The organism is Marinomonas atlantica, assembly GCF_001639725.1.
In the GTDB taxonomy this organism is placed as follows: domain Bacteria; phylum Pseudomonadota; class Gammaproteobacteria; order Pseudomonadales; family Marinomonadaceae; genus Marinomonas; species Marinomonas atlantica.
Genome location: NZ_LTAW01000003.1, coordinates 171,349 through 229,019, shown reverse-complemented (window position 1 = coordinate 229,019; position 57,671 = coordinate 171,349). Strand labels below are relative to the sequence as shown.

Sequence of the window (57,671 nt, the reverse complement as noted above, 5' to 3'; positions counted from 1 at the left end):
TGGGAAGTTGAACTTGCAGAGCTGGAATCACAGATGAGTGCTCAATCACCCGCTTCTGCGCCAGTATTCAGTGAACAGTTGCAAGCTAAACGTGAGGTTCAAACATCTAAAAAGACACCGCCACCAGCCAACAATATGAATCAGGCACCTGAAGCAGATGAGCCGGATTATATGCACGCGCTGCATTCGCTAGCTCAAGATGTTTCTAAACATGACACGCTATCGGATTCTGAATACTCTTCCCAAGAATCAATGAAACAGCTTGCAGCTGAATACAGCCTCGCAACATTAACCGACACTGAGCAACCTAAAAAGCACCGTAAGAAAGCAAAGTTCACATGGTTATGGACGCTCGGCACCTTGGCTGCTCTTGCTTTATTGGCCGTGCAAGTGGGAGTTGGCTACTTTGAACAAGGCAGTCGCTCTGCACAATTTCGCGGTTTTTACAAAGCAGCATGCGCGTATGTTGGCTGCACACTGCCGACCTACGAAGATGTTGCCGCCGTTGACATTGAACATGTTCGTATTCAAAGCCACCCAACACTAAACAATTCGCTGCAAGTCAATGCCATTATGACTAACAGTAGTCGCTTTGCTCAACCTATGCCAAAGCTGGCCTTGGAGTTCTACGATTTAAATGGCCGCCCTGTCGCTGCGCGCCTTTTTTCTCCAAAGGATTATCTACACAAAGATTTCCTAGACATCACATTTATGCCGCCTAGTACTCCGGTCCATATCGTCATACCAATTCAGGATCCCGGTGCACGCGCCGTTACACATCAAATTAAAGTCTTTTCAAACAAAACTCAGTCCTACTAAATGTGCATTTATTGAACACTTTGAAAATAAGCACAAAAATTAGCCAATTTATGAGTTGTCAAGACTTCAAAAATTCGAATCCCCTAGGTATTATTCACGCCCGCTCGACGGTGTAGCAGATCTTTAACAACAGATTCGGTATTTAGAAACATCATGGCCTTCAGTATTGGCAACTTCAGCATCGAAAAGCCCGTTATTCTTGCCCCAATGGCTGGCGTAACAGACTTACCCTTTCGACGTCTTTGCCACCAACACGGTGCAGGCTTAGTTGTGTCAGAAATGGTCACATCTGATGTACGTCTTTGGGACACCAATAAAAGTCGTATGCGCTTGGTTCATGATGCAGAGGTAGCACCCCGCTCAGTACAAATTGCTGGCGCAGATCCCATAATGATGGCTCAAGCGGCTCGTCAAAACGTGGAACTGGGTGCACAAATCATTGATATTAACATGGGTTGCCCTGCTAAGAAGGTACTCAACAAAGCGGCTGGTTCGGCTTTGTTGCAAAACGAGTCCCTAGTACAAACAATACTCGAATCTGTGGTCAGTAGTGTTGACGTTCCTGTAACGCTTAAGATCCGTACAGGTTGGTCTCTTGATCAACGCAACGGCTTAACAATAGCGAAAATTGCCGAACAATCAGGTATTCAAGCTTTAGCTGTGCATGGCCGCACACGCGCTTGTAAGTTTAAAGGCGACGTAGAGTACGACACCATTGCAAAGATTAAGCAATCGATTTCGATTCCAGTCTTTGCCAATGGCGACATTCAAAACGCGCAGCAAGCGAAGCAGGTTTTAGACTATACCAAAGCAGACGCTGTCATGATTGGTCGCGCCGCTCAAGGACGCCCATGGATATTTCGGGAAGTCAATCACTACCTAGAACACAACGAGCTTTTACCGCCCCCTTCATCGGATGAAGTTAAAGCCATCGTTATCAATCATGTGAAAGCATTGCATGATTTTTACGGTAGCTACATGGGAACAAGAATTGCGCGTAAGCACGTTGGTTGGTATCTGCAAACACTGGCAGACACAACGCCATTTCGCAGCCAGTTTAATCGCATCGAAGATGCACAAGAACAGCTCGATCTGTTGAATGAATTCTTTGTTTCTTAGCGCATTAAGAAACATTTCTGGTACCTGAATAGTGTACGAAGTCACTCACTTCGCAGACGCTTATTTCAAAATGGTTAGCTTTAAAATAGAAGGTTATTCTGTGGTAGATCAAACACATACTCAAACGTTTCAAACAGCTTCGGCTGAGCAATCGCAAACCCTACGCGATAATGTAGAAAAAGCTTTGCAAAACTACTTTGCTCACCTAGACGGCCAACCTGTAACTGATTTGTACCAACTAGTGTTAGCTGAAGTAGAAGCTCCTCTACTTGAATCAGTCATGAATTACACTAAAGACAATCAAACTAAAGCGTCCGCGATTCTAGGCTTAAATCGTGGTACGCTTCGTAAAAAGCTGAAGCAGTACGGTATGCTGTAAATAAAAAAGGGCGTTTGCGCCCTTTTTTCGTTTTACCCGTTCCCCTAACTTTATAAATCGTTAATCACATTACGAGAAGCATCATGGCAAACACGACTCCAATTAAACGCGCCCTTATCAGCGTTTCAGACAAAACTGGCATTGTAGAATTTGCGCGCGAATTAGCCGACCAAGGCGTGGAAATCCTTTCTACAGGTGGTACTTACAAACTGTTGCTAGAAAATAACGTCGCAGCAGTTGAAGTATCTGACTACACTGGCTTCCCTGAAATGATGGATGGTCGAGTTAAGACGCTTCACCCTAAAGTACACGGTGGCATCTTGGGTCGTCGTGATATCGACGGTGCGATCATGCAAGAACACGGTATCAATGAAATTGATATGGTCGTTGTCAACCTTTACCCATTCGAAGCGACCATTGCTCGCCCTGATTGCGACCTACCAATGGCGATTGAAAACATCGACATTGGCGGCCCAACCATGGTTCGTTCTGCCGCGAAGAATCACAAAGACGTCGCTATTGTTGTAGACCCATCTCACTACCAAGGCATCATTGCATCATTGAAAGAAAATGGTGGTCTTACATACGACCAACGTTTCGACCTTGCCGTACAGGCGTTTGAGCACACGTCGAACTACGATGGCAACATTGCAAACTTCCTAGGTAAGAAAGTAGAAGGTGGCAGCGAAGACTTCCCTCGCACGTTCAACTTGCAATTCAACAAGCAAGAAGAAATGCGTTACGGCGAAAACCCTCATCAAAAAGCGGCGTTCTACGTAGAATCAAACCCACAAGAAGCGTCTATCAGTACAGCTAAGCAGTTACAGGGTAAAGCACTATCTTACAACAACATTGCTGATACTGACGCAGCACTTGAATGCGTTAAAAGCTTCCAAGAGCCTGCTTGTGTGATCGTTAAACATGCAAACCCATGTGGTGTTGCAACCGCTGAAAACCAGCTTGAAGCTTACGACCTAGCTTTTAAAACGGACCCAACATCTGCTTTCGGTGGCATCATTGCTTTCAACCAAGAGCTAACCGCTGAAACAGCACAAGCCATTGTGGATCGTCAGTTCGTCGAGGTCATCATTGCCCCTAAAGTCAGTGCTGCGGCGCTAGAAATCGTTGCGGCGAAACAAAACGTTCGTCTACTTGAGTGTGGCGAGTGGTCAGCAGACAAACCTGCGGCGCTTGACTACAAACGTGTGAACGGTGGCCTACTGGTTCAAGATCGTGACGACGGTGCTGTAGAGCTGAGCGACCTTAAAGTCGTATCTAAGCGTCAGCCTTCTGAAGAAGAACTAAAAGATCTTTTATTTGCTTGGAAAGTTGCGAAATTCGTAAAATCTAACGCTATTGTTTACGCTAAAGCAGGCCAAACTATCGGCGTGGGCGCTGGCCAAATGAGCCGCGTTTACTCAGCTAAAATTGCGGGCATCAAGGCGGCAGACGAAAGCCTACAAGTAGAAGGTTCCGTCATGGCATCAGATGCCTTCTTCCCGTTCCGTGATGGCATTGACGCTGCGGCAGCGGCAGGTATCACTGCGGTTATTCAACCAGGTGGCTCTATGCGTGATGACGAAGTTATTGCAGCTGCAGACGAAGCTGGCATGACGATGGTCTTCACTGGCATGCGCCACTTCCGTCACTAAGCATAGGAATAGGACACAAGCATGAAGGTTCTTGTAATTGGTAACGGCGGGCGCGAACACGCGCTTGCTTGGAAAGCAGCTCAATCTGCAGACGTTGAAACCGTTTTCGTTGCCGCCGGCAATGCCGGCACAGCCATCGAGCCAAAACTTGAAAACGTTAACATCGACGGTGAAGACATCGACGCCCTATTGACGTTCGCAAAAGAAAATGACATCGCTCTAACCATCGTTGGCCCTGAAGCGCCTTTGGTCATTGGGTTAGTGGATGCGTTTGAAAAAGAAGAATTGCCGATCTTTGGTCCAACAAAAGCAGCAGCACAGTTGGAAGGCTCAAAATCTTTCACAAAAGACTTTTTGGCACGCCATAACATCCCAACAGGTTCATACGGTAACTTTACCGAGATTCCTGCTGCGGTGGCTTACATCAAGCAGCAAGGTGCTCCGATTGTCGTGAAGGCCGATGGTCTAGCGGCTGGCAAAGGCGTTATTTTGGCGCAAACCGAAGAAGAAGCCATTGCCGCTGTAGAAGACATGTTAGCAGGTAACGCGTTTGGCGACGCTGGGTCACGTGTTGTCATCGAAGAGTTCCTTTTTGGCGAAGAAGCTAGCTTCATCGTGATGGTCGACGGTGAGACTGTTCTACCGATGGCGTCTAGTCAAGATCATAAAGCACGCGATAACGGTGACTTAGGACCGAACACAGGCGGCATGGGGGCTTATTCCCCTGCTCCAGTAGTAACACCTGAAATTCATGATCGCATCATGAACGAAGTTATTATGCCAACTGTGAAAGGTATGAATGCCGAAGGCAATCGTTACCGTGGTTTTCTTTACGCTGGCGTTATGGTTGCACCTGATGGCACACCTAAAGTACTTGAGTACAACTGCCGTTTTGGTGACCCTGAAACACAGCCAATTATGATGCGTTTACGCTCTGACTTGGTTGCCATGTGTTTAGCTGCTGTAAACGGTGAGCTGGACTCTGTTGAAGCCGATTGGGACCCTCGTGCAAGCCTAGGTGTTGTACTGGCTGCTGGCGGTTACCCTGCGTCTTACAATAAAGGCGACGTAATTTCAGGATATGACGCTGAATTACCCGAGCACCAAAAAGTCTTTCATGCGGGAACAACGCAAAAAGACGGCAACATTGTTACCAATGGTGGCCGCGTCTTGTGCGCTGTTTCTTTAGGCAATACGGTTGCCGAAGCGCAAGCTGGTGCTTACGAAGTCGTTAAACAAATTTCTTGGGATAAGGTTTACTTCCGTACCGATATCGGCCACCGCGCTGTATCGCGCGAACAGCAGAAGTAATTTTACTTCCCACTAACAAAAAGGCCATTTACCGAAGGTAAGTGGCCTTTTTTGGGATTCTGAAGTAGCCGTCATACTACTTACCTAGGTTAGCCTGTTTTTTATCCAACCAGGCCTTAAATTTCTTCCCAACCTCTAGAACAATCAAGCCAAAAATAACACCGGCCATCCATTCTAAATCCAATAAAAAGCCGATGGTGCCTAACATGGCGTAGCCATATAAAAAGTTAGTTCGAGTCTGCCCTTGATGCACTCGAGTAAACCAAGTCACCGCTAATAGTGCGATACACCACCAGACATAATATTCCACCAAGATTGGATATAGCATTTCACACCCTAACTAGTTAATAATGTAGGCCTTCAGGAGGCCAATTTGATAAAACACTGTTCGCAAGCGCTCATTCTACTCGCAATTGTATTGCTGACCAATACAGCCTATAGCGCCCCGATGATGGCGATATTGGATGAGAATACTCAACGCGTCAATGTTGGCTCCGTTGGCAGTTACTATATTGACGAAACAAGTAGTCTCACACTTCGAGATCTAGACTCTGAGCAGTTGCGCAAACGCTTTATCCCTCTTAAGAACCAATTTCAACAATTTGGCTTAATCAAAGGCAACATCTGGATTCGAGTCGATATCGCTTCAAAGTTAAAGTCTGGGCAATCTGCAGTGTTGCACATCAAGGCACCACGAGCTCAAATAGTTGATGTATACACCCACAACCTCCCAAACGGCCAAATTTTTGCCGAGATGGGCGACGCTCGCCCCTATACAAACCGCCCTCTTGCCTATCCTGACTATATTATTCCCTTACCACTTCACACCACTCCGGTGTACACCGTATATATTAAAGTATCTTCCAGAGTACCTATAAACTTATTCATGGAAGTAAAGACCTTATCGGCATTAAGTAACGACATTCAAGAAGACAGTTCTTTTACAGGCTTCTTAATGGGAATGCTCTTATTGCTGTTTATTAGCAATTTATTTTTTTATTTACGTACTCGCCATCCTATGTACCTGCTCTACAGTGGCTTATTAGTGGGGATTGCTTGCTTACACTTTTCACTACATGGCTTGGTATACCAGCTATTGCCTACAATTACAGGCTTACAAGAACGTATTTATAACTTCTCAGCTTTAGCATGCACAGCCCTAATTACTTGGTTTACTAGATATTATGTCGATACCCCAGAGCACCTGCCTCGTACTGACAAATTTCTCTTGTTTATCATTCTATGCAACTTCGTACTTGCCTTTATTTTCGCCTTAGCACCCCATGAACTTAATATCGCGTTTTTAAGCACCAGCGCAGCAATGACGTTACTTGTGTTGTTAGGAATTGCCATGTACGGAGTCTATCTAAAGATTCCGTATGCGCAATATTATCTAGTCGCACGATTAGCCCTTACGATAGGCCATTTATTTTGGATCCTTGCTGCTTACGGAATATTATCACTGCCATTTTGGCATGAATGGGGTTTAACCACTGCGATTATTTTAGAAGCTCTGGTTCACTTCGCTGGCATCATTACGCGCCACACCCCAACTCATAGCCATGCAATAAAAGCGGATGATAGCTCTAGCGAAAACTTACTCTCTGAATTAGCTTCTAGAATTAAACGCCAAACAAAAATTATTGATCACCAATACTCATTGTTAAATCCAAATAATGAAGAGCTCAAACGGGCCTATAAAAACCTATCGAATTTAGCCGAACGAATTTCTATTATCCAAAACTTGAATAGCCATGAAACAGACACCTCAAGCCGACCAGCCAACTTACAGCTATTAATCGATGAAGCCATGCTTAACTTCTATGCGCTAGACCAAACTAATGCTGAAGTAGAAATGCAATATGAAAGTACGCTGAACTGGGAAATACTTTCTCATAACCGAATAATTAAACATATTTACCAAGCTGTTATGGAGGAGTTCAAACACCATACGGATCAAACCCTGCATATAGACAGCGCTATAGAAGCTAACGATCGAGATGGTCAACGCAAACTTATTATTCGCGCACACCCAATTCCAAGTACTATTACATTGGAAAGTGAACACTATTTTAGTCCACGCTACTTGCAAGAGTTAGTCGAGAAATTAGAAGGTGACATTTCTTTGATAGGGAATGGCAGAAGTAGATCCTTAATCTGTCAAATACCAGTTAATGCTCGCCCAGTAGAAGTAAGTGAGCTAGCTAGACTTACACAAACAGAAGATATAATAATGCTTCTCATCGGCCATCAAGACTCTGAACTGCTTGAACGCACAGGGATTTTTTTATTATCTCGCTTGTTCAGCACGAGTCATATCGATAAAGTTGAAGAATTACATCAGCTATTAGTAGACCGTACAACGCATGATCGTTTTGTTATTCTACTGTTTGAAGATCAACAAAATTTTGGCGCATCCGAGCTTGCTGGTTTTGCCAGTATTTTACATGAACGCGATTCATGCTTCCTGATTTCAAACAATGTTAATATGTCACAAGACTACGCAAGTGCCTTAGGCTTCGACGGTTTTGTTTACAGTGCCCAAATCGAGACTAAATTGTTGCCAGACATTGAGCGCGCACAACGAGTGAGTCACACAGTGTTGCCTAAAATCAAAAGAACACTGTAATAAACTTGTGATTGATGACTTTTAACAAAATAATAAACACCGACTTAGGAGAATTAAATGGATTGCTTGTTCTGTAAACTTGTCAACGGTGACATCCCAGCCAAAATACTTTACCAAGACGAGGATGTAATCGCCTTTGAGGACATTGTCCCTCAAGCCCCCACACACTTCTTAGTCATTCCAAAGCGCCATATCAGCACATTAAATGATCTGTCGAATGACGATGCCGAACTGGTTGGCAAACTGCCTATTACAGCAGCAAAAATTGCCAAAGAGCTAGGTATAGACGAAAGCGGTTATCGTGTCATCATGAACTGTAACGAGATGGGTGGCCAAACGGTCTATCATATTCACATGCACGTCCTTGGCGGACGTTCAATGACGTGGCCACCAGGTTAATAGAAGGTATTAGTCATGCACCTAACAAAACTTGATAAAGCTGTGATTCAATTCGATCGAGCTTTGCAGACGTTAGTACCAAAAGCGGCAACAGCGACTCGCCCTTCGCCAGCGCGACAGCATGAAGAGGTTTCACTAGAAACGTCTGAGCGCAAACATTCCATTGGTTTAATGCGCATCAACCACACTGGCGAAGTTTGTGCACAAGCGTTATATGCAGGCCAAGCAACGACAGCAAAACTTGATGCCGTTAGAACAGAAATGGAGCACGCTGCCAATGAAGAAATTGATCACTTGGTTTGGTGTGAAGAGCGCTTACTAGAACTAGGTAGTCAGCCAAGTATTCTGAACCCTTTGTTTTACGGCGCTTCTTATTGTATCGGTGCAGGAGCGGGTCTTATTAGCGATAAACTCAGCCTAGGCTTTGTAGCAGCTACCGAAGATCAAGTCTGCCTCCATTTAGACCAGCACATGTCTGCTCTACCCGCGCAAGACCAACGTTCGCGCGCAGTACTCGAGCAAATGCACATAGATGAAGCCAAGCATAAACAAATGGCATTAGATTCTGGCGGTTATGAATTCCCACAGCCCGTTATGAACATAATGACACTGGTATCAAAACTCATGACTCACTCGACTTATCGGATTTAAATTATGAATCGCGACCTACAATCATTACGCCGAGATTATCAATTTGATGACCTAACGGAAGAAAAAGCAGGCTCCAATCCGCTTGCTTTGTTTGATGCCTGGCTTGATCAAGCAATAGAAGTATGTCCTGACGATCCAACAGGCATGCTGCTTAGTACTGTCGATAAAGAAAACCGCCCCCACTGTCGTACCGTACTCTTGAAGCAACGTGACGCGAATCACTTTAGCTTTTTCACTAACTATGAAAGCGATAAGGGTGAAGACATCGCAATCAACCCTAATGTTGCTCTGACATTTTTTTGGCCAGCCTTATCTCGACAGGTTCGTATTGAAGGCATTGCGCAGAAAGTTTCACGAGAAGTCTCTGAGGCCTATTTTGCAACGCGCCCGAAAGGCAGCCAGCTCGCGGCCAGTATTTCACGACAAAGCCAAGACATCACTTCACGTGATGTTCTGTCTAAAGAGTTTGCGAAATTAGAGCAAGAGTATCAGGATAAAGATCTACCGTGTCCTGATAATTGGGGAGGATATTCCGTCTCAGCAACATCTATCGAATTTTGGCAAGGACGACCAAGCCGACTGCACGATCGCATTGTCTTTACACTTAATGACAGCGGAAAATGGAAGATGGTACGCAAAGCGCCCTAACCAAGGAAATTCCGTCATAATATCCCAAGGCCGTATAGACGCTTTAGATTTGCCTATACGGCTTTTTGCAATCAATAGAATATAACTGAATGCTCACCTCTAATTTGCCCATAATACGTTATAACTTGCTGGATAATTATCGTGGCCTAGCGGTCATTTTAATGATCATCTTTCATCTTTGCTGGAACTTAAAAGACTTCGGCTTTGTTCATTTTGATGCCTACAGCGATTTTTGGGTAAACTTTAGGGCCTTAATCGTCTTTATGTTTGCCAGTGCCGTAGGTTGGTCAAGCTACCTTGCTGCGCTTAATCATCAGCCAATCACACGTTTTTTAAAAAAACAATGCAAAGTCGCCTTTGCTGCCAGCTTGATCACTGTCGGTACTTACTTAGCGCTACCAGACCAATGGGTATTTTTCGGCATATTGCACTTTATCTTTTTAGCAGGCTTTATTGTTCGTCCACTATCAGTGCACCCTTACACCTCTTTTCTACTCGGTTTATCACTCATTGCAACTAGCTTCATCTTTAATATCAGCTCCATCAGTGCGCATAAATGGTTTATTCAGGCCTTTGCTGTACCCAGTACAACTCTGGATTTTGTCAATCCTATTTTATGGTTGGGAGTCGTTTTGATTGGTCCAATATTTGGTTATATGAATTTCCATAAGGTGCAGATCCCCCAAAGTCAGCTAACTAAACTGTTCTCGTTTTTGGGGAAACACGCACTATTGGCCTACCTATTACACCAGCTCATACTTTATCCCCTGGTTATGGCCGCTTACTTTATCGTCAACTAATGGACCAATGATCAGCTTGTAACCACTACGAAAAACGAAAGAAAATTTGTTAATTTAGTATTGCAATTACTGGTTTGAGAACTATTGGGCACCCTCACGTAAGTGATCACTTCATTGCGCGGTGAGGCTTAAAAATTTGCATTTTTCAAGCCTTGATTTTCATCGCCATGAGCACTATTGTTCGTGCCATCAAAATCGAATTACACTACATCTAGTATCAAGCAGTACCTGAAAATACTATATACAGTATATCCACAGGTTTTACTGCAGCAATGGGAATCTAAGGCATGAGCACTCTGACAGTCACCAAGCGGAACGGCACCACCGAGAACATTAACCTTGATAAAATCCATAAAGTTATCACTTGGGCGGCTGAAGGGTTGGAAAATGTTTCCGTTTCCCAGGTGGAGCTAAAAGCGCAGATTCAGTTTTTTGAAGGCATTCGTACGACCGATATCCACGAGACTCTAATCAAGTCTGCAGCCGATTTAATCTCTGAAGACACACCAGATTATCAATATCTTGCTGCGCGCCTAGCCATTTTCCACTTACGCAAAAAAGCATTTGGTGAGTTTGAGCCACCGCACCTACAAGAACATGTTCGCAGCCTGGTCGAGCAAGGCCGTTACGACAAACAAATTCTTGAGAAGTACAGCGCCGAAGAGTTAGACACCCTAAATGGCTTCATTGATCACTCTCGTGACATGGATTTTTCGTACGCGGCGGTTAAACAATTAGAAGGCAAGTACCTCGTTCAGAACCGCGTCACTGGCGAGATCTACGAGAGCCCACAGTTTATTTACATTCTGGTTGCGGCTTGTCTATTCGCTGAATACGAAAGCTCAATGCGCCTTGATTTAATTAAGCGTTTCTATGATGCGGTTTCTAAATTTAAATTATCACTTCCAACACCTATCATGTCAGGTATTCGTACACCGACACGTCAGTTCAGCAGCTGTGTACTGATTGAATGCGGTGATTCCTTGGATTCTATTAATGCAACGTCCGGCGCTGTCGTAAAGTACGTGAGTCAACGCGCAGGCATTGGCATCAATGCTGGCGCTATTCGCGCCATCGGTAGCCCAATTCGTGGTGGTGAAGCATTCCATACAGGTTGTATTCCGTTCTACAAACACTTTCAAACAGCCGTTAAAAGCTGCTCTCAAGGCGGCGTGCGCGGTGGTGCAGCAACGGTATTCTACCCAATTTGGCACCTAGAAGTTGAAAACCTATTGGTTCTTAAGAACAACCGTGGCGTAGAAGAGAACCGCGTACGTCACCTAGATTATGGCGTTCAATTTAACCGTCTAATGTATCAGCGCCTGATCAAAGGTGGCAACATTACACTGTTTAGCCCATCTGACGTACCAGGCCTTTACGATGCCTTCTTTGCCGATCAAGAAGAGTTCGATCGCCTGTATACGATGTATGAAGAAGATAAAAATATCCGTAAGCACACAATCAAAGCCTCTGAACTGTTTACTTTATTTGCTTCTGAGCGTGCTAGTACAGGTCGTATTTACCTACAGAACGTCGACCACTGTAATACTCACAGTCCGTTCAATCCTAAAGTAGCGCCAGTAAAACAAAGCAACTTATGTCTAGAAATAGCGTTACCGACCAAACCACTGAATCGCATTGATGATCCAGAAGGTGAAATAGCTCTGTGCACCCTGTCTGCTTTCAACTTAGGCGCGTTGAACAACTTAGATGAGTTAGAAGAACTCTCTGAGCTCATTATTCGCGCGCTTGATAGCTTATTGGACTATCAAAACTACCCTATTCCAGCAGCACAGCGCGCAACAGAACAGCGCCGTACGTTAGGTGTGGGCGTTATCAACTACGCGTATTACTTAGCTAAAAATGGTGTACGTTACTCTGATGGCAGTGCCAATGACCTAACACACAAGACGTTTGAAGCAATGCAATACTATCTACTAAAAGCATCAAACAAACTGTCAAAAGAGTTTGGCCCATGCCTTGGCTTCGACGAAACAACTTACGCTCAGGGTGTCTTACCAATTGACACCTACAAAAAAGAGATCGACAACATCGTCAGCACAGAGCTTCAATACGACTGGGAGGCGCTTCGTGAAGATATCAAAGCACACGGCTTGCGTAACTCTACTTTGTCTGCATTAATGCCATCTGAAACTTCCTCTCAGATCAGTAATGCAACCAACGGTATTGAACCACCACGCGGGTTTGTTTCCGTTAAAGCAAGTAAAGATGGCATCTTAAAGCAAGTTGTACCTGAATTTGATCGCTTGAAGCATAACTACGAGCTACTTTGGAGCATTCCTTCAAATGATGGCTACTTACAGCTTGTCGGTATTATGCAGAAATTTGTCGATCAATCGATCTCTGCTAATACCAATTACGACCCTACTAAGTTTGAAGCTGGCAAAGTACCGATGAAGGTCATCTTGAAAGACCTTCTAACTGCTTATAAGTTAGGCGTTAAAACACTCTACTATCACAACACGCGTGATGGTGCAGAAGATAAACAAGACGATATGGCAGATGATTGCGCAAGCGGCGCTTGTAAGATCTAAATTGACAAGCCCTGCGTACAATTGACGTAGGGCTTTCTACCTTACTTACCTTTTAATTGTTAGACGATCATATTTAAGGATCACCGACAGCAATGAGTTACTCTACTTTCAATCGCAAGAAATTTGACAGCTTACAACAACCAATGTTTTTTGGGGAAAACGTAAATGTAGCGCGCTACGACCAGCAAAAGTACCCAATTTTTGAAAAACTGATTGAAAAACAGTTGTCTTTTTTTTGGCGCCCTGAAGAAGTAGATCTATCTAATGACCGCAAAGATTTTGTGAAGCTTGAGGAACATGAACAGCATATTTTCTTAAGCAACCTTAAATATCAAACACTGCTAGACAGTGTACAAGGCCGTTCACCAAACGTTGCTTTGCTGCCGATTGTTTCTCTTCCTGAATTGGAAACATGGATTGAAACTTGGTCATTCTCTGAGACCATTCACAGTCGTTCTTACACCCACATCATTCGTAATATCGTAAATGACCCGACAAAAGTCTTCGACGATATTATCGTTAATGATGAGATAGCTAAACGCGCTGTTAGTGTATCGAAGTATTACGATGATTTGATCGAACTCGTCAGCCTGTATAACACCATGGGCCTTGGTGTTCATCACGTTCCTGAACATGGTGACATCACCGTCTCTATGAAGGCCTTAAAAAAAGCACTGTATCTAACTGTTGCATCAGTGAACGTACTTGAAGCCATTCGTTTCTACGTAAGTTTTGCCTGCAGCTTCGCTTTTGCCGAGCGTACATTGATGGAAGGAAATGCGAAGATCATTAAACTGATTGCACGTGATGAAGCCTTACATCTAAATGGCACACAACACATGTTGAACCTAATGACGTCCGGCCGAGACGATCCAGAGATGGCTGTGATTGCACAAGAGTGCAAACAAGATGTGATTGATATCTTTGTCGAAGCGGCTCAGCAGGAAAAGGAATGGGCTCAATACTTGTTCAAGGATGGTTCTATGATTGGCTTAAACGCTCAAATTCTAGGCCAGTATGTTGAATACATCACTAACGTACGCATGCAAACAGTCGGTCTTGAACCATACTTTAGCACTAAAAATAATCCGATCCCTTGGATCAATGCTTGGTTAGTCAGTGACAACGTACAAGTAGCACCACAAGAAGCGGAAATTAGTTCATACCTTGTGGGCCAAATTGATAATGATTTAGATGGTGCCGACTTTGACGACTTCGACCTCTAGTCAAGGCCACAAAGAAGAAGCCGAAGTTCATCGCGTATTACTGGGAAAAAAGCAGATTCTTGTCACTGAAGACGAGCCTCTGCTCCCTCAACTTGAGCGAGCAGGCGTGCTCGTTGAATATCAGTGTCGCGAAGGATATTGCTCATCCTGTATGATAAAATTGTTGTGGGGCAAGGTCAGTTATCCCGTAGAACCCTTAGCATGGGTTCACAGCGGCTATCTGCTGACATGCTGCGCTATTGTTAAAAGTGACATCGAAATCGCTTTGCTGGGCTAAAGGTCGGCTTTGCTCAGCATTCGGTAGGCGGCCCAAATACGGGTACCAGTAGTTACCCAGCATAATAAGCCAAACACAACAGCAATGATCGCAAACTCGTCAGGCCAAAGGCACATTAAGACAAAACAACCTATGGTTTCAGCACCTTCTGTAATACCTCCCAAAAAGTACAGTGACTTTTTGCCATAGTCTAGCTGCTCAATCCCCCTTTTAGCCGCCATAACAGAAAAGGCTAAAAAACTACTGCCCGTCCCCATAAACGAAAAGATCAGAAACGCTGCCGCTAAAGCATGATGTTCAGGGTTCGCCACAGCAAAACCAAATACAATAGCCGAATAGAAAATGAAGTCCAACACAATATCTAAGTAACCGCCAGCATCGGACGCACTGCCATTCAACCTTGCCACCGCGCCATCTAGTCCATCAAAAATACGATTTATCAGTATCGCGATGAGCGCTACACCATACAGTGCTTGGGTAAGAGCCACTACCCCCAACATACCAACCACAAAACCTATTACCGTTATTTGGTTTGCGGTCACGCCTTTAGCAAGCAAAGGCTTCGCGGCTGCGTTTAAGGGCCACTTAATCACGGGAATAAAATATTTATCGAACACCTTGAATCCTTAGGTCAAACGTACGCTCAAAAGAATTAGTTTGTTACTATATAGCAAAGCTAACAGTCACAGCACAGGAAAATACGTATGATCCACGCAAAGCAATACGGCCAAAGTCTTCCACCACTAGTCGTCTTACATGGACTCTTTGGTAACGCCGATAATTGGCACTCTATTGCGCAAAAGTGGTCTGAGTATTTCACAGTGTATTGCTTAGACTTACCTAATCATGGCCAATCTTCCGCACTAGATCCTGTCACGTTTCCCGCTATGGCAGATGCTATCAATGAATGGCTCGAGCAAGAACAGCTAGATCACATCTACTTATTAGGACATTCACTTGGCGGCAAAGTTGCGATGCAGCTCACCAGCGACCATCCTGAAAAAATTCGTAAGCTGATCGTCGCCGATATTGCTCCCGTGGATTATCAACCTAGTCACAAAAAGATTTTTGAAGGTCTACAGGAAATCAACCTTCAGAAGCCAGAGAACAGAAAGCAAGCAGACGAAATCTTATCTGCATTCGAGAAAAATGCAGGAATAAGACAGTTTCTTCTTAAAAACCTGAAGCGAACAGAGCAAGGACACGCGATTAATCTAGGGTTAGAGGAACTTCGAAAAGGCTATGAGACGGTTCTTAAAAAACCATTACTAAACAATAATATTGATACTCCAACATTGTTTATAAAAGGCGAGAATTCATCGTATATTTTGCCAACCTATCAGGAACAAACCTTACAGCACTTTCCCCATGCAAGTGTAAAAATGATTCCTGAAACGGGGCATTGGCTGCATGCAGAAAAACCGACTGTTTTTACAAGTTTAGTAAAACGCTTTCTGACAGCCTGACTCTGGACAGACGCCAAATTTATCCATTAAAAATTGATCTGTTGGCAATACCAACCCATACATTCTAATTAAGTATGGGTTAAACGCTACCTTTAAAGGAGAAGGATAACTTGAAGGCATCAATGTTGCGCTGGCTTCAAATACATTAATATAGGAGCTTGTAAGTGCCATTTTATCTTGCGACGTACTATACACCGAGAACAACGCCCCAGCTCTAACGAGTTGAAGAGAGTGTGCTGCAAGCGATTTTTTTTTGTGGAACATTAAACGAATCGCATCCTTAGAAAACTGTGCATTGAACAACATTGAATCATAGAGAGACAGCACTAAATTAGATCGATCAAGCACGCTTGTTAAGGATTTTATCTTTTCCTCACGACTCCCTAAAGGTATCGCACTCGTGAGTATCTCAAACCTTGTATCTTCTGTAACACCTAAAGTCTCATTAGAAACGTCTAAACCTTCACTATAAATAATCCCTATTGGCGCCTGATCTTCCCAAAAGGTGTTTAATATATTCAATCGAAGAGATATAGGGGCCCCTGAGAATATAGCCGTAGTAGGCTTACTACATTGCTGTTTCAGTTGACTATATTCTTCTTCGCCGAGAAATAATGCAATCAACACAACTTGCTGCTCAACGTCACACACTTGTACAAAGCTGTCTCGACCAACAGTAATGATTAAGTCACCATCAATAAGTTGCTTATCAGGTGAGCGGAGTGCAGGAATATCGCGGTTAGTTGAAGCACTCAAAGAAAGAGACAGTACTCTAGAGACAGTTTCTCGACCATCATGATAGACATAGGTACTGGCGTGGGCCAGTACCTGAAAAAACAAGCCAATGATCACTATGAAAATCCGTCTCATAATTTCAATTTAAGCTCTTAAAAAGATACGTTTGCAAACATAAATACGCTGGTCTTATCTTCCGTTACATTATTAACACGGATATATGGGTTATTATCCAAACGAGTATTCCCTCCAAAACCAGCTGTAAATGTATTCGATCCTTGAACCATACGATAGGCCAACCATAGACTCAAAAATTCATGATCGTATGAGGCGACCTCCTTACCATAAATATAGCGAGAATTTATAGAAATACTATCACTGACCGGTATACTTGCAAAAAGAGTTGTCACTAACGGCGCAACAGTTTCAATTATATCTTCCTCATCGGTCTTCGTATCTTGATAAGCAATGGTGGCTCGCAGCAATGTTCCTTGAGCAGAGCGCCAATCCAACTCGGCTTCGACTCCATCGATCGTAAACGAGTAACTCTCATTTGGTGTTAGAAGCCCACCATCTTCAATAGCGTCTTCATATTTTTTGTTCGAGCCAGATAAATTCGTCAATTTCTCACGATAAGCCGAAATATCATAAGACAGACCTAATGTCGGAATATTGCGATAAAAGCCAACTTCGTATGAAGTAATTTTCTCAGCAGGTATACCTGTTGAATAGGCAGGAATGGAACGGATACCATTAAATACATACGACCAGTTTGCTTTTTGGTCGTATAAGTCTGGCACTCGATATGCTTGCGATATATTAGCTCGAATCGAAGACTGCTGTGTCAGTTTATACGTAGCCCCTAGCTGGGGTGAAGTATAGTCCCCAGTAAGCTTACTATGCTCGTACATGACACCACCATTAATAATAAGCGGGTCAAGGGCTCGATAACTCAAATTAGTTGAGGCTCTAAACAGCTCCTCTTTGTAATCACCGTCAAAATACGTCTTAGAACTGACGTGATCTTGGCGATAAGCCAAGGTATTAACTAAGCGGTAATCACTGTTCGGTGTCCAAATACTTTGCACTTCAACATCGTGCCGATTCTCATCTAAATCCGAAACCAAGTGCCCTTTGTAAATTTCATTTGCCGGCAAATCTTGGGCAAACAGCTGATTCAATACCATACCGTAGACATTAATATCATGATCTTCAATTCGTTCAGAACGATCATAATAATACTGTGCTCTGAGCGTGTGTTGCGCAGACTGGTCGACTTCCCAACTGACTTTAATGTGCTCTCGATCGCGATCTAAGACAGGTCTGGTATTATCATAACTCACACCAGGTACTTCGTAGAACTCAACATCTGCGGCTAAATTAGCGGCACCGATATCGATGTCGATCTTCTGTTTATTGTCTTCATATAAAAAGAACATATTGCCAGATGTTTGGACATGACCATCATTTCTAGGATCACCATCCCCTTTACGCGCATATCCGTCTACTGTTCCTCGAGACGCCGATACTCGGTAACTCCAGTTTCCAGATAATCCACTATGCTGAGCGTACATTCGACGATTACCTTGATCATCTGTTGCAAACGCAAGATCAGAGCCAAGTGTATCCATTGGGCTGCGCGTGATGATATTAATCACTGCTAAAAAGGAATTGCTGCCATAACTTGACGCATTAGGGCCACGGTTTACTTCAACTCGCGCAACATCTTCAATACTCAACGCTAAACTCGCCCAATCTACACGCGCATAAGCAGAGCTATACACCGAGCGTCCATTGACGAGAACTTGGATGCGGCGAAAGCGATCTTTTTCAGTACCATGATAGGCCACAACTTTACGGTAGGAGTTCCAGTAAGGCCCTACATAAAATCCTGGAACATAAAACAATAGGTCTTCCACATATTGTACGTTTGAACGGCGAATGAACTCCCCCGACAATACCGACAATGTTGAGGACACCTCTACTCGTGGCTGTTCAACTCGAGCAGGGGTTACCACTGCAGGTACATTATCTCCTAACAATAAACCATCCAAACTGGCTAATGAATTATCTATTGTATCGGCTGATGTTAGACCAGCATAAATGGCCAGTAAGGCGCCTGTAGCGTATCGGATCATATTGTCCTCACTTACGAAACGAGTCAGCATAATACGTCCCTAATATACGTACTTCCTCAGAAAAGAAACGAAGCTCCTCCAACGCAGCCTGCATTGCTGGAGATTGAAAATGTGCTTCTACATCGACATAAAACTGGGTCGCAGTAAACTGACCATCCAGCATGTAGCTTTCTAACTTCAGCATGTTAATGCCATTCGTTGCGAAGCCACCCATTGCTTTGTAAAGCGCAGAAGGGATATTCCTTACTTTGAATAAAAAAGAGGTAATATAACGCTGCTGCTCTTCATAAATTGGCATTTTTTGCTGTTTCGCAAACACCAGAAAGCGTGTGGTATTACCTTCTACATCATTAAAGTGGGATTGTAAGATCGGCAACCCATATAGATCTGCCGCTAACGACGACGAAATCACAGCCAAGCCTTGCTGCTTTGATTCTGCTAAATGCTTCGCTGCACCCGCAGTATCATACATAGCTACTTGCTGAGCCCCAAGGTTACTTATGTTGCGATTACACTGAGCTAACGCTTGAGGATGACTGCCGATTAATTGAACATCTGTTAACATCATATCTGGTGTGCCGATCAAGCAGTGATTCACTGGCTCAAAGTGCTCTTTCACCACATACAATTGCGTACCTTTCAACTCTCTGTAGATTTCTTCTACTCGGCCAGCAGTCGAATTTTCGACTGGAATCATGGCATAATGCGCTTCGCCCTGCTCAACTTTAGCAAGCGCTTGGCTAAAACTGGCGCAGTGAACCATACCCCAATCAGGAAAACAGTGTTTACAAGCTAAATGCGAGTAAGCGCCAGGTTCTCCTTGATAGGCAACAATTTGGTCTGCATGCATGGGCATCGCGGATAGGGTCATGATTTAAATACCAACTATTGGATATAGAAGATCAAGAACCTTACCAATTTTTTGCCATCTCCAACACTAAAATTGACATTAAAACCAAACATTTACCTTGATAGAAGGCACCTGTGAAGAAAGCTTTTATAAAATTTGTCATTATCTATCAGTACTTAATCAGCCCACTGTTAGGTAATAACTGCCGCTACTACCCTACTTGTTCGGCGTATATGATCGAGGCGATCGAACGTTTTGGTATTTTAAAAGGAACTTGGTTAGGATTAAAAAGATTAGGACGTTGCCACCCATTCCATCACGGCGGCATCGATTTAGTTCCAGATAAGACGAGCAACTCGCACACATCATGCAAGTCATCGCATAAAGACTCTAATTAAGCTGAAGGTTTAAATCACTGACCACTAACACCGCTTGTGTACGATTGTTAATATTAAGCTTTCGGAATATAGCTGTTATGTGCGCTTTTACAGTGGCTTCTGAAATGTTCAGTTCATATGCGATCTGCTTATTCAATAGACCTTCATGAAGATAGCACAAAACCTTGTATTGCTGAGGTGTTAGCTCTGCGACTCTACGCTGCATATCCAAATCTGGAGCAGGCTGATTTTCTAGCTTATCCGCCATACCTACTGGAAGCCACGTATCGCCCTCTAAAATAGCTCGAATGGCTTCTAGATAGATACTCGGCTCACTGGTTTTGGGGATAAACCCTAATGCCCCAGCTTCAATAACTTTTGCTACGATCGGAACTTCATCAGTACCAGATATGACCGCTATAGGAGTATCTGGATAGTCTGCACGAATACGTACTAATCCATACAAATCACCACTTCCCGGCATATTAAGATCCAGAAGCAACAAATCCACATCAGGGTGTGCTTTTAGGCTACCTAATGTGGACTCAAGGTCATGCGCTTCTTGGATCTCTACTTCGTCGAGTCGATCGCGTAGCGCCCCCGTAAGGGCACTGCGAAATAAGGGATGATCATCAGCGATAAGAAGTGAAATCACTAGGTTTCCTTAACAAAGATGAGTAGTTTATTTATTTAACCTGTTATCAATCAAATCATCAACCACACTAGGATCCGCCAAGGTACTTGTGTCACCCAATGAATCATGTTCGTTGGCAGCAATCTTACGCAGAATACGACGCATGATCTTGCCAGAGCGTGTTTTCGGTAAACCGGTTGTGGCCCAATGGACTAAATCAGGTGTAGCAATTGGGCCTACTTCTTGGCGTACCATCATCTTCACAGATTTAGTAAGTTCTTCATCTGGCTCAATACCCGAGTTAGGGATAATGTAGACGTAGATACCTTGTCCTTTCAGATCATGAGGATAACCAACAACCGCAGCTTCCGCGACAGAAGGGTGCGCTACCAAAGCACTCTCGATCTCAGCCGTACCTAAACGGTGACCCGATACATTTAATACATCGTCCATGCGCCCCGTGATCCAATACGCGCCATCTGCATCACGTCGAGCGCCATCACCGGTAAAGTATTTACCTTCAAACGTACTAAAGTAAGTCTGCTCAAAACGTTCATGATCGCCATAAACCGTTCGAGATTGACCCGGCCATGAGTCAAGAATAACTAAACCACCTTCAACGTCTTTACCCATTTCGGTGATTAGATTACCTTCAGCATCCACCAAAGCAGGCTGAACGCCATACAGAGGCGCTGTACAAGAGCCTGGTTTCGGATTTTTTTCCGTCACACGTGGCGTCATCATCAGGCCACCGGTCTCGGTTTGCCACCACGTATCTACAATCGGACATTTACCATTGCCGATGTTTTTGTGATACCAAACCCATGCTTCAGGATTAATTGGTTCACCAACACTGCCCAATACTCGTAAAGAATCACGGGAGCTGGTCGCCATAGGTTCATCACCTTTTGCCATCAAGGCACGGATAGCTGTTGGCGCTGTATAGAGTTGCGTTACTTTAAATTTATCAACAACTCGACCAATACGCCCAGAGTCAGGATACGTCGGAACACCTTCAAATAATACGCTGGTGACGCCGTTAGCAAGTGGTCCGTAAACCATGTAACTGTGTCCAGTGATCCATCCAACATCAGCGGCACACCAGTAAATATCATCAGGTTTGATATCAAATACTAATTCGTGTGTAAGAGACGCGTATACAAGGTAGCCACCTGTTGTGTGCACCACACCTTTAGGTTTACCAGTAGAACCGGATGTGTACAAAATAAACAACGGATCTTCAGCATTCATTGCTTCTGGTGCTGCGTCAGTGCTTTCTTGGGACGCAAGTTCCGCCCAATCTAAGTCACGACCTTCAACCCAATTTACATCCGCTTTGGTATAACGGTAGACAATAACGCTCTCAACGGACGGACAAGCATTATTGTCTAAGGCTTTATCCACGTTATTTTTAAGGGGAACAAAGTTACCAGCGCGCTTACCTTGGTCCGCCGTGAGCACAACTTTTACCTTACAGTCGTTGAGACGGTCAGCAATCGCAGAGGCAGAGAAACCACCAAAGATCACACTATGAATTGCACCAATGCGAGCACATGCAAGCATGGCATAGGCTGCCTGAGGAATCATCGGCATATAAATCGCCACACGATCTCCTTTTCCAACCCCCTGCTTACGTAGAAGGTTTGCAAGGCGCCCTACCTCATCATACAGCTCCTGATAAGTAACAACGCTATCATTACCTTCTAAGTCGCCTTCAACATAAAAAGCCACTTTATCGGCTTTTTCTGGCAAGTGGCGATCAATACAGTTGTACGCCGCGTTGAGCTCACCGTCTTCAAACCACTTAATGCTAACGTTGCCACGCTCGAAACTGGTGTTTTTAACTTTTGTATACGGCGTAGACCAATGTAGGCGCTTCCCTTCTTTACCCCAAAATGTTTCTGGGTCACTAACGGACTCTTGGTAATGCTGTTCAAATTCAGCTGAGCTTACATTTGCGTTGGAGTAGGTGTAATCCATCTGCTCCGTATAAGATGACTGTGACATGACTCGCTCCATTGTTATTTTTAAATAAGGATGCTGAAAACTACTATATAGCTTGGCCTCGGACAGGCTATCCCACTTTAGTCTAAGTCAATGACCGACTACTCCGAGAATGAACCCGCGTACACAAAAAAAGGAAACTTGGCAGGTACTTTTTCCAACGGGTCTTTCCAAACGTATTCAATCGCTTTTTCGGCTTCTTGAATTTGAAAGTCTCCATATTTTTCGACCATGATTTGCGATGCAGACCATGACCGCATAAAGGCAAACGCTTGCGTCATGGTCCAATGGCACTCTAAGTCAAATGAAGGTGACTCGATTTGCGTAAACGGAAAATCAACCGAAAGATACTGTCCGCGCAATAGCGCTGTTTGTTCAGGCCAGAAAGGCTGTAAAATAGGTAGCAAATGCTCTTTGATCGCTTGATCTAAACCATCCCCAAATTGAATCCAATTGTAACCCCAGATAAATAACTTGCCTCCAGGTTTGAGCACTCGTTTTACTTCTTGCCAAAACGTATTCAAATCAAACCAATGTAAAGCATGGGCAACACAGACAGCATCAAAATAATGATCTGGAAAATTAGTTTTTTCGGAAGGTTGTACAGAATAGTTTACCTTGCGATGCGGTGTCGCTTTCGCAATTTGGGCTTCTGATATATCGGTCGCTTCTACCTGTTGAAAATACGCAGCAAGATCAATCGAAGCCTGACCTGTACCGCAGGCACAATCCCAAACTCGCTCGGTTTGTTTGACTTGATGACTCAACCAGTAATACAACTCTGGCGGGTAAGTCGGCCTAACTAGTGAGTAGTTAGCCGCCGAAGAAGGATCAAATGTACGCATATATTTTCCAAATCAATTGGTGCAGAGAAATAATATCTACTTAATCACACCATATCTATAAAGGATTTCTTGTGCACCTACGATACCTTTGACCTGCTCCGCTTGCATACCCATTGTTATGGCAACATCTACATTTATTTGGTTGTCATCTAAAAACAGAATCTTACTTGGCTCAACGCCTAATTCATTAATAACATGATCAAATGCATCTAAATCTGGCTTCACCAATCCTGTTTGATGAGAAGCAAAATAACTGTGAAACAAACCTGACAAGCCCATTTCATCCATTAGTTTCCCCCAATGGGCATCATTAGTATTGGATAACACTGCTAGGTGATACTGCGCAGGAATTCTTTCAACTAACTCCAGAGCCCCACTAAACAACCCTTTGGGCCAATTGATAAAGTTCTCAGTAAAGGTTTTAGAGTCAATGCTATTACCAGTCTCTTCTAACAATCGCTCTACAAATAATTTTAGTGGTATCTGACCGCTGTCAAACGCTTTCACCGAAGGCGACTTAAGCCACATCTCCCAGAGATGGGATTCACTGTCAGTGTTAATTTGAAATACTTTAGCAAAGTCTTCTTTTATTCCCAGATCAACTAAGACATTACCAAGGTCGAATAAGATCACTTTTATCTCTGCCACATTTATCATGACTTATTCCTATACATTTAATAACTGTCCAAAAAATTGCATTACATTTTATCCTTTGAATTCTCTAAAGTTTTAGCATTTAATGACGTTAAAGGATATGGATACCTACCTATAAGGAACGAATATGAAATCTTTTAAGAAAATATATTTGATCGCCGGCGTTGCTACAATAATGTCTGGCAATACGCTAGCTGTGGAGACGCTTAATTCTAATGCGACCGTGACCGTAAATAATGCTTTCACACTAGCAGAAAGTGCTGCGATGACTTTCGGCACAATTCGAGCGACAGCTGATACCGCAGCCGCAGCTACTGCATCATTAACATTACCGGCAGATGGTTCAGCTGGTTCGGTCACCGCAGCCACACCTGCTTCAGCAAATATTGTAGTCATAACGAGCGGTACTCCTGCGTCTTTTACTATTGCGAATGCAGCACCTTCAACAGCATTAACGCTTACATTACCTGCGGGTACAGTGAACCTAACAACCCCAGGAGGAACTGCTGGGTTTACTGTAGGTACTTTTAATGCAATCGTTAGAGGTGGTCCTAATGACGGTGACGCTTATGCTGCTTCTAACTTAATCACTGACGGGGCTGGTGCTGTAGGGTTTGATGTTGGTGCAACACTGACCACCGATGCCTCAACTCCGGCAAGCGATTATTTAGACGGCACCTATACAGGTAGCTATACGGTCCAAGTAGACTATTAGTACGATCTTTACTACTAAGATGTGGTATTCAAAAAGTATATTCAGTGCAGTGATGCTACTAGCTTTTGGGGAGATAAAGGGAGATATCATAGAGATATCGCCCTTATCCTTTGGCTCTATTGTTATTACTGAAAATACCACCCAAGAAAAGGTCGTTTTGAACTATTCTGGTAATGTTGGATATTCCTCTGGAATTTACGCAGTCACCCCACCAAATACTGCTGAATTTTTGTTAACGAATTACCCTTCAAATCAACAAGTTTTTATTTCTGCAAGAAGTATCCAAGCGAGAAGTAACAGCGATATTTATTCTGCTGATCAATTTACATTAACTGATGTGGATGTACCTTCTGTACTGACGACTGATAACTCAGGCTCAGCAACGCTTTTTGTAGGCGGTACATTAGAAACCTCAGGCTCTGGCGTAAACTCCTACTTGAATACTCAATATAGAACTAGCTATCAAATATCAGTTAATTACTAGAGACCTTATGACTAAATACACCAAAGCAGCTCTATTTAGTAAAGCCATAGCAGTACTGATCACACTTGTATTGAGCACATTTACTCATGCTGACTTAATGATTTCTCCTACTCGCGTTTTTTTGGATGATGGAGCTAGGACCTTTGAAGTCAATTTGATCAATACTGGTAAACAAGCTAGGAGCTACAGAGTAGAGTGGAAGCAAATGGCCGCTCTGCAACAAGGCGGCTATCGAGCGCTAACAGAAAAAGAAAAAAGCCAATATTCAAGCCTTGAACGATTCGTAAGGATAAGCCCAAAGCAGGTGTCACTTGCTCCAGGCGGACGTCAGACAGTTAAACTCCTTGTCAGAAAACCAGGGGGCCTTCAATCTGGTGAGTATCGGTCTCATTTATCATTTATAGCACTGCCTTCGAATCAAAATAGCTCCAGTAAAAACGCCGGCAGTTCAATTTCTTTAAATGTGTTAATGAGCTACACCATGCCCGTCATATACCGTGTTGGCTCCGTTTTAGTTAATCCAGAAATCACTGAAATTTCTCTTGTTCACAAAAAAGAAACTGGTATCACCAATATCAAAGTCGACCTATATCACGATGACTTATTCAGCACTCATGGTCGATTCATTGCCTATTGGACACCAGTAAATGAACAAACCAGACAAGTGGGTCTTTTAAACGGCTATAACTTTTACCCTGAGATCAAAAATGCTACGACTCAATTTCCGTGGCAAGACTTTAAACTTGAACCAGGTAGACTAGAAGTACGCTATGAAGGTCAAGGTGAATTTACAGGTCTGTTATTAAGTCAAAAAACTCTGACCATTACACAACAGATGATCAATTCCGTTAAGTAGGTGCTATGCGCAGTCTTTGCCTTGTCATACTCGCTACTTTGGTTGCGCAGCCTTTATATGCCAACGACGCCTTTGAGCGCTTAAAGGTCAAATATAAAGCCTTACAGGACGGAAAAGCGACTTTGCCGAGTCTGACTGAGGCCATCCCAGAACCCCAGATGGCCACCAGCAATGAGCAAGTCATGCGCCCTGAGGACTTATCCGGCACCATCCCCGCGGGTGAAGAACTGATTCTTGGGGTTGAGCTTGGTAAACTAGTTTTAGGGCAAGTGTTCGGTTTTAAAACCGAGGATGGCGCTAAACTGAGCCTGTTTGATATGACACAGGCGTTTGATTTTGCCATTGAAACAGACGTCGAAGACGAATCAGCATCAGGTTGGATTCGTAACCCTAACAATTCGTTTACGCTCTCCCATCTTGAAGATGGCACTTGGACCGTCACAACAGATGGCCGTTCGACCATGATTAGTGCTGAGAAGATTGATCTAGAAGACGATTTTTATATTGAACTCGGTCTGTACGAGCAATGGTTTGATGTGAGTTTTGATGCCGATTACGGTACGTTGACCCTAAAAACTCGGAGCAATCGCCCGCTTCCTATAGAAGAAAAACTGGCCCGAGAGCAGCGCGCTAAAAATACGTATCGCATACGTAACGAAGCCCGCGCACCACTACTAAAACATGATTATCAGCCAATCTCTAAGCCATTATTGGATATTCAGGCATCGGTTAATGCCAATGAGAGTAACGATACCAGTCATAATATTTCAGTAATAGGTTCAAATGATTTAGCGTATTTTAATACGCAATATTACTTCGCCATTAACGATGAAAACGAGATTAACTCAGCACGCTTATCTGGCAGTCGTTATTCTAATGACGCTAACCTCTTAGGCTTTCTTAATGCCACAATAATTGAGTTCGGTGATATCAGAAGTACGCAAATCAACCCACTGCAGAAAAACAATACTTTCCTTGGTGCTCGTTTTAGTAACACCCCACTCTCCTACAATGGCGGTAATAGCATTAACTTGATCGGAAATATTCAAGCGGGCTGGGATGTGGAGGTATATCGAAATCAACTGCTACTAACAAGCCAGTTTAATATCACCGATGGCCAATATGAATTCCAAGATTTACCCTTGGCGTTTGGCTATAACGATATAGAGTTAGTGTTTTATGGCCCTCAGGGCCAAGTTAAACGTGAAAATCGCAGTTACTATGTCAGCTCAACAGGCAAATCTGCTGGTGAATTTGTTTACGATATTTCGTTTGTAGATGAGGGTGAACGTTTGTTCGATCAAAGCACCCTGAATGAAAATAACAAAAATGGCCTAAGCACTATGATTCGTGCTGATTACGGTGTAACGGACTGGTGGTCACTGAGCATTGGCTCGCAAATACATCATGAACAAGGCTTTGAACAATACGACCAGCAATCCTTTGGCAGCGAAATTTCTCTGTTTGGTGAAGCATTATTATCTATTGATTCTCTGGAGCAAGATAACGGTGATTATGAGCGCCGCTATCAAGTTGACACCAGCTTATGGGATCAATCATTCAGTTTTATTCATAGAGAAAACCAACGCACAAATGAAGACGACGGAGACATCGATTCCTTTGAATCACAAGAGCTTAGACTCTCAGGCTCTATCCCAAGCTTAAAATTATTTTATCAACAATCCATCGAGCAAATCACGCCCGACAACGACGAAGAATACTTACGGCTGACAAACCAGCTCGGTACTAGCATTGGTAACAGCTACTTTTCTAATCGCTTATCTTGGACAGATCGTAATGAAGGTGAAGCCACCGGGGACTGGCAAGTCCAGCGCTATTTAAACGATTTCTTTTGGCGTTTTGGCAACGATTACACCATTTCACCAGATTTTGATATTCAGTCGTTTTTCACTGAAATCAGTGGAGACATGAGCGAAAACACTAGTGGCCGCGTAAGATGGATTTATGATTTAGAGAATGATTCCAGCGAAACAGCACTGGTGGCTAGCTGGCAGCCTAATGAGTTCAGCCTGACTTCCACCTTCTCTTACAACGATCAAATTGGTTGGCGAGCCTCTTTACTAGGGCGCGTTGGCATTGGCCTGACACAAAATAACAGCGCTTTTTTCACACGAATGCCCATCTCTTCCCAAGGTACACTGTCAACACGGGTCTTTTTAGACAACAACCGTAATGGTCGTTTTGATCTAGGCGACCGGCCACTCCCTAATGTTGAGGTGGAAACCCTACAAAGTTACCGAAAAGCCACCACCAACTCTCAAGGGGTGGCAGTGCTAGCTGCCTTGCCAAGCTATCAACAAACCGATATCAATATCGATTTGAGCCAACTGGACGATCCCTATTTAATTCGTGCAGACCAAGGAGTTTCTATTGCGCCACGCCCAGGCTCAATTCAAACGCTAGACATTCCGGTAGTCCCTTCAGTAGAGATTGAGGGCTATGTCAAAGAGCTACAACAGAACGGCAATTTAGCCAACAAAGCCCGCGTTCCTGTGCTACTAAAAGACGCTTCTGGCGCTGTTATTGAAGAAGTCACCAGTGAATTTGATGGCTACTTCTTAATCACTGAGATCGTACCAAAAGCCTACACATTAGAGATTGATCCGGCTTACCTACGCAATTTCAACTTCCAACAAGGGACTCAAATATCTCTTCTAGGAGATGAATCAGGCATATTGGAAGAGCAAAATCTAATTTTACGTAAGTCATTTGAAATAAAGGGCTACAGCTCACTATTGGCAACATTCAGCCGCCTTGAGTCTTTGCGTAGTTACTGGCGCATATTGAGTAAACGCTTGCCTGAAATCACTCAGAATCGTTACTTCTTTAACCAAACAGAAGCCGGCTTTCAATTATATATAGGGTTTTCAACGGACGATCATCAAGCCAAGAAATTATGTACTTTATTGACTAAGAATGGTGTGAACTGCGCCGTCACGAGTATCACTCGCCGCTAACTTTTGGCTAGCGTCACTTCCATTTTACAAAGACAAGAACGGCTCACCTTTATAACGTGTAACCAAACATTCCTGCTGCATCTGCTTCAACATATTGCAAAAGTCGACACTGTAAGCTTTCTTAAGAAATGGTCCAACAATGAGCTGATGGTAAGTCTTACCTTTGATTGTGTGTTTATTAATCAAGGGAGCTGTATCAGCAAATTCTTCAGCATATTTTTGCGTAATGGAACGCCAACCTTGAATAGCTTGCTTCTCAGATACGTAAGCCGCTAGCTGTACGCCATAGTATGGCACATCTGATTTACTCTCAGAGCCATCGTAGAACTCCGCTGTCACGGCATTACTAGGTGGAGCTTGACGAAACGGTTTCTCATTGCGATTGGAAGTAGAACCTTTTACCGTATCCTCTTCTTTAGGCGCATTAATATCCGCTAATGCGGCGGAAGGCATCACGGGAGCTTGACTCGCTTTTTGAGCAGCTTCTGCCTTCGGCGCTAGTTCTTGGGTTAAACTTTCACTGGATTCAGGAACAGTATCTAAGGTTTCCACCAACAGTTTCAAATCTGATTCCAAAGCAAGCACTCGCTGCAGCTGAGGCTTCATGTCTTGCCACTCTTGCTGTTGTTTCTGAAGCGCTTCCTGTAACTCTGTATTTGACATAGTGCCGTTTTTTTCAGGTGTAAGTGTACACCCTGCCAACCAAATGGCCCCTGTGCCTATCACCAATAACTTCAGTCTCATAATTCCCTCCATCACTCCAGACATCTTACGATAACACTAGGACGTTTGTCCCCCAAATAAGTGCGCCATAACGTATGCTTTTTCCAACAGCGATCCAAATAAGACTTTTAAACCAATGTAATTTAGCGACGCCAGCAGCCAGGCATAAGCCATCACCTATTAGCGGCATCCAGCTTAACAGCAAAATTGGCTGTCCATATCGTTGAAATATTTTTTGAACTTGCGCCAAACGTGACGCTGAAACAGGAAACCAACGCCGATCTTGAAAATGAAGCAAATAGGAGCCCAGCCACCAGTTCGTCATTCCGCCCAAGGTATTACCCAACGTCGCAGAACACCACGCATGCCAAATAAAATCTGGATGCTGATCAACTACGACCAGCAGCAATAATTCTGAACCAAGAGGCAATAAGGTTGCAGCCAGAAACGACACAGAAAACAAGCTGAGAAGTTCTGGCACAATATCAGTGAAAATCGCAGTAATTGGATTATCCTTACGTTAAAGCTGTCATACTCATCGCCACAACAAGAAACGTAGCAAGATATCGTCATTATGCTACGAAACATGGTACTAATGAATTCAGCACACATTAAATCTTCATATTCTTACGACAGAATACTAAAAGTTCGTATCTGTATTTAGGTTTTACCGGTTAAGGCCTTAAATTTGCATAGCCCAACACACGCACACTCTTTGAAAGGGATCTTTTTATATGTCGATTGATATTGCATCTGAGCTCGACTCCCTCTACCAACACATTGATAAAGTTATTTTGTCACGCCAACACCCCGTGACAGGACTGTTTCCCGCTAGCACCAGCATTAATAATCATGGTGATTACACTGACGCATGGGTACGCGACAACGTCTACTCTATTCAAGCTGTCTGGGCGTTATCGTTAGCGTATAAACGAGCGTCCAACCCAGATAACAGAGCTCATGAACTGGAGTATGCGTGCATCAAAATGATGCGCGGTTTGCTGTTTGCTATGATGCGTCAATCTCATAAGGTAGAAGTATTCAAAGATACGCTCGACCCAAAAGACTCATTACACGCAAAGTACGATACTAAAACTGGTTTAGAAGTTGTCGCTGATGATGCATGGGGGCACTTACAAATCGATGCCACGAGCCTATATTTACTGACTCTGGCACAAATGACTAAGTCAGGTAGCAGCCTGATTTACTCCCGGGATGAATTTAATTTCATACAGAATTTGATCTACTACATTTCTAGAACTTATCGCACGCCCGATTTCGGTATATGGGAGCGAGGCAATAAGGTTAATAACGGCAAGGCCGAGATTAATGCCAGCTCTGTAGGCATGGCAAAAGCGGCTCTTGAAGGGCTGGATGGTTTAAACCTATTTGGTGATGAGGGTCCAGAATGGGCGGTTGTTCATTCTTTTGCCGATGCTGTATCGCGAGCTGGATCAGTATTAGAGTCACTGCTCCCTAAAGAGTCACGCTCTAAAGAAGTAGATGGGGCATTACTCAGCATCCTTGGCTTCCCTGCTTTTGCGGTCAATGACGAAAAACTTAAGCGTAAAACCCGCCAAGAAATCATCGATAAGCTAGGTGGTAATTACGGCTGCAAGCGCTTCTTACTAGATGGACACCAAACAGTTATTGAAGATCATAACCGTATTTATTATGAGTACGATGAACTGATTAACTTTGAACACATTGAATCTGAATGGCCTTTGTTCTTCACTTATCTCTATATTGACCGCCTTTTTGCACGAGACTGGGAAAGCGCTAACTATTACCGTTACCGATTAGAAAGTCTCATGGTAGAAAAAGATGGTGAGCGCCTTTTGCCTGAACTGTATTACGTTCCTGAAGAACACATACTGGCAGAAAAAGCTAACCCAGGCTCCCAGCCCCGTGTTCCTAATGACAATATACCGTTGGTTTGGGCTCAGAGCTTGTATCTGGTCGGTCGCATGCTGGATGACGAATTAATTACGACAGAAGATCTAGACCCATTAGGACTTCACCGCAAGCAACATACTCGTCGTAACGTTAATATTTCCATGGTCGTGCTCGCCAAAAACGATAAAATCAAACAACAACTTTTGGACGCGGGTTGCCTGTGCCAGACCGTCGATGAAATCGCCCCTATTCAGGCCATCAGTTCAGAGCAGTTAATTGAGCTGTATCAAAATGTTGGTGCTTCAAAGTCACTAGGATTAAGCGGTCGTCCAAACCGTGCATTAGGAAGCTTGGCAATTGCTCAGCCATTTGTCATTAATAACCAACGATGTTTGTGCCTTTCTTGGTTCCAAAATGAAGACCGAGATTACCGAAAAACCGATCCGGCACTGTTTGAAGAACATATTCGAAATGAATTAGCGAGCATCTCCGAATATTGGTATTACCCTGCCAATGCCGTGTTTGCAGTATTGATTGATGAAGCTGTCGCTGAAATGGGTGGTTCAGAAAAGCTGTTTGAGTTTATCCGTGGTCTACAGAATCGCGAATTAAACGAATTTCGTATCTTACCTCAGTCGGCTAAAAACGCTTTTAAATCGGGCAGTCGTCGTATTATGAACTTTGACGTACCTTATGGCCATGAATTAGGTACCAAGCTGCCGATGTATGAATCGCCATGGCCTCTTTCTTCAAGCTCAGAGAATGAGGTCCATGACTACCGAAGCTGGAGTGTAAGCAGTCTTATCCAGCACCTACGAGATACACCAAGCCTTGAAGGTGCCACAGAGGTTTTATTACAACTTGGATTGCGCGACGCTTTACATGAGCAGGTCATCGAAGAAAACGATCGACGTATTAGTATTCGCAGTATTTTAGATTCGGTTTACACCAATGCTTTAGTCCATCGCAATTGGTTTTGCGCTCGCCAACTTTACTCGCTCATGCTAAAACCGACAACAGATATGGCCACTCACGCTTCAGAGATCACTGTACGTCAACGTGTTCTTATCATAGGTTCAAAAGCCGAACAGCAAATCAGTATATCAACGCCTTTACACCAAAATGAAGTTTTTAAGGCATTCGTTGAGAGCTCTGATTCGTTGCTTGCGCAAGTGGTTTACCATGAATTACTGGCCATCACTGGCACACTTATGAAAATACACCCAGAGTATTTTTCGGGGGTTAGAACGATACGCCTACACAATCTTAGTTTGCTGTGCGCGGATGAAATAGCGGATTTTGAAGTAAATGAGCAAACGGATGTTATCGACATCTTGGCACATCAATCACCTATGACGCTTTACAGCACCTTAAAACAAGTACTTATAGAAAAGCACAAAGAGTTTACTCACGTTGTTGCCAGCGTGGGCTATCAACGTTTAGATTCGACAGACATCAAAGCCAAAGATATTGACTGGTTTGAATGGCGAACAGGTCAAGGCCTGATAACCAAACTCCCAGAAGCTATGTTGTTACAATTATGGGATAGCTTGAATCAAACAGATCGTATCGTATTTGGCGATTTGCAAAGTAACACGATTCTTGACAGTAAAAGAACTCTGAACTCCATGACACCTGGCGAAGACACGTTTGCATTACTAATCGAGTCACTTACCTCAGACATTGCTCCAAGCTGGTATAAAAGCCTGATTTTTGAAGGTCTATATGCATTTATCCAATTCTGTGAAAAACACCCCAACGGCGAGTTCATTGAAGAAGTGAATTTACCGGTTTTAGTTTCCAAAGCCGCGATGGATCATGTAAAACAGTATAAGAATGACCATCCTGAAGTGGATAATTTTGACATGGCTTTAGACGAGTTTGCTCAATTAACACCAAACAGGGTAAATCACTATTTGGGCTGGGCTGTTTCAAAGCTACATAGCCAGCAACGCCACACATCTAAAAATTTGTAATAATAGGTTGGAGAAGTAAATGGATCTTCTGAACGACGTCATCAACGCTCGCTGTTCCGACCCCTTTAAATGTCTTGGTTTAAAACCGAACCAAGACAAAGGACTAACACTAACGGCATGGCGCCCTGATGCGACAAAAGTCGAGGTGCTAGAAATTGATTCTGACAAAGTCATTGGTACTATGAAAACGGGTCAAAGCGCTGGACTATTCCTATTTGACTGGCCGAAAGAAAATACGAAAACACACTATCGACTGAGGGTGTATTACGGCGACGGTCAATTTACTATTGTTGATCCGTACCAATTCCCAGAAGCCACTTTCTCTGACCCTGAGAATCACAGTGCGACCCTGTATCACAAAGAAGGGGCAATCATTCGCTCAGCAATGGTTAATAAAAAATTAGCGATTCGCGGTACACGTTTTGCTGTCTACGCACCCGCCGCACGCTCGGTGTCTGTAGTTGGCGATTTTAACAGCTGGGATGGCCGTCTACACCCAATGTCGAGTAATGGCGATGGCGTCTGGCGTTTATTCATACCTGATGTAGTAGAAGGCGCGCGCTACAAATATGAAATTCGCGCCGCCAATGACGATATCCTGCCACACCGTACCGATCCGTTTGCCAAAACCATCGAACAATACCCTTCTTTTGCCAGTGTTGTCTGTGCGCAAAACAGTTACAGCTGGAAGGACAAAGATTGGACAGAACGCCCCATTGTCGATATTTATGAACAGCCTATGAGCATTTATGAAGTGCATTTGGGCTCATGGCGTAAAAAAGCGGACGGCTATTCATTAAGTTATCTTGAACTCAAAGAACAGCTGGTACCCTATATTGTCGATATGGGCTATACCCATGTTGAACTATTACCGGTGATGGAGTTTCCATTTGATGGGTCTTGGGGTTATCAGCCTATTGGCTTATTCGCCCCCACGTCACGCTATGGCACAGCCGATGAATTCCGAGAGTTGGTAGACGCTTTCCACCAAGCAGGCATCGGCGTCATTATGGATTGGGTACCAGCCCACTTCCCTACTGACAGCCATGGCTTAGCCAGCTTTGATGGCAGTAAACAATACGAGTACCCTGATCCAAAAAAAGGCTGGCATACAGAGTGGAATTCATTAATTTATGATTTTGGCAAAGATCATGTGGTCGATTATTTGATCAGTAACGCTAACTACTGGTTAGATGAATTTCACATTGACGGCTTACGTGTTGATGCCGTTGCCTCAATGCTCTACCTAAATTATTCGCGCGAAGAAGGCGAGTGGATCCCTAATGTCGATGGCGGCAACCATAACTATGAAGCCATTGACTTCCTGCGTAGACTTAACGAAACCATCTATTTAAACCACCCACGCTGTTTTACCGCGGCGGAAGAATCAACGGCGTTTCCCGGCGTATCTAAACCTACCTACATGGATGGCTTAGGATTTGGCTTTAAGTGGAACATGGGCTGGATGAACGATTCTCTTAGCTATATCAGCAAAGATCCAATCTATCGCCAACATCATCAAGGGGATTTAACCTTCTCGATGGTTTACGCGTACGATGAGCAATTTATCTTGCCACTATCTCACGATGAAGTGGTACACGGAAAAGGCTCCATGATTACCAAAATGCCAGGGGATGCATGGCAAAAATTCGCTAATCTGCGTGCGTTTACAAGTTATATGTATTTCCATCCAGGCAAAAAGCTAAACTTCATGGGCAATGAACTTGCACAAGGCCAAGAATGGAGCCATGAGCGATCTTTGGACTGGCACTTGTTGGATGTGGATTATCACCAAGGTCAACAACAAGTCACTAAGGCTTTGAATCACCTATATCAAACAGAAGCTTCACTTCAGCTTGATCATTTACCTTCAGGGTTTGAGTGGATCAGTTTAGATGACAGCACTAATTCAACACTGGCCTTTGTGCGTCGAGAAAAAGAGTCGGCTGAACACATATTGGTACTAGTTAATTTTACTCCGACCCCGCACGGAAACTACCGCATCGGCACGCCACAAGCAGGTCGCTATGAATTGATCTTTAACTCAGATGAAAAGCGTTATTCTGGCAGCGGCTACCCTGTCGAAACGTCGTATAAAACGACGGATCAAGCCAGTCACGGCAAAGAGCAAAGCATCCAAGTGAAATTACCACCGTTAAGCACCATTGCATTCAAATGGCACGCTAAATAACGTATAAGGAACAAAGTATGACTCGCAACTGGCACACGCAAGAAGGATTCCCTTTACCTCTAGGGGCCACAGTAACGTCAGGAGGAGTCAACTTTGCTGTCTTTTCAGAGCATGCAGAGCAACTCTATCTCTGTCTCTATAATGAAGCAGGCGATGAACTTTCTAGACTGCCTTTTACTCATAAGCAACGCGGTATCTGGCATATGGAAGTCCTCGAGGCTCATGAAGGACAGCATTATGGGCTCCGTGCTGAGGGCCCATTTGACCTAGAAGCGATGCATCTATTCAATCCAAGCAAGCTACTCATTGATCCTTATGCAAAGCGTTTAAGCAATCGTTTGGTCTTTCATGATGAACAAATCACGCTAACACCTAATGGTCAATTGGACACTTGTGACTCTGGCGCTTGTGTCCCAAAAGCCATTGTCACAACCCCTAGCCCGAGCAAGCATTCGCTCGCAGCGAAACCAAAAGCCTCAGCAAGAAGTCTTTACGAGATGCACATTAAAGGGTTCAGTCAACAGCTCGATATTGACGCATCTCTTCAAGGCACTTACCTTGGCGCCTGCAGTGAGTCAGCCATTAATCACTTGACCTCATTGGGCATCTCAACCATTCAGCTAATGCCATGCTTCGCCTTTGCTGACGAGATCCATTTACAAGACAAAGGTCTGTCTAATTATTGGGGTTATAACCCAATTAACTTCTTCACTCCTGATGATCGTTATGCCATATCTGACGCAGTGGAAGAATTTAAAACGATGGTGGCAACCTTTCATAAGGCGGGTTTTGAAGTCATCCTAGATGTGGTCTATAACCATACAGCTGAAAGCGAGTTGACGCATGGGACAACCTGTTACCGAGGGCTCGATAACAGCAATTACTACCGCCACTCCCAAGGTCAGTATCTAAACTTTACTGGCTGTGGCAACTGCGTTGACACTTACCACCCAGCCACCGTTAGGCTAGTATGTGACAGTATGCGCTATTGGGTAGAAACCATGGGGGTGGACGGTTTCCGCTTTGACTTAGGTGTCGACTTAGGCCGCGAGCATCATGACTTTTCACCTAATGCCCCATTATTGCAAGCCATCTTACAAGATCCCATTCTCAGTGAAACAACTTTAGTAATGGAACCATGGGACATTGGACCAAACGGCTATCAAGTGGGACATTTTCCACGTGGTTTTATTGAATGTAACGACAAATACCGCGATACCATCCGACGCTTTTGGCGCGGTGATGCCAATACAATACAAGAATTTGCAACCCGCTTAATGGGTTCTAGGGACCTGTTCCACAAGGGCCACAAATGCGCGCTGCATTCAGTTAATTACATTACCTATCACGATGGCTACACGTTACGCGACCTTGTGTCATACCATCGCCGTCACAACTTAGACAACCGAGAAAACAACCGTGACGGACACACCGATAACATCAGTCAGAACTTTGGTGAAGAGGGTGAGACGAATGATGTACGCATCAGAGAAGCACGTCTTACTCAGCAACAATGCTTTATGGCTACACTGCTGTTTAGCCAAGGCACACCTCATATATTAGGTGGCGATGAGTTGTCACATTCACAAAAAGGCAATAACAATGCCTATTGCCAAGATAACGAAATCACTTGGTTAGGCTGGCACAATAGCGACGAGCGACAAGCGCTAAGCAGCCTTGTTTCCAAAGCATTATCGTTAAGACAACAATACCCAGTTCTAGCTGAAGCTTTGCTTCCAGACGATCCTTTATACCGACATAAAACCGCTGATGACATAAGCTGGTTTAATGAATTAGGACAACCTATGAACCTCGATGACTGGCAACATCCTGAACGAGATTACCTATCGGTTCAAATGACCGAGTCATCTAGTAAAACCAAACTTTGGTTGGTATTTTATCGAGAGGATCAGCCTTTCAAGGTCCGTACACCAGATGGTTATGAGATAAAAAGCATGCTATTTTGTACTAATAGCAACTTTAAAGCTCAAAGGAATGAGCTCGAACTTACTAAACGCTCAGTATTATTAGTAGAACTTACTTCTTCGTAGAATAAGTTTTTCTGATTTAGACCGAGCCATATTAGAGAGGCAATACGTGGCAGAAGTAAGCGTTCCAGATTTTAAAAATCTTAACCAAGCCAAGGAAGGGTTAGCCAACTCTTCTGTTACAAACAAGCGAGTGCTGATTGTTGAAGACATTGGTGAAATGCGCATAATGCTGAAGTCACTTATGACCAGTCTTGGCTACAGTAAGATTGAAATTGAGCCTTCAGGTCAAGCGGCCCTTAAGCGTATTTTAGAAGGTCGCTACGACATTGTTCTATCAGATTATAATTTAGGTGGCAGTGTCGATGGTCAACAGCTTTTAGAAATCACACGCAAAACTTATGCTCTAGATCATTCCACCATTTTTATGATGATTACTGCCGATACGGCTTATGAAGCTGTTGTCAGCGCCTTAGAATACCAACCGGATAGCTACTTAGTTAAGCCCTTCCCTCCCGAATCTTTTATGCGTCGATTAGGGCGCGTCATTCAACAAAAAAAATCTTTTCATAATTTAAACCAAGCTCGTCTTAACGAAGACTGGGACCAAGTCATTGCAGAAGCTAAATACATCATGGACAAACATGTGCCTTATGCCAGTTTGTGTTTAAAATCCATTGGTGAAGCATTATTTGCAAAAGGCGAGTATAAGCAAGCCAAAACCCACTATATGCTAATCACACAAAAGCATAAAAATCTAGCTTGGGCCTATTATGGTATTGCTCAATGTGAAATGGTAATGGGACAGCATGCTGGTGCAGTCAACAACCTTGAAACCACCATTACTTTGAGTAAACATTTTTTATCAGCTTATGACTTATTAGCGGATGCTCACGAACAACTAACAGACCTAGAACAAGCACAAGCAGTCTTACGAAGTGTTCTTGAAGTATCCCCTCGCTCCTCAGAACGAAGCAAACGTATGGGTGATATCAGTGCAAAATTAAACGACTGGTCTTCAGCGGAACAAGCCTATGGCCGAGTCATCAGGCTGAATCGCGAAACGATTAATGAAACAGTTGACATGTATTACGATCACCTCCAAGCCATTACCAATTTAATAAATTCCGGCGAAGAAGGTAAAGCACTCAATGACAAGTTTAAACGCTCATTAACGCGCTTACGTATCATCGGCAAATCTAGCCCTGTATCTGTCACCAACTCATTTCGCATCGAAGTACAGCAGTACGTAACACGTAATCATATGGGCGAAGCCATAAAAACTTGGCACAATTGGAATCGTCTAATTGCCGAAGGTAAAGCATCTCCCCTATCTGAAGGTCAAGAATACTCGCTTAAAAAACGTCTCGGCCTACTTTAACCCCTTTTTGAATGAGTAACATGGCCACTTCCAGCGACCACCCTTACAGTGCATTAACGCCCGACACCATTATGGATGCAGTAGAGTCAAAAGGACTTTACTGTGATTACCGTTTGTACCCTTTAAACAGCTATGAAAACCGCGTTTATCAAGTCGGCATTGAAGACTCTACTCCTCTAATCGCTAAATTCTATCGGCCACAACGTTGGTCTAAAGCGCAAATCCAAGTCGAGCACGACGCCTTACACGCACTCGAAGAAAAGGACATTGCGGTCGCTGCGCCCATCACTCTTGATAACGAAAGCCTGTTTGAACATAACGGTTTTTACTTTTCGCTAACACCCAAGATCATAGGTGACTCACCTGAAGCAGGGGATTTAGACCAGTTATTTCAAATCGGTGAGTTGATTGGCTCAATGCACGCGGCGTCGGCTGACTGGACAACCGATGCAAAGCCTTTCATCGATTCCTTAGAGCGCGTTAAGCAAGCTAAGAAGAAAGTCGAAGCATGCCCTTTTGTACCGAAATCGATGCGTGATGGATATGAGAAAGTTGTCGTATCTCTGGGCAAAAAAATGGAAACAATGTTAAAAATGCACTCAACGGCCCGTATTCGATTTATTCATGGGGACTGCCACCGCAGCAACATAATCAATGATCAAGGCCGCTTAACCTTGGTCGATTTTGATGACTGCAAAATGGGTTATGCAGTGCAAGATTTATGGTTGCACATTACTGATCCCTCAGCAAAGCAAACACAACTGAGCGAACTTATAGAAGGCTACGAAAGTTTTTGCTCATTTGATGCTCAAGAGCTGGATTTAATTGATGTCATGATGGCCGAGCGCCATATTAGTTATACGGCGTGGATTGCTGAACGCTGGAATGACCCCGCTTTTCCTGCCATTTTCCCTCACTTCATTGGCGAAGACTTTTGGCGTCAACATTTGCATGACCTAAATGATATTGTGGCTCATTGGGGAAAATGGCGCTAATTAATTACTCTCTGCTTCCGAGCTGAAAATGTGTATCAGGTTGTTATCTGGGTCATTGAACGTGAATAATACGAAGCTACCACGATCAATTGGCCCTTCTAACAGCTCGATGTCGAGCTCTTCAAAATGCAAAATAAGTTGTTCAGCAGTTAAATCGCTTAACAAAGAGAAATGTGCAGCACCTTCTAGTGCATGATGACGCATTTCTTGCCCAATGCTTTGAAATACTAGCTTCTCTTCACCTAATAACACGCCACGTCCCTGCTCACCGGACAATAACTTCAACCCCAGCACGGTTTGATAAAAGGCCAAGGATTGATCAATATCCGCGACGGTGAGCACGACTGAATCAAAACGTCTAATCATTTATATTACCTTCCATTTCTGACGCTCTATCACTCTTATCGACATCCGCTTGAGCAAATAATTCAGGGAATATGCACGTGATACTGGTACCGCCTACGACTAACTTATCTTTGGTCGTACGAGATAAGCGTTTCACTCTGTATTCGAGTTGCATAGCCAATTGCTTATGACAAACCTGCTCATACCAAACTAATGTTAAAGGCGCTTTGCCTTTTAAAAATCGTGCACCTTTACTTCCGCCAGCTTGATGTTCTTTAAAGCGGCGCTCAACATCGGTCGTGACACCCGTATACAAGGTGTTCTGACACGTTTTAATCATGTAAATATACCAAGGTAAACTCATTTTAAAAGTGTACTCGCACACCAAGTTGATAAAAATATTTGCTATGCCGAAAGGCACTTAAATCATGGTTATTAAACTAATAGTCAGAAAGCATGTCTATTCATTACAGAGCTGTTTACACTGCTAAGTTGCGTTATGTAAATCTATGAAAAGTGTCTAGTCTTTGTGAAGGTCATCCTTCATATTCCTGTTGAATCTACCTAAATAGTACGGAAGCCTAATCCAGTGTTTTCTTCGAGACTCATTTCTTTGCTACTTACAGCCATTTTAAGTCTTAGCTTATTCGGTTGTAGCGTAACGCCTTCTGAGCAACAGAGCTATTCTCAAAACGCGAATAACACCTTAGCCGCTGAAAACCAACAACTGTTCAATCGTGGCCTAAGTACTCAACAAACAACAACTTTATTAGACTTAATACCAGACCCAATTCTTTTGAATTTAATAGAGCAGGCACTCAAAGGCAATCCGAGTCTACAAAGGACTGCATTGTCACTCGAAGCTAATCGGTTATCTGTAAACGTCTCGCGTGCAAACCGTTTACCTCAAGCAAATGCCAGCGTATCGGCTAATGAAGTGGAAAATAGTGATACGCGTTACTCTAGTAGTGTCAATATAAGCTGGCAATTGGATGTTTGGTCCAAGCTTGCCGACGCCGAAAACGCCGCTCAGAAAAATCTTGCTAGCGCCCATGAACTTTTTCGAGCCAGTCAGGCGACACTTGTCAGCAGCGTCATGAAACATTGGTTACAGCTTGTCGCCAATCAACATGCAATTTCGATTGAGAAGAAGCGTTTAGCCTTGCTGGAAACCAACGAGCGCTTGATTGTACAGCGATTTCGAAATGGCTTGGGAACGTTAGAAAACCTAGACGAAGCTAAGACTGCGACGTCTCAATCCCGAGCATCGCTCGCTCAATATCAAGAAGAATTTGCCAGCAGCAAACGATCACTACGCCTATTAATGGGCTCAAATCAAACGGAGCCGTTTACTGTTCCAAAGAATTACCCTTCGGTTTGGCTCGATCTCAATCAATTGCCGATACAAGACTTAAGTCAGCGCCCTGACTTACGTGCCGCTTATCTGAGCATTGAAGCCGCTGATTTGGAGACCAGTGTCGCCTATAAAGATATGCTTCCATCGCTCAGTCTGAGTGCCGAATTAAGCGATAGCGGATCATCATTGCGAGACGCATTATTTGTGTCTCCTATTTGGTCTTTGCTTGGACAACTTAGCGCGCCGCTATTTCAAGGTGACCGGTTAAAAGCGAACTATAAAATCGCGCAATTAGAGACAGCGCAAGCCTATCAAGATTACCGTGAAACACTGTTAACAGCCGTGAACGAAGTGGAAAATACACTGGGTCAAGAGCAAGTACTCACGCAACGCCAACAATATCTGAAAGCCGCCCTCAACAGTGCAGAGAGTAATCGCCAACAGTACGAGCAAAAATATCGCTCCGGAATTGTTGCACTGAACGATTTAATCAGCGCGCAACAGGCCGTGTTTAACCTTCAAGCACAACTCGATACTTTGTTATTTCAGCAACTGAGTAATCGCGTGGATTTAGGCCTCGCTTTAGGACTAGGAATCACCCAACCATGAAACGTTTTTTACCTTGGATTACCCTAGGTCTTTCTATCATCTTGTTAGCAGCCGTTTACATTTATATCAGTGCCGCGATGAATAAGCAGGACGCTTCTTTTAGTCGGCAACGTCCGCCGGCTCAAGAAACGCCCTTAGATGTCAGTGTCATTACTGTCAATGTTTCGTCTCATGCTGCAGCCATCGGTGCGGTAGGGATTGCTCAACCGCATCAAAACCTGACACTCACCTCTCAAGTCAGTGGCGAAGTCATGACGCTTGCGGATCAATTTGAAATCGGCTCTCAGGTTAAACAGGGTCAAACACTATTAACGTTAAGCAATATTAGCCTAAAATCTGATCTAGCCAGTGCGCAGAATCAATTAGCCAATGCGGCTCTGGCATTGAAGGAGGAACAGCGTCAAGTCGAACAAGCCAATGCAGAATGGCGCGCGGCGGGACTTGACGGCGATCCGGCTTCGGACTTAGTACTGCGAGCACCGCAATTAGCTTCCGCAAAAGCGGATGTCACCGCCGCAAAGGCGGCATTAGCGCTCGCAAAAGACAACGTTGAAAAACTATCTATTAAGGCCCCTTTTGACAGCATTGTCGTTTCCAAGGATGTCTCTCTTGGCAGCTATCTAAGCAGTAACACACAAGTTGCGACGCTATACAGCACAGATCGTGTCATGATCAATATTGAATTGAGTTTACAAGATTGGCAGAAAATGCCCGATGCGAAGACATTAATAGCAGAGAGGTGGCCCGCCACCGTTCAATCGGTAAACGGTCATGACACATGGCAAGGCTATGTTAAACAAGCAGGGTTTCATGTGGATTCAGCATCAGGATTACGCAGTTTATTTATCGCCGTAGATCGCCCTCTCGAACAAACACCTGCCCTACTGCCAGGCAGCTATGTAAAAATTGCGCTCGAGGGAGCCCAGCAACAACGCCTTTGGCAACTGCCAAATTCCTCACTCAGCCAAAAAAGCCAAATTTGGTATATTGACCAAGATAATCGCTTAGCGAACTTTGATACTACACCGGTATTCGTAGACCAAACGTCTGTCTATATTGAACCGCCTGCCGTCTTGCAAAACACTCCGCATCAAGTACTGACACACCCTTACAACAGTTATTTGACAGGAATGTTAGCTAACCCGCTACAGAGAGCGACGCAATGAATTCTGAACAAGCCAGAGGTATTATCCCTTGGTTCGCGAACAACCCAGTTGCCGCTAATTTATTATTAATTCTGGTCATTGCGCTGGGCGTTATTAATATGGACAGCCTAAACCGAGAAGCGTTTCCAAGCTTAACGCCGAATGAAATCTCGGTCTCCATTCGTTACGACAGCGGCTCAGCCCAAGCCACTGAAGAAGGTGTTTCGATTCCAATGGAGCAAGCACTTCAAGATGTACTGGGTATAAAATCCATCACCACGACATCAAGTGCCAGCAGTGCCAGTGCTCGTATTGAGATGCAAGATGGCTATGATATTGACGAATTAATGGATGATATTAAAGACGAGTTGGACCAAGTTACGTCTTTTCCAGATGAAGCCGACCCGCCTGTCGTCAGTAAAGCCATGCGTCAAGAACACGCGATTTGGATTCAACTGTATGGTGATTCGGACCGACGGACATTACAAACATTAAGCAAAGAACTCGAATCAGACTTACTTGAACAGGCGAATGTAAATTCTGTCTCTATCTCCGGTTGGCTGGATCCCACTATGCTTATCGACGTTGATAAGACAAAGCTTGAAGCCTATGGCTTAACCTTATCGGACGTGGCGACTGCAATTAACAGTGAATCCAGTCCTGCACGTGTGGCCACTCTTCGTAACGAAGACCTTTACTTGCATGTTCGCGCGTCTTCTCAAGCATACGTCAAACAAGAGTTTGCTAACATTCCTGTTCGTACGTCTAATAGCGGTGCTGTATTACGCCTAAAAGACATTGCTACCATTACCGATGCCTTTGATGACGAAGATTTTATGCTATCCCGTTTTAACGGCGAATCGAGTTTAGCATTGCAAGTACTGACAACAGGCCGCGATGACATCAGCAAATCTGCAGAAGCGGCCAAACAGGTGGTTCAAGAATGGCGACAAAGCGGGCGCTTGCCACAAAGTGTGTCATTAGACACTTGGTACGACCGCAGCGAATCCATCAACAGCCGTTTGTCTCTGATGATCAAAAACGCCATCACAGGGATTGTGCTGGTATTCATTATGCTGGCGATATTCTTGAACTTAACCGTCGCTTTTTGGGTAGCGATGGGGCTGCCCTTTATCTTCTTCGGCACCCTATTTGTAATGGGCTTGGACAGCATCGCGCTGACGCTAAACCTGTTTACCACTTTTGGCTTTATTATGGCGCTAGGGATCGTCGTCGACGATGCCGTGGTGATTGGTGAAAGCGTCTACAGCGTTCGTTCGAAAGAAGGTGACACACTCTCGAACACGATCAAAGGCACCATGCGTGTGGCCGTCCCGACCTTGTTTGGTGTTTTTACGACGGTTGCTGCATTTTGGGCACTATCCAATATAGAAGGACGATTGGGGCAGCTATACGCGCAATTCGCCGCCGTTGTTGCCATATGTTTAATCTTGTCTGTGATTGAGTCTAAACTCATCTTGCCGGCTCATTTAGCCCATCTGAATACACACAGGAAAGAACGTACCAATCTATTAGCTAGAGGATGGGGCAGTATTCAGCATTCAGCTGATGCCGGCTTGCAATGGTTTAATCATCGTATCTACGCCAAGCTGATACATCATTCGATCAATCATCGTTATGCTGTCTTAGTACTCTTTATTACGGTATTCGCCTTGGTTATCTCAATGCCCTTTACGGGGGCCATCCGCATGAGCTTTTTCCCGAACATACCGGGGGATACCGTGCGTGCCAATGTATCGATGCACAGTGATGTGAGTTATGGCCAAACGCACCGTGTGCTTACCTTACTCGAGCAGACCGCACGTGCAACGGATGAAACCCTACGCAAGGGCTCCGATTCGCTCGGCATAGAGCATTTACAAGTCACTGCTAATGGCGACCAATCAGGCCGTCTACGAGTCGAATTAGCGTCCTCAGCCCCCTATTCCGCTGCAGAGTTTGCTCGTACTTGGCAATCCTTATCGGGTTCCCCGGAAGGAGTAAGCAATCTGCGAATCAGAAGTTCTTGGCAATCTATTGATGCCCTACGTATCGAGCTTCGCGGCAGCGACAACACGGTACTAGAAGGTGCCATGGCAGAACTGACCAACAAACTGGGTAGCGTCACTGCGGTTCGAGGTCTAGAGCAAAGTGATTCAGCCACTGAATCTCGATTGGTATTACGGCTAAACGATCAAGGTCGCGCCTTAGGGTTATCGACCAATACGCTAGCAGGTCAGATCATGAGCAACTTCGATGGGCAAGTGGTCCAGAAATATCAGCGCGACAATGCGGAAATCGAAGTCCGAATTGGTTATCCAGATAACCAAAGAGAAAGCCCAGCGAATATTTTAAACACATTGGTGACCTTAAACGATGGTACACGCGTGCCACTCGACTCAGTGGCGACGCTAAGTCAAGAGACCGCTCAAACGAAGATCACTCGTATCGACAGCAAGCGCTCTATTTACTTGTCCGCCGAAGTAGATAAAGACTTGATGTCGGCGACAGAAGTCGTTGATTACTTAAAGAATGCCATCGAACCAGAAATGAATCAGCGCTTTCCATCCGTAGACATGTATTACTCTGGTGAAGCTGAGGAGCGTGAAGAAACAGAATCGTCTATGGTGCAAATGTTTGCCATCGCCATGTTGATCATTTATGGACTGCTCGCCATTCCACTAAAATCTTACAGTCAGCCGATCATCATCATGATGGCCATTCCCTTTGGTGTAGTCGGCGCACTGCTAGGACATTGGTTTTATGGTTTAGCGCTGGGTATTTTCTCGCTCAATGGGATCATTGCCCTGTCAGGCGTTGTGGTCAATGACAGTCTATTGCTTACCGCTCGCTTTAATGAACTGCGCAAAGAGACGAAACATTTACGCAAGGCTATTATTGAAGCCTGTCAAAGTCGCTTACGTGCGGTATTGCTCACCTCAGTCACGACTTTTGCGGGTTTGATACCTATCTTAGGAGAAACATCAAGACAAGCTCAAGTCATGGTGCCCGCTGCCATATCTTTGGCCTACGGTATTCTCTTTGCAACCCTGATTACACTTGTGTTGATTCCCGTATTATTAATGATTCAAGAAGACTTCAAGCACCTCTTTCGTCGAATCAAGCTTCTACTGTCAAATGACAACCGCGAATCGACTTCTGACTGACAAAAATAGTACTAAACGGCTCTCTTAATTAAAGCGTCAGTCCACATCGTGTGGCTGGCGCTTTTTATTGGCTAGAAACATTTCAAATTGCTGTTTTTATGCACTCTTCGACTAAAGTCTCAATTCTTCTTTACAGCGTCACTGCTACATTCAGTGTGCAAATAAAAATAACAAAGGAGTCGACGATGTCGGATCACACTCAAAACCAAGAAAACTACTGGAAGGCGAACGTCAGATTGATATTTGGCTGTTTAATCGTGTGGGCAATTGTCTCGTACGGTTTTGGCATTCTGCTGCGTCCATTGCTATCGGGGATTGAAGTCGGGGGGACTGATTTAGGTTTCTGGTTTGCTCAACAAGGTTCAATTATCAGCTTCATTGGCCTAGTGTTCTTCTACGCATGGCGTATGAATAGCCTAGACAAAGAATTTGGACTTGAGGAGTAATGACCATGAGTCAATTCACGATTAACTTGTTGTTTGTAGGGGCATCTTTTGCACTCTACTTTGGTATCGCGATTTGGGCCCGTGCAGGCTCAACAAAAGAGTTCTACGTTGCCGGCGGTGGTGTTCATCCAGTCATGAATGGTATGGCCACTGCAGCTGACTGGATGTCTGCGGCATCCTTCATTTCCATGGCAGGTTTAATTGCAGCAGGTGGTTACGCCAACTCTACTTTCTTGATGGGTTGGACAGGTGGCTACGTATTGCTGGCAATGCTGTTGGCTCCTTACCTACGTAAGTTCGGTAAGTTCACAGTGCCTGATTTCATCGGTGACCGCTTCTACTCAAGAACAGCACGATTAGTCGCTGTTGCTTGTTTGATTGCAGCGTCTGTGACCTACGTTATCGGTCAAATGACAGGGGCTGGCGTCGCGTTCTCTCGCTTCCTTGAAGTAGACAAAGATACCGGCTTGATCATCGCTGCTGTGGTTGTATTCTTCTACGCTGTATTAGGTGGTATGAAAGGTATTACCTATACACAGGTTGCACAGTACTGTGTATTGATCGTGGCTTACACGATTCCAGCGGTCTTTATCTCGCTTCAACTGACGGATACATTCATTCCAGCGGTTGGCCTGTTCTCTGAACACACTCAATCCGGTATGCCTTTGCTACAAAAATTGGATGAAGTCGTACGTGAGCTTGGTTTCAGAGACTACACCGCTGATGTAGACAATAAACTGAACATGGTTCTGTTTACTTTGTCACTTATGATCGGTACGGCAGGTCTACCTCACGTCATCATTCGTTTCTTCACAGTGCCTAAAGTGGCTGACGCTCGTTGGTCTGCTGGTTGGGCGCTTGTCTTCATCGCGTTGCTTTACCTAACTGCACCAGCAGTGGCATCTATGGCTCGCTTGAATCTTATGACGACCATTTACCCTGATGGCCCAACAGAAAACTCAATCGCATACGATGAGCGTCCTGATTGGATCCAAACGTGGGAACAAACAGGTCTAATCCAATACGAAGATAAAAATGGTGACGGTCGTATTCAGTTCTACAATGACACACCTGCCTTCGCTGAAGAAGCAACGGCACGTGGTTGGGCTGGAAACGAGCTAAATGTTAACCGTGATATCTTAGTATTAGCAAACCCTGAAATTGCTAACCTTCCTAGTTGGGTCATTGGTTTGATTGCGGCCGGTGGCTTAGCCGCAGCGCTATCAACGGCAGCAGGCTTACTATTGGCTATTTCGTCTGCTATTAGTCATGATTTAATCAAAGGCTCTATCAATCCTGATATTACCGAGAAAGGTGAGTTACTTGCTGCACGTGTGTCTATGTTCTTTGCCATTATTATTGCAACGTATTTAGGCATGAACCCGCCGGGATTTGCGGCTCAGGTCGTCGCTCTGGCGTTCGGTATTGCGGCGGCGTCTATCTTCCCTGCACTAATGATGGGTATCTTCTCAAAACGTATAAACAGCAAAGGGGCTGTGTTAGGTATGCTAGCGGGACTAGGCTCTACACTAGTCTACATTTTCACTTACCTAGGTTGGTTCTTCATCCCTGAAACAAATACACTTGCGAATACGCCAGATAACTGGTTATTCGGTGTGTCTCCGCTATCATTCGGGGCCATCGGTGCGGTCATCAACTTCGCAGTTGCGTTCCTTGTTTCAAGCATGACAGAAGACGTTCCTGAAGAAATTCAAGAACTTGTTGAAAGTGTTCGTTACCCTAAAGGGGCAGGCGGCGCTGTCGACCATTAATTGTTAGCCTTGCTGACGATGCCTAGCTCCCTTGGAGCTAGGCAACTTTATAACAAATAATAAGAAGGTGACTTTATGCTTTGGGAATTAATCGCGACCGTCTGTGCTGGCTTAGCTGGGGCTGGTATCGCACTCTTTATCCGCAAGCTGTCCTTTAAGAAAGCACCTAAATGGCTGGTTCCCACTTTAGCTGGACTCGGCATGATCACATTTCAAATTCAAAGTGAATACACTTGGTATTCACACCAAGCGAGCTTACTTCCTGAAGGGGTTGTGGTCGTTAAAACAGTCGAAGAAGAAGCACCTTGGCGCCCTTGGAGTATGTTTTACCCTCAGACAACACGCTTCATTGCTGCAGACATCAAAAATGCGGCACAAAACCATGTTAATCAAGATGTTTATTTAGTCGATTTATATTTCTTTGAACGTCGCTTGGCCGCTAAACGCGTGACACAAGTAATACATTGCGCGGCTGGTGCTCGAGCAAACTTCACTGATCAATTACATGTTCCTAATGGTACTCAGCTAAACAATGATGATTGGGTTCCATTAGCCGATAGCGACCCATTACTTGAAGCTGTATGCGATCATCGCGCTTCATGAAAAGAACTCAGGTAATAACGCTAAAGTAAATTTGTTCTAAGAAGCGTTTTCTCTGACAATAAAAGGCTCTCTCATTGGAGCCTTTTATGCATTTTGACGATTCTCATCGCGATACTCTCTATAACATCATCTTCCAACGACGTGATGTTCGTCGAGACTTCCTACCAACACCGATCTCTGATGACATCATTCTTCGCTTATTAACCGCTGCTCATCACGCGCCGAGCGTTGGTTTTATGCAACCTTGGGACTTCATTGTTATAAAAGACTCCTCTACACGTCGAAAAATTAAAGAAGGTTTCATTGCCGCCAATGATGCCTCTGCGAATAAGTTTCAAGGTGATAGAAAAAACCTGTATCGAACATTAAAGCTTGAAGGAATCGAAGAAGCGCCACTGGGTATCTGTATCACTTGTGATCGCTCGAGAACAGGAGATGTCGTGTTAGGCAAGACGATAAAACCTGAAATGGATCTCTATAGCGCAGTATGCGCCGTACAAAACTTGTGGCTGGCGGCTAGAGCAGAGAACCTTGGAATGGGATGGGTGAGCATCTTAGAAGATGATGTACTTTACAAGACTCTTAATATACCGCGTAATTTGAATATTATTGGTTACTTTTGCATTGGTTATGTAGAGCAGTTTCAGGAAACACCTGATTTACAGCAGTTTGGCTGGCAGGATCGACGCCCATTGAAAGATGCCATTCACTTTGAGACCTGGAATACAAAATAGATGAGTTTTATTCAACTTTTAGACTAATTTATATCGTTTGAATATAGGGAATACTGCACCTATCATGTGCAGTATAAAGTTATGCACTTACCATGAGCAAAACTACTTTAGATAACCAAAGGAGAGTTATATGAAAACTAAATCATTAGTTGAACTAATTGAATCTGTTGATACCAGTTACCTAACAGAACAAGAGCGAGTTGAAGCCATCGCTCGAACACAAGCAGCAGAATACTTTGCTGAATTAGTCGTTTCTGCTATGTCTTGGGTTAAGAACAAACTTGTTGGCAAACGCACTCCGTTTAACCCAGCTAAACACTACCACGCTTAATCATTGCTAGATTAGCGTTAGGTTAAAGGCGCAAAAATAACACAAAAACGCGCTTACCTAGCCTACTCTCCCTTCTTGCACACTCCTCCTTGTTAAACCTTCATTTATTCTTATCACACAAATATTCCTCTACCAGTAAACCAATAGACATAAAAAAGGCCGCCTATGGCAGCCCTTCTTAGTCTTAGCAAATCAAGCACTGTTAGTGCTGATGACCGCCTTCACCGTGTACATGCCCGTGTTCAACTTCTTCTGCTGTTGCTTCACGAACTTCCACGATTTCTACTTCAAAGCTAAGTGGTTTGCCAGCTAGAGGGTGGTTGCCATCTAGTACAACACCATCTTCTTCAAGGCCTACGACCACAACTGGCTGTTGACCATTTGGCGTCTGCGCCATGAACTGCATGCCAACTTCAATAGAGTCAACACCTTGGAAGTTCTCACGTGGTACAGATTGGATAAGTTCGTCATGAACAGGTCCGTAACCTTCTTCAGGAGTCACGTCAACTTTCAAAGCATCGCCAGCTGATTTCCCTTGAAGCGCATTGTCTAGACCTTCAATGATGTTACGAGCACCACTAAGGAATACTAGAGGCTCTTGGCCAGCAGATGAATCTAGAACTTCACCACTCTCATCAGTCAGGGTGTAGTGCATGCTCACAACTGTATTTTCTGCGATTTGCATTGTTTTCTCCTACATTTGGTTTGGGGAACGAGTGTTTGATTAAAGCAATAAATATCGCATCACACCGTCACAACACGCACCCTAAGTTGAAATCGACCACAATGGTAACTAAGCCAAACTTAGTTGACTACCATACAGGGCATTTTCTCTGAAAATTCTGCTAATTTGCTTATATTTTAGGCAAAAATTGACTGATATTCAGGGTATGACTATTGCCCAACCAAGATGCACCTTGAGTATGATCAAATAACTCATCGCCACTTAACGGATGGAACAATACATCTAAGTTCTGTCGGTGGTACATCAGCCATGGGATAACTCGATCAAACAGGTGCGCAGAAAACCTAATCTGAACACTCCACATCGGATGAGGTCCCACTTTTTTTTGATGAAAACGCCCTACTTGTACCTCATATAATTCAGCTAATTGCTGCGCAATGTGCTGAGCTATCTCAAGTCCAGCTTGATCATCATAATAAAGGTGCGCATGGTATTCTTTTATTTCGTCTACTCTCATTCAAGAATCTGCCTTGCCAATATAGTTGGTAACCTATGCTATCACTTTATAAAAATGAAATAGACAGGCGTCTAGGAAACGGACTATTTCGCACAATGAAAGACCCTATTCAAGACCAATGTCTAAAGGCAAGTCTTAACCGCTATGCTAAATTAAGCACTTGTACCCCTTAGTTAATTTAATAAGAGTGCCTACATGACGGCTTTTTGGGTTTTACTCGCCATTCTTTATATATTAGGACTGTTCTGGATTGCCAATTGGGGTGATAAAGACGGTCCCATTGCGAGACGCTTTACTCGCCACCCACTGGTCTACAGCCTTTCCCTGGCAATTTACTGTACCGCTTGGACATTTTATGGCGCCATCGGTGAAGCAACACGTTCAGGATGGAGCTATTTACCTATTTTACTTGGTCCGATCTTGCTCTACCTATTTGGCTTTGGCCTTCTACGTAAAATGATCTTCGTGAGCCGTCGGCAAAACATCACATCCATTGCAGACTTTATCTCATCACGTTATGGAAAACGCCCACTGACCGCGCCTGTCGTCATTCTAATCTGTATGTTAGCGGTGATCCCATACATCGCACTGCAACTTAAAGCAATTGGTTCTAACTTTGCTTTATTCGTAAACCAAGACGAAAGTTCAGCTAGTTTGGTCGTGTTTGTCGCAACGGTGTTAATTGGCGTTTTCGCCATGCTGTTTGGTACGCGTAAAGTAGAAGTTACCGAATATCGATCCGGTATGATGCTAGCAATTGGCAGCGAATCTTTATTCAAGCTTATGGCCATCATCGCAGTGGGAATGGTTGCTATTTTTGCGGTACCTCATGATTCTTTTAAAACTTTCTTTGCCACAGCTGATTTAAAGGTATGGGATACAAACACACTATTCTCCTTTCCCTTCCTAATGCAAACGGCGATGGCCGCCGCCGCTGTCATCTGCTTACCGAGACAATTCCATGTCACAGTGGTAGACCACCAAAACGATAGGCAATCCAAAACCGCTCGTTGGGTCTTTCCGTTCTACTTAATGATTTTTGCCGTACTGATTCCCCCGATTGCGATTGTAGGTCAAAGCATCTTTAGCAGTGATATAAACGGCGATACTTATGTCATTCAACTGGCACTAGAATCAGAAAACCTTCCGTTACAAATGCTGATGTTTTTAGGGGGCATGTCCGCAACGACAGCGATGGTGATCATCGCCACCTTCGCTTTGAGCATAATGATCAGTAACGATGTGATTTTGCCTCTAATGCTGGCACGTAATAAAAATCAACGCCAATCGCTACCAACGTACAATCGACGAATTTTACTTGTTCGTCGAATCGCCATGCTGGGCATTCTGGCTTTGTCATTTGTGTATTATCAAGAAATGGCCAACAGTGAATCCTTAGCCAGTACGGGTTTAATTGCATTTTCATTGGTATTTCAGCTGGTACCGGCGGTCATTGGTGGACTGTATTGGAAACGAGGGCATGCTTACGGTGTTTATACTGGATTAATACTTGGTTTCCTCTGCTGGTTCTTATGGATGCTTCTGCCCATTACTGGCGGCATTGATATGTCATTAGGCAATTACGAATCACGCATCGAGTTAATTAGCTACGGTGCTTTAATCAGTTTAATTGCAAACATCATCGGCTATGTCATAGGGTCACTGTTAGCAAACGAGCGCTTAGTCGACCGCATCCAAGCCACAGCGTTTGTTACACCTACCTCTGAAGTCGAAAGCCGCTTCTTTAAACCTAAAAGCAAAGCCACCAACGGCGACTTATTTGTTCTGCTGGAAACCTTCTTGGGTCAACAGAAATGCGCCGAGGTAATTGAAACCTTCAAGCAAAACTATAACGAAGAACCACTTGCAAACCAGCTCCCTACTCGTCTATTTATCGAGTACTGTGAACGCGTTCTCGGTGGCGTCTTAGGCGGTTCTTCAGCGCGAACCATCATTAACTCACTATTGGTCGACAAACAGATCAAAGTTGAAGAAATGGTGACTTATCTAGATGAAGCCACACAAGCGATTCAGTTTAACCAAAATCTTTTGTTTATCTCTCTAGATAACCTTGATCACGGAATCAGCGTAGTGGATAAAGAACTGCGAATGGTGGCTTGGAACAAAACCTATATGTCACTTTACCCCTACCCTGAAGGCATGCTGAAAATCGGTTTACCCGTCGAAGAGCTTATTCGTTTTAACGCCGTTAATGGTGAATGCGGTTTCGGCAATATTGAAGAGCTGGTCAATAAACGCTTGGAACACATACGCAAAGGCACAGGACACCGATTCTTACGTCGTCGTGCCAATGGCCGCGTCATCGAAATGGTAGGAAATCCTCTACCAAATGGCGGCTTTGTGACCAGTTTTACCGATGTCACCGAGCACATTGAAAGCCAGCAAGCGCTAAAAGATGCCAACATCGATCTTGAAAAGCGAGTCGTCGCGCGCACCCAAGAAGTTCAAGGAATTAATCACGAACTCAGACAAGAAATCGACCGTCGTGGACAAGCTGAACAAGAGCTTATGTCCGCCAAGGCTGAAGCAGAGCGAGCCAACGCTTCAAAAACAGAGTTTTTAGCATTGGCCAGCCACGACATTTTGCAGCCATTAAATGCTGCAAAATTGTATCTAGGGGCTTTGCAAGACAGCCATGTTTCTGCTGATTTCGCCAAAACGTTGAATAAATTAAGTGACTCATTAGAGTCGACCGAAACGTTGATTTCCACACTGCTGGAGATCGCTCGATTAGATCAAGGTGCTATCAAACCGTCTTTAACGGACTGTGATATGAAGCCCATCATTGAGCCAATTATTGCGGAATTTGGTGTCATTGCTGAAAGCAAAGGTTTACATTTAGGCACTCACCTGCGACCTTGTCGCGTTCACACTGATCCGATCTATTTACGTCGTATTATTCAAAACTTTGTATCCAATGCGGTTAAATACACTGAGTCAGGTCGTGTGTTAATTTCTGTTCGGCCGGCAAAAGAGCATGTTCGTATTCAAGTGTGGGACACTGGTGTGGGTATCCCTGAAAGCGAGCAAACAAAAGTTTTTGATGATTTTTATCGCTGGGAAAATAACAAAGAGCCAGGCATGGGACTGGGGTTGGGGCTAGTCCGACGTATGCAAAAACTGCTCGACGTCACAACAGACGTTCGTTCAACACCACACAGAGGTAGCTGCTTTACTATTTTAGTTCCAACAGCCCGACATGCGGCCAAACCTCAGAGCAAAGAAGCCGCAGTACCACTAACAACTATCAATAAGTCATTGGCTATGTGCCATATTTGGTGTGTTGACGATGATCCTAATAATCTAGAAGCCATGACAACTTTGCTCGACAAATGGCATTGTAGCTACCGAACGTTTAGCCGCTATGAGACAGCCCTAGAAAATGAAGAACAGATGATACCCGAGCTTCTATTGATGGATTATCAACTGAATGACGACAATGACGGAATTGAATTGATAGAACGCTTACGTCAACGCTTTAAGCAAGACATTCCAGCTGTTCTTATTACAGCGGTTAGAACAGCAGAACTGGCGCAACTATGTGAAGAAAAAAATATTTCTTACATGCCAAAGCCAGCAAAGCCCGCAAAATTACGGGCTTTGGTTCAACATATTATTACTCAGAGGAGTCAAGCCAATTAGGTTTGGCTATGTGGCGGGGTTAAGCCACAGCCACAAAGGATAATCTCACTTAAAGTATTGCCGACACGCTCTAAATCAGACTCTTCATATTGTTCTTTGCCCGTTAAAGCAAAGATCTGCGCTTCAAAGTCAGCGTAATGCTGTGTTGTCGACCAAATCATAAATATGAGCGTAGTCGGCTCAACTTTACGCATTTTTCCTGATTCAATCCATTGCTCAATAACACCCACACGCGACTGCAACCATGGGCGTAGATCTTCTTTAAGATAGCCGCCAATGTATTGAGCGCCCTGAATCACTTCTTGAGCAAAAATACGCGAAGAGCGACCATTTTCAAAACTTTGACGCAACTTAGTGCGAATGAATCCATCTAGGACAACCGCAGGATCATCTTCTGCTGTCGCTTTATCAAATAAATCATTCCAGCTGTCAGCAATGTTATTCAACACTTGCTTATATAGATTTGCTTTAGAATGAAAGTAATAAACAATATTGGGCTTTGGCAATCCCGCACGCTCGGCGATATGTTGCAAACTTGCACCACCAAACCCTTTCAGACCAAATTCAATTTCAGCCGCTCCTAATATACGCGAAAACACCTCTTCGCGGTTGGCTTGACGCTTACTCATGAGTATTTATATTCCTTCAATTTATCCACGTATAAGATCCAGTTGATCGGATACAAGGGAATTTGGTGCCAGCTCATAGGCTCGACCAAAACCTTTAACAAAACGCCCACATTGTGGCGTTAGTCTAAACATTTGAAAGTCGCCTAGCTGAAGTAACTGAGCCACGATATCACCATGACGTTGCACTAATGCGTCCCCGATAACCGACCAGCGTTTATCGTCACGTAACACTGTACTAACTATCATGTCATACTGTAGACGCCTTCTAGCGTATACTGTATCGCAATCTGCCTCATCATCAATGATCAAGACCGACGCTTTTTGTGCTTTTCTTAAAGCTGCTGTATGAAGCGCTAAAGCGCTCACTAAGATATACAGTGAGTTTTCGTAAACGACAAATGGCGAATAAGAAGCTATTGGTGACCCATTATCATCGACCACCGCCAACATCAGAGATTGCTTGTCTTCTAGAAACATAGAGATCTCTTGTTCCAGCTCACTGGCTAAACGCTGATTTTTCACTCTACCCTCACTGTACTACATCGTTATAATTACGCTTCAGCTAACAATGCTTTTAAATCAGCGGCTGCAGTTAGCTTGCCTTCATCTTCAATATTGGGAAAAACGGCTAGCGTAATATTGTCTTGCTCTAGACTCGGTAGCCACATGGTTTTAAAGGTTTCAAGCGAGACTTCCACAGGCTCACAATCATCCCATTCTTCTACAGCCCATTGCGCTGCAAAATCTGCATCAGGCCAAACCATCACGCAGTCACCATCATCGGTTTCGACCATGACAAAGCCTTCTTCGTTACTCAAACTCCAAACGACCTTGTTTTGATTGACGCTGTTAACAAAATACTCAAGACGCACATCGTCTGGAGACGCCAAAAGCTGAATTCGTTGATCTAGGCTCAGTTCTTCGCTCATGTTTAATTCTCTATATTCGACGGTTTAAAATAATGCAACTTCTGCTTCGGTTAAGGAACGGTACTGCCCCTCAGGTACATCCGCTACTTTTACATTGGCAATGGCTTCACGATGCAATCGTTCTACACGATTGCCAGTAGCAGCCAGCATTCGTTTCACTTGATGATACTTGCCTTCAGTAATACTCAGCAAAATCTCATGACTTGATACACGCTCGGCCAAAGCAGGCTTAGTCAGACCTTCTTCGTTGTTTAGCTGGACACCAGTGCTTAACAATTCAAGATCGGCGTCTGTGACTTCGTCTACAGTCCAAACACGATACTGTTTAGCACAATCACTTTTTGGAGACGTAATACGATGTAACCACTGACCATCTGTTGTCAGCAAC

The 57,671-nt window shown here is 44.1% G+C and carries 52 protein-coding genes (2 of these 52 only partly in view); 33 read left to right on the top strand and 19 right to left on the bottom strand.

Translation table 11 applies throughout. The annotated features are described in order from the left end of the window. The 5 genes from AYW75_RS06235 to purD form a co-directional block, all read left to right on the top strand. Window positions 1-819 carry the 3' portion of a zinc-ribbon and DUF3426 domain-containing protein gene (locus AYW75_RS06235; RefSeq protein ID WP_067096989.1) on the top strand. It extends 573 nt beyond the left edge of the window, so 819 of the gene's 1,392 nt are visible here — the last part of the coding sequence; its start codon lies beyond the left edge, outside the window; it ends in the stop codon at window positions 817-819. A gap of 153 nt (window positions 820-972) precedes the next feature. Next, window positions 973-1,938 carry a tRNA dihydrouridine synthase DusB gene (gene dusB, locus AYW75_RS06230; protein ID WP_197478906.1) on the top strand — a complete coding sequence of 322 codons (966 nt, stop codon included), beginning with the start codon at window positions 973-975 and terminating at the stop codon, window positions 1,936-1,938. Window positions 1,939-2,038: 100 nt separating this feature from the next. Continuing rightward, complete coding sequence (gene fis, locus AYW75_RS06225) at window positions 2,039-2,317, top strand: DNA-binding transcriptional regulator Fis (protein WP_067034794.1); 279 nt, start codon at window positions 2,039-2,041, stop codon at window positions 2,315-2,317. Between the two features lie 83 nt (window positions 2,318-2,400). Continuing rightward, entirely contained in the window at window positions 2,401-3,969 is a 1,569-nt protein-coding gene (gene purH, locus AYW75_RS06220) for a bifunctional phosphoribosylaminoimidazolecarboxamide formyltransferase/IMP cyclohydrolase (protein WP_067096983.1), read from the top strand. 21 nt (window positions 3,970-3,990) lie between these two features. Next, window positions 3,991-5,280 (top strand): phosphoribosylamine--glycine ligase, encoded by a 1,290-nt coding sequence (gene purD / locus AYW75_RS06215; RefSeq protein ID WP_067096980.1) that lies wholly within the window; start codon window positions 3,991-3,993, stop codon window positions 5,278-5,280. Window positions 5,281-5,356: 76 nt separating this feature from the next. On the opposite strand, the gene AYW75_RS06210 is transcribed toward purD, so the two are convergent. Continuing rightward, complete coding sequence (locus AYW75_RS06210) at window positions 5,357-5,608, bottom strand: hypothetical protein (protein ID WP_067096977.1); 252 nt, start codon at window positions 5,606-5,608, stop codon at window positions 5,357-5,359. Between the two features lie 45 nt (window positions 5,609-5,653). On the opposite strand from AYW75_RS06210, the gene AYW75_RS06205 reads away from it, so the two are divergent. The 8 genes from AYW75_RS06205 to yfaE all read left to right on the top strand — a co-directional run bounded on the left by AYW75_RS06205 (window position 5,654) and on the right by yfaE (window position 14,465). After that, complete coding sequence (locus AYW75_RS06205; protein WP_156490819.1) at window positions 5,654-7,909, top strand: 7TMR-DISM family protein; 2,256 nt, start codon at window positions 5,654-5,656, stop codon at window positions 7,907-7,909. A 57-nt stretch (window positions 7,910-7,966) separates the two neighbouring features. Next, window positions 7,967-8,308 (top strand): histidine triad nucleotide-binding protein, encoded by a 342-nt coding sequence (locus tag AYW75_RS06200; protein WP_067096971.1) that lies wholly within the window; start codon window positions 7,967-7,969, stop codon window positions 8,306-8,308. Window positions 8,309-8,323: 15 nt separating this feature from the next. Beyond that, window positions 8,324-8,959 (top strand): 2-polyprenyl-3-methyl-6-methoxy-1,4-benzoquinone monooxygenase, encoded by a 636-nt coding sequence (coq7, locus tag AYW75_RS06195; protein ID WP_067096968.1) that lies wholly within the window; start codon window positions 8,324-8,326, stop codon window positions 8,957-8,959. A gap of 3 nt (window positions 8,960-8,962) precedes the next feature. Further along, a complete protein-coding gene (gene pdxH, locus AYW75_RS06190) occupies window positions 8,963-9,607 on the top strand; it encodes a pyridoxamine 5'-phosphate oxidase (protein WP_067096965.1) in 645 nt (214 codons plus the stop codon). An 89-nt stretch (window positions 9,608-9,696) separates the two neighbouring features. Next, the gene (locus tag AYW75_RS06185; RefSeq protein ID WP_067096962.1) at window positions 9,697-10,407 is read left to right on the top strand and encodes a heparan-alpha-glucosaminide N-acetyltransferase; all 711 of its coding nucleotides are present in this window, start codon (window positions 9,697-9,699) and stop codon (window positions 10,405-10,407) included. Between the two features lie 287 nt (window positions 10,408-10,694). Continuing rightward, window positions 10,695-12,962 (top strand): class 1a ribonucleoside-diphosphate reductase subunit alpha, encoded by a 2,268-nt coding sequence (gene nrdA / locus AYW75_RS06180; protein WP_067096959.1) that lies wholly within the window; start codon window positions 10,695-10,697, stop codon window positions 12,960-12,962. A gap of 92 nt (window positions 12,963-13,054) precedes the next feature. Then, a complete protein-coding gene (gene nrdB / locus AYW75_RS06175) occupies window positions 13,055-14,188 on the top strand; it encodes a class Ia ribonucleoside-diphosphate reductase subunit beta (RefSeq protein ID WP_067096957.1) in 1,134 nt (377 codons plus the stop codon). After that, window positions 14,169-14,465, top strand: a complete 297-nt coding sequence (yfaE, locus tag AYW75_RS06170) for a class I ribonucleotide reductase maintenance protein YfaE (protein WP_231886156.1) — start codon at window positions 14,169-14,171, stop codon at window positions 14,463-14,465. Before nrdB ends, yfaE begins: the two co-directional genes overlap by 20 nt. On the opposite strand, the gene AYW75_RS06165 is transcribed toward yfaE, so the two are convergent. After that, window positions 14,462-15,082 carry a CDP-alcohol phosphatidyltransferase family protein gene (locus tag AYW75_RS06165; protein WP_067096951.1) on the bottom strand — a complete coding sequence of 207 codons (621 nt, stop codon included), beginning with the start codon at window positions 15,080-15,082 and terminating at the stop codon, window positions 14,462-14,464. The two genes, yfaE and AYW75_RS06165, sit on opposite strands and share 4 nt — an antisense overlap. Window positions 15,083-15,169: 87 nt before the next feature. Here AYW75_RS06165 and AYW75_RS06160 point away from each other — a divergent pair, with 87 nt between their 5' ends. Continuing rightward, a complete protein-coding gene (locus tag AYW75_RS06160; protein WP_067096948.1) occupies window positions 15,170-15,931 on the top strand; it encodes an alpha/beta fold hydrolase in 762 nt (253 codons plus the stop codon). Here AYW75_RS06160 and AYW75_RS06155 read toward each other — a convergent pair. From AYW75_RS06155 to AYW75_RS06145, 3 genes are read right to left on the bottom strand one after another with little or no spacing between them, the layout of a single operon-like run. Further along, window positions 15,905-16,801 (bottom strand): hypothetical protein, encoded by an 897-nt coding sequence (locus AYW75_RS06155; protein WP_156490818.1) that lies wholly within the window; start codon window positions 16,799-16,801, stop codon window positions 15,905-15,907. The two genes, AYW75_RS06160 and AYW75_RS06155, sit on opposite strands and share 27 nt — an antisense overlap. Window positions 16,802-16,818: 17 nt before the next feature. Continuing rightward, on the bottom strand, window positions 16,819-18,834 hold the full coding sequence (locus AYW75_RS06150; RefSeq protein WP_067096942.1) for a TonB-dependent receptor plug domain-containing protein: 2,016 nt from the start codon (window positions 18,832-18,834) through the stop codon (window positions 16,819-16,821). Continuing rightward, entirely contained in the window at window positions 18,812-19,675 is an 864-nt protein-coding gene (locus AYW75_RS06145; RefSeq protein ID WP_067096939.1) for a prephenate dehydratase, read from the bottom strand. The genes AYW75_RS06150 and AYW75_RS06145 overlap by 23 nt, the downstream gene beginning before the upstream one ends. 113 nt (window positions 19,676-19,788) lie before the next feature. On the opposite strand from AYW75_RS06145, the gene yidD reads away from it, so the two are divergent. Further along, window positions 19,789-20,052 carry a membrane protein insertion efficiency factor YidD gene (yidD, locus tag AYW75_RS18620; protein ID WP_082856417.1) on the top strand — a complete coding sequence of 88 codons (264 nt, stop codon included), beginning with the start codon at window positions 19,789-19,791 and terminating at the stop codon, window positions 20,050-20,052. Here the strand turns inward: yidD and AYW75_RS06140 are convergent. The 4 genes from AYW75_RS06140 to AYW75_RS06125 form a co-directional block, all read right to left on the bottom strand. Continuing rightward, window positions 20,045-20,686 carry a LuxR C-terminal-related transcriptional regulator gene (locus AYW75_RS06140; protein ID WP_067096936.1) on the bottom strand — a complete coding sequence of 214 codons (642 nt, stop codon included), beginning with the start codon at window positions 20,684-20,686 and terminating at the stop codon, window positions 20,045-20,047. The two genes, yidD and AYW75_RS06140, sit on opposite strands and share 8 nt — an antisense overlap. Before the next feature lie 27 nt (window positions 20,687-20,713). Beyond that, window positions 20,714-22,672 carry an acetate--CoA ligase gene (gene acs / locus AYW75_RS06135; RefSeq protein ID WP_067096933.1) on the bottom strand — a complete coding sequence of 653 codons (1,959 nt, stop codon included), beginning with the start codon at window positions 22,670-22,672 and terminating at the stop codon, window positions 20,714-20,716. Between the two features lie 98 nt (window positions 22,673-22,770). After that, a complete protein-coding gene (locus AYW75_RS06130) occupies window positions 22,771-23,514 on the bottom strand; it encodes a class I SAM-dependent methyltransferase (protein WP_067096930.1) in 744 nt (247 codons plus the stop codon). 36 nt (window positions 23,515-23,550) lie between these two features. Then, entirely contained in the window at window positions 23,551-24,171 is a 621-nt protein-coding gene (locus AYW75_RS06125) for an HAD family hydrolase (protein ID WP_067096927.1), read from the bottom strand. A 124-nt stretch (window positions 24,172-24,295) separates the two neighbouring features. Here AYW75_RS06125 and AYW75_RS06120 point away from each other — a divergent pair, with 124 nt between their 5' ends. The 4 genes from AYW75_RS06120 to AYW75_RS06105 are packed head-to-tail and all read left to right on the top strand — an operon-like array spanning window position 24,296 to window position 29,201. Further along, complete coding sequence (locus AYW75_RS06120) at window positions 24,296-24,883, top strand: DUF4402 domain-containing protein (protein WP_067096924.1); 588 nt, start codon at window positions 24,296-24,298, stop codon at window positions 24,881-24,883. A gap of 52 nt (window positions 24,884-24,935) precedes the next feature. Continuing rightward, on the top strand, window positions 24,936-25,367 hold the full coding sequence (locus tag AYW75_RS06115) for a DUF4402 domain-containing protein (protein WP_067096922.1): 432 nt from the start codon (window positions 24,936-24,938) through the stop codon (window positions 25,365-25,367). A gap of 7 nt (window positions 25,368-25,374) precedes the next feature. After that, window positions 25,375-26,223, top strand: a complete 849-nt coding sequence (locus AYW75_RS06110; RefSeq protein ID WP_067096919.1) for a fimbrial biogenesis chaperone — start codon at window positions 25,375-25,377, stop codon at window positions 26,221-26,223. Window positions 26,224-26,228: 5 nt separating this feature from the next. Further along, window positions 26,229-29,201, top strand: coding sequence for a hypothetical protein (locus AYW75_RS06105; RefSeq protein WP_067096916.1), 2,973 nt, complete (start codon window positions 26,229-26,231; stop codon window positions 29,199-29,201). A gap of 24 nt (window positions 29,202-29,225) precedes the next feature. Here AYW75_RS06105 and AYW75_RS06100 read toward each other — a convergent pair whose 3' ends face one another. Next, window positions 29,226-29,945 carry an SPOR domain-containing protein gene (locus tag AYW75_RS06100; protein WP_067096913.1) on the bottom strand — a complete coding sequence of 240 codons (720 nt, stop codon included), beginning with the start codon at window positions 29,943-29,945 and terminating at the stop codon, window positions 29,226-29,228. A gap of 25 nt (window positions 29,946-29,970) precedes the next feature. Continuing rightward, window positions 29,971-30,405 carry a YqaA family protein gene (locus AYW75_RS06095; protein ID WP_067096910.1) on the bottom strand — a complete coding sequence of 145 codons (435 nt, stop codon included), beginning with the start codon at window positions 30,403-30,405 and terminating at the stop codon, window positions 29,971-29,973. Window positions 30,406-30,658: 253 nt separating this feature from the next. Between AYW75_RS06095 and AYW75_RS06090 the strand changes: the two genes are divergently transcribed. The 5 genes from AYW75_RS06090 to AYW75_RS06070 are packed head-to-tail and all read left to right on the top strand — an operon-like array spanning window position 30,659 to window position 40,351. Then, window positions 30,659-33,796: a glycoside hydrolase family 15 protein gene (locus AYW75_RS06090; RefSeq protein WP_067096906.1), complete on the top strand. Its 3,138-nt coding sequence runs from the start codon at window positions 30,659-30,661 to the stop codon at window positions 33,794-33,796. Between the two features lie 19 nt (window positions 33,797-33,815). After that, window positions 33,816-35,987: a 1,4-alpha-glucan branching protein GlgB gene (gene glgB, locus AYW75_RS06085; protein WP_067096903.1), complete on the top strand. Its 2,172-nt coding sequence runs from the start codon at window positions 33,816-33,818 to the stop codon at window positions 35,985-35,987. Window positions 35,988-36,004: 17 nt separating this feature from the next. Beyond that, window positions 36,005-38,038 (top strand): glycogen debranching protein GlgX, encoded by a 2,034-nt coding sequence (glgX, locus tag AYW75_RS06080; RefSeq protein WP_067096900.1) that lies wholly within the window; start codon window positions 36,005-36,007, stop codon window positions 38,036-38,038. A 46-nt stretch (window positions 38,039-38,084) separates the two neighbouring features. Then, window positions 38,085-39,356, top strand: coding sequence for a response regulator (locus AYW75_RS06075; protein ID WP_067096897.1), 1,272 nt, complete (start codon window positions 38,085-38,087; stop codon window positions 39,354-39,356). Window positions 39,357-39,376: 20 nt separating this feature from the next. Beyond that, window positions 39,377-40,351: a serine/threonine protein kinase gene (locus AYW75_RS06070; RefSeq protein WP_067096894.1), complete on the top strand. Its 975-nt coding sequence runs from the start codon at window positions 39,377-39,379 to the stop codon at window positions 40,349-40,351. Here AYW75_RS06070 and AYW75_RS06065 read toward each other — a convergent pair whose 3' ends face one another. After that, window positions 40,352-40,717: a VOC family protein gene (locus AYW75_RS06065; RefSeq protein ID WP_067096890.1), complete on the bottom strand. Its 366-nt coding sequence runs from the start codon at window positions 40,715-40,717 to the stop codon at window positions 40,352-40,354. It lies immediately after the preceding gene. Further along, entirely contained in the window at window positions 40,710-41,036 is a 327-nt protein-coding gene (locus AYW75_RS06060) for a GIY-YIG nuclease family protein (protein ID WP_231886155.1), read from the bottom strand. The genes AYW75_RS06065 and AYW75_RS06060 overlap by 8 nt, the downstream gene beginning before the upstream one ends. Window positions 41,037-41,309: 273 nt before the next feature. Here AYW75_RS06060 and AYW75_RS06055 point away from each other — a divergent pair, with 273 nt between their 5' ends. The 8 genes from AYW75_RS06055 (at window position 41,310) to AYW75_RS06020 (ending at window position 50,860) form a co-directional block, all read left to right on the top strand. Then, the gene (locus AYW75_RS06055) at window positions 41,310-42,662 is read left to right on the top strand and encodes a TolC family protein (RefSeq protein ID WP_231886154.1); all 1,353 of its coding nucleotides are present in this window, start codon (window positions 41,310-41,312) and stop codon (window positions 42,660-42,662) included. After that, window positions 42,659-43,828 carry an efflux RND transporter periplasmic adaptor subunit gene (locus tag AYW75_RS06050; RefSeq protein WP_067096883.1) on the top strand — a complete coding sequence of 390 codons (1,170 nt, stop codon included), beginning with the start codon at window positions 42,659-42,661 and terminating at the stop codon, window positions 43,826-43,828. The genes AYW75_RS06055 and AYW75_RS06050 overlap by 4 nt, the downstream gene beginning before the upstream one ends. Further along, on the top strand, window positions 43,825-46,974 hold the full coding sequence (locus AYW75_RS06045; RefSeq protein ID WP_067096880.1) for an efflux RND transporter permease subunit: 3,150 nt from the start codon (window positions 43,825-43,827) through the stop codon (window positions 46,972-46,974). The genes AYW75_RS06050 and AYW75_RS06045 overlap by 4 nt, the downstream gene beginning before the upstream one ends. Before the next feature lie 185 nt (window positions 46,975-47,159). Further along, window positions 47,160-47,420 carry a DUF4212 domain-containing protein gene (locus AYW75_RS06040; RefSeq protein WP_067096877.1) on the top strand — a complete coding sequence of 87 codons (261 nt, stop codon included), beginning with the start codon at window positions 47,160-47,162 and terminating at the stop codon, window positions 47,418-47,420. 5 nt (window positions 47,421-47,425) lie between these two features. After that, window positions 47,426-49,192, top strand: coding sequence for a sodium:solute symporter family protein (locus AYW75_RS06035; protein ID WP_067096874.1), 1,767 nt, complete (start codon window positions 47,426-47,428; stop codon window positions 49,190-49,192). Window positions 49,193-49,267: 75 nt separating this feature from the next. After that, window positions 49,268-49,795 (top strand): hypothetical protein, encoded by a 528-nt coding sequence (locus AYW75_RS06030; protein ID WP_067096871.1) that lies wholly within the window; start codon window positions 49,268-49,270, stop codon window positions 49,793-49,795. Between the two features lie 86 nt (window positions 49,796-49,881). Further along, window positions 49,882-50,529 (top strand): 5,6-dimethylbenzimidazole synthase, encoded by a 648-nt coding sequence (bluB, locus tag AYW75_RS06025; RefSeq protein WP_067096869.1) that lies wholly within the window; start codon window positions 49,882-49,884, stop codon window positions 50,527-50,529. A gap of 130 nt (window positions 50,530-50,659) precedes the next feature. Continuing rightward, window positions 50,660-50,860, top strand: a complete 201-nt coding sequence (locus AYW75_RS06020; RefSeq protein WP_067096866.1) for a hypothetical protein — start codon at window positions 50,660-50,662, stop codon at window positions 50,858-50,860. A 202-nt stretch (window positions 50,861-51,062) separates the two neighbouring features. Here AYW75_RS06020 and AYW75_RS06015 read toward each other — a convergent pair whose 3' ends face one another. Both AYW75_RS06015 and AYW75_RS06010 read right to left on the bottom strand, forming a co-directional pair. Continuing rightward, complete coding sequence (locus tag AYW75_RS06015) at window positions 51,063-51,545, bottom strand: FKBP-type peptidyl-prolyl cis-trans isomerase (RefSeq protein WP_067034470.1); 483 nt, start codon at window positions 51,543-51,545, stop codon at window positions 51,063-51,065. A 169-nt stretch (window positions 51,546-51,714) separates the two neighbouring features. Continuing rightward, window positions 51,715-52,062, bottom strand: coding sequence for a DOPA 4,5-dioxygenase family protein (locus AYW75_RS06010; RefSeq protein ID WP_067096863.1), 348 nt, complete (start codon window positions 52,060-52,062; stop codon window positions 51,715-51,717). Window positions 52,063-52,257: 195 nt separating this feature from the next. On the opposite strand from AYW75_RS06010, the gene AYW75_RS06005 reads away from it, so the two are divergent. Then, window positions 52,258-55,725, top strand: coding sequence for a PAS domain-containing hybrid sensor histidine kinase/response regulator (locus AYW75_RS06005; protein ID WP_067096860.1), 3,468 nt, complete (start codon window positions 52,258-52,260; stop codon window positions 55,723-55,725). On the opposite strand, the gene AYW75_RS06000 is transcribed toward AYW75_RS06005, so the two are convergent. The 4 genes in view from AYW75_RS06000 to AYW75_RS05985 are tightly spaced (at most 29 nt apart) and all read right to left on the bottom strand, a layout consistent with a single transcriptional unit that may run on beyond the window. Further along, entirely contained in the window at window positions 55,722-56,354 is a 633-nt protein-coding gene (locus tag AYW75_RS06000) for a TetR/AcrR family transcriptional regulator (RefSeq protein WP_067096857.1), read from the bottom strand. The two genes, AYW75_RS06005 and AYW75_RS06000, sit on opposite strands and share 4 nt — an antisense overlap. Window positions 56,355-56,375: 21 nt before the next feature. Next, window positions 56,376-56,876, bottom strand: coding sequence for a HugZ family pyridoxamine 5'-phosphate oxidase (locus tag AYW75_RS05995; protein WP_082856414.1), 501 nt, complete (start codon window positions 56,874-56,876; stop codon window positions 56,376-56,378). Window positions 56,877-56,905: 29 nt separating this feature from the next. Beyond that, entirely contained in the window at window positions 56,906-57,283 is a 378-nt protein-coding gene (locus AYW75_RS05990) for a DUF2750 domain-containing protein (RefSeq protein ID WP_067096854.1), read from the bottom strand. A gap of 24 nt (window positions 57,284-57,307) precedes the next feature. Next, a protein-coding gene (locus AYW75_RS05985; RefSeq protein WP_231886153.1) for a pseudouridine synthase crosses the window boundary here: on the bottom strand, window positions 57,308-57,671 show its 3' portion. It continues 350 nt past the right edge of the window; 364 of the gene's 714 nt are visible here — the last part of the coding sequence; its start codon lies off the right edge, out of view; it ends in the stop codon at window positions 57,308-57,310.

Coding starts and splice junctions, on each gene's coding strand:
- purD (WP_067096980.1), top strand. CDS start 3,991: ATGAAGGTTCTTGTAATTGGTAACGGCGGGCGCGAACACGCGCTTGCT.
- AYW75_RS06015 (WP_067034470.1), bottom strand. CDS start 51,545: ATGCAAATCGCAGAAAATACAGTTGTGAGCATGCACTACACCCTGACT.
- AYW75_RS06070 (WP_067096894.1), top strand. CDS start 39,377: ATGGCCACTTCCAGCGACCACCCTTACAGTGCATTAACGCCCGACACC.
- AYW75_RS06050 (WP_067096883.1), top strand. CDS start 42,659: ATGAAACGTTTTTTACCTTGGATTACCCTAGGTCTTTCTATCATCTTG.
- AYW75_RS06125 (WP_067096927.1), bottom strand. CDS start 24,171: ATGATAAATGTGGCAGAGATAAAAGTGATCTTATTCGACCTTGGTAAT.
- AYW75_RS06060 (WP_231886155.1), bottom strand. CDS start 41,036: ATGATTAAAACGTGTCAGAACACCTTGTATACGGGTGTCACGACCGAT.
- AYW75_RS06185 (WP_067096962.1), top strand. CDS start 9,697: ATGCTCACCTCTAATTTGCCCATAATACGTTATAACTTGCTGGATAAT.
- nrdB (WP_067096957.1), top strand. CDS start 13,055: ATGAGTTACTCTACTTTCAATCGCAAGAAATTTGACAGCTTACAACAA.
- AYW75_RS06035 (WP_067096874.1), top strand. CDS start 47,426: ATGAGTCAATTCACGATTAACTTGTTGTTTGTAGGGGCATCTTTTGCA.
- AYW75_RS06010 (WP_067096863.1), bottom strand. CDS start 52,062: ATGAGAGTAGACGAAATAAAAGAATACCATGCGCACCTTTATTATGAT.
- AYW75_RS06020 (WP_067096866.1), top strand. CDS start 50,660: ATGAAAACTAAATCATTAGTTGAACTAATTGAATCTGTTGATACCAGT.
- AYW75_RS06110 (WP_067096919.1), top strand. CDS start 25,375: ATGACTAAATACACCAAAGCAGCTCTATTTAGTAAAGCCATAGCAGTA.
- pdxH (WP_067096965.1), top strand. CDS start 8,963: ATGAATCGCGACCTACAATCATTACGCCGAGATTATCAATTTGATGAC.
- AYW75_RS06155 (WP_156490818.1), bottom strand. CDS start 16,801: ATGAGACGGATTTTCATAGTGATCATTGGCTTGTTTTTTCAGGTACTG.
- AYW75_RS06130 (WP_067096930.1), bottom strand. CDS start 23,514: ATGCGTACATTTGATCCTTCTTCGGCGGCTAACTACTCACTAGTTAGG.
- AYW75_RS06000 (WP_067096857.1), bottom strand. CDS start 56,354: ATGAGTAAGCGTCAAGCCAACCGCGAAGAGGTGTTTTCGCGTATATTA.
- AYW75_RS06105 (WP_067096916.1), top strand. CDS start 26,229: ATGCGCAGTCTTTGCCTTGTCATACTCGCTACTTTGGTTGCGCAGCCT.
- AYW75_RS06120 (WP_067096924.1), top strand. CDS start 24,296: ATGAAATCTTTTAAGAAAATATATTTGATCGCCGGCGTTGCTACAATA.
- AYW75_RS06160 (WP_067096948.1), top strand. CDS start 15,170: ATGATCCACGCAAAGCAATACGGCCAAAGTCTTCCACCACTAGTCGTC.
- coq7 (WP_067096968.1), top strand. CDS start 8,324: ATGCACCTAACAAAACTTGATAAAGCTGTGATTCAATTCGATCGAGCT.
- AYW75_RS06030 (WP_067096871.1), top strand. CDS start 49,268: ATGCTTTGGGAATTAATCGCGACCGTCTGTGCTGGCTTAGCTGGGGCT.
- AYW75_RS06200 (WP_067096971.1), top strand. CDS start 7,967: ATGGATTGCTTGTTCTGTAAACTTGTCAACGGTGACATCCCAGCCAAA.
- bluB (WP_067096869.1), top strand. CDS start 49,882: ATGCATTTTGACGATTCTCATCGCGATACTCTCTATAACATCATCTTC.
- AYW75_RS06115 (WP_067096922.1), top strand. CDS start 24,936: ATGCTACTAGCTTTTGGGGAGATAAAGGGAGATATCATAGAGATATCG.
- AYW75_RS06100 (WP_067096913.1), bottom strand. CDS start 29,945: ATGAGACTGAAGTTATTGGTGATAGGCACAGGGGCCATTTGGTTGGCA.
- AYW75_RS05990 (WP_067096854.1), bottom strand. CDS start 57,283: ATGAGCGAAGAACTGAGCCTAGATCAACGAATTCAGCTTTTGGCGTCT.
- nrdA (WP_067096959.1), top strand. CDS start 10,695: ATGAGCACTCTGACAGTCACCAAGCGGAACGGCACCACCGAGAACATT.
- AYW75_RS06150 (WP_067096942.1), bottom strand. CDS start 18,834: ATGCTGACTCGTTTCGTAAGTGAGGACAATATGATCCGATACGCTACA.
- glgX (WP_067096900.1), top strand. CDS start 36,005: ATGACTCGCAACTGGCACACGCAAGAAGGATTCCCTTTACCTCTAGGG.
- AYW75_RS06045 (WP_067096880.1), top strand. CDS start 43,825: ATGAATTCTGAACAAGCCAGAGGTATTATCCCTTGGTTCGCGAACAAC.
- AYW75_RS06145 (WP_067096939.1), bottom strand. CDS start 19,675: ATGACCCTATCCGCGATGCCCATGCATGCAGACCAAATTGTTGCCTAT.
- AYW75_RS06090 (WP_067096906.1), top strand. CDS start 30,659: ATGTCGATTGATATTGCATCTGAGCTCGACTCCCTCTACCAACACATT.
- AYW75_RS06065 (WP_067096890.1), bottom strand. CDS start 40,717: ATGATTAGACGTTTTGATTCAGTCGTGCTCACCGTCGCGGATATTGAT.
- AYW75_RS06005 (WP_067096860.1), top strand. CDS start 52,258: ATGACGGCTTTTTGGGTTTTACTCGCCATTCTTTATATATTAGGACTG.
- AYW75_RS06210 (WP_067096977.1), bottom strand. CDS start 5,608: ATGCTATATCCAATCTTGGTGGAATATTATGTCTGGTGGTGTATCGCA.
- purH (WP_067096983.1), top strand. CDS start 2,401: ATGGCAAACACGACTCCAATTAAACGCGCCCTTATCAGCGTTTCAGAC.
- AYW75_RS06040 (WP_067096877.1), top strand. CDS start 47,160: ATGTCGGATCACACTCAAAACCAAGAAAACTACTGGAAGGCGAACGTC.
- glgB (WP_067096903.1), top strand. CDS start 33,816: ATGGATCTTCTGAACGACGTCATCAACGCTCGCTGTTCCGACCCCTTT.
- acs (WP_067096933.1), bottom strand. CDS start 22,672: ATGTCACAGTCATCTTATACGGAGCAGATGGATTACACCTACTCCAAC.
- dusB (WP_197478906.1), top strand. CDS start 973: ATGGCCTTCAGTATTGGCAACTTCAGCATCGAAAAGCCCGTTATTCTT.